Raw genomic sequence first — 57671 nt, forward strand, 5'->3', positions numbered from 1 at the left:
GCGATGACCTCGCTCATCCGCATGGTGGTGCCGAGTTCGACCCCCTTCATCAGGGAGACCAGGACGGTGCCGGGGGCCAGCAGCCCGGTCCAGGCGGCGAGGTTGGCGCGCAGGGTCTGCGAGGGGACGGACAGCACCGTGAAGTCGGCGGCCTCGGCGGCCTCGGCGGACACGGGCGAACCGGCGGGCGCGGACGCCCGGCGGGTGGCCCGGCGGCGCGGTCGCGCGGGAGCCGCCTCCTCGGCGGGGGCGGCGGCCTCTTCGGCAGCGGCCTCTTCGGTCCCTTCGGCCGCACCGGTCTCGGTGACGTCCTCCGTCACCTCGGTGACCTCGTCGGCCTCCGCGGCCGGTATGGCCGGCACGGTGACCTCCGTGGGCGCCTCCGCCGCCGCGGCGGGCGGGCCCGCCGGGCGAGAGGCGGCACGGCGACGCCTGCGCGGCGGCAGGGTGTCGCTGGGAGTGTTCAGTTCGGAACCCTCGTTGGGTTCGGTCGGTTCGAGCATGCGGGCGTTTCTCCCGTCAGGCTCCCGGGCGCCGCACCTGGTCCGGCGCCGGCCTCAAGGGACCGTCCGCCGTTGACGTCCGCGGCCCGCGCGATGCGCGATGGCCGCCGTCCGGGGCGCGGGCGCCGCACGGGAGCACTCTGTGTCCTGTCTCGCCGGTTCCGTACGCCTTGTCGGTACGGCCTGGCGAAAGTCTTCTGGTCGGTGCGCTGCCCGACCCAGGTGGCTCCCGAGTACGAGGGCGGCGCTACGACGTCCGTCCCTACGCGGGACCTTCCGGCGCCGTCGCGGCGGCGGCCGGCTGGGCCGTCAGGGCCCCGGCAGCCTCGCGGTCGGGCGCGAGCGGGTCGGTCACCGTGCCGGTCTCTTCATCGAACAGCCCCTGCGCCAGCCTGGTCACCGCTGCGGGGACCGGCGGCGCCAGGTCGGCCACGGCGCGGAGACCGGACAGGACGTCGTCGGGTCGTACGGCAGGCGTCACGTGCCGAACAACCAGCCGCAGTATCGCACAGGGCTGGTCGGTCGGCCTATCACCCGTCGCACCGTGCGCCTCCAGGCTCACCACGGCCGGGCGGGCGTCGAAGGTCCGGACGCCGTTCTTGGTCAACCGCTGCACCTCGACGGTGCCGGCCTTCGTGAAGGCCTCGACCGCGCGCTCGGCGTCGGCCGGGTCGACACCGTCCAGCCGCAGCTCCCAGACGGAGGCCGTCAGCCGGTCGGCGAGGCCGGAGGTCCGCGCCTCGACCGCCTCGATCACATCGAGCCCGGCGGGCAGCGACTCGTCGAGGAGGACGCGCAGGGTCTCGGGATCGCGCGCTTCGGTGAGCGCGATCTCCAGGTACTCCGCCTCACTGCCCGTGCCGGTGGGTGCGGCATTGGCGTACGACACCTTCGGATGCGGCGTGAACCCGGCCGAGTACGCCATGGGCACCTCGGCGCGGCGCAGCGCACGCTCGAAGGCGCGCTGGAAGTCTCGGTGGCTGGTGAACCTCAGGCGGCCGCGCTTGGTGTAGCGCAGTCTGATGCGCTGCACCGCGGGTGCGGGCGGCGGGCCTTCGGGCTGTCGCTTGCCCAGTGTCCTAGTCCTTCGTGAGAGCGGTCGTACTCCTACCAAGAGTACGTGTGTCGCGGGCCACGGGTTCCCGCCGGTCCACCGCGACCGGCTGCCGGGGCTCGCCGAACAGCATCCGGCGGACGTCGGCGCGGGCCTGCCGCACGGTGTCCCGGGCCGTGGCCAGCGCCTCCCGCGCGACCCGGCCCACCGCGCGCAGGCCCGCGGCGACGGGCCGCAGGACGGCGTCCCGCACGAGGTGCCCGACCGGGGTGAGGACGGTCCGGTACACCCAGCGCACCGGCTCCACGAAGATCCACCGGAAGAGGGTCCCCAGCGCGCGCCCGACCGCCAGGGAGATCCGGCCGGCGACCCGCCAGGCGTGGCCGAGGGCCTCGCCCACCTCGCGCGCGACGACGGCGAGGAACCGTCCCACGGGTGCGAGCACCCAGCGCCACACCGCGAGCGCCGGCAGCACGAACAGGACACGCCCGGTCCAGTACAGGGCCAGACCGGCACCGGTGACGACCAGCCCCAGCACCCGTCCCACTCCCCGAGCGCACCGGACGACGGCCCGGCCGACGGGTGCGAGCACCCAGGTGTACAGCCACCGCGCGGGTACGGCCAGCAGGTACCGCAGCAGCCACGCGACGGCCGTGAACACCCCCGCCCCGAGGGCGGCCAGGACCGCGCCGACACCCTTCAGCAGCCAGGCCACCGCGTGCCCGACCGGGGTGAGCACGCGCGCGTACACCCACGCGAGCCCGGCGCCGGCCCCGTACGCCAGCCGGGCCAGGGCGTGCCCGACGGGCGTGAGGACGTGGCGGTGGCACCACACGGCCGGGACGACCAGGAGGACGGTGCCGAGCCAGGCGAGGGCCCGGCCGGCGGGCACCAGGACGTACCGCCACAGGCCCACGAACGGCCACACGAACACGGCCCGGCCGGCCCACAGCAGGGCCCGCCCGAGCGGCCTGAGCACGGTGTCCCGCAGAAACCGCCCGGCGACGACGAGCGCGTCCCACACCATCCGCACCGGCACGACCAGCACCAGGACGACGATCCGCACCGGGAGGCGGACGGCGACGACGAGGCACCCTTCGGGCTGGTGGGACGCGGGCGGCGGCTTCTGGAGGTCCATACAGGCGTAGACGCGCGGGCCGCCCGTTCGGATCCGGTCAGGTCACGCGCGCTTTGTACGACTCCGGATAGCGCTGCGTGAACTTCACGGCGAGGACCAGCAGAGCGATGGGGACGACCCAGTTGAACCAGTCGTCCTGGGCCGGGTACCGGACGGCCAGCCAGGTGGAGACCGTCATCAGGGCGAAGGCCGCCCCCCACAGCGCCGTCAGCACCCGGTTGATGTGCCGGAAGACGGGCGAGTCCCAGAACTCCCGGGGCGTCTGCTCACGGGCGTACTGAGCGGTGAAGGGGTCGGTGAGCAGCGAGCCGAGTGCCACGACGGCCACCAGCCCGTTCGAGATGACCTGCGCGTACGTCTCCAGCCAGGCCAGTTCCCCGCGGTCCAGCGCCAGCGCCAGGACCGAGAGCACGGCGAAGAACACGATGCCGGTCACGTCGAGGACGCGGAGCGTGCCGTGGAGCATGTCCTGCGCCGACAGGACGACCGAGGCGACCAGCGCGGCGAGGGCCGCGTACTCCCAGGTGCTGGGACTGGCGACCACGCCGAAGATGATCCAGGGGGCGAACGAGAAGAAGACGCCACCGGTGCTGACGGGCTTCCTGACCGGGGCTTTCGTCGCCGTCTGCTGCGCCATGGGAGGCCTCCCGTCGGTTCGCGCGGCCACCCCCCTTCTTCCTCCTATCGTGCCGCCGGGAGAGCGCCCGCCGCCCGTCGTGCGCTCCGGGTGGCCGGCCGTCCGCCTCCGCCGTGGCGGACGGTGACGCGGAGAGGTGGTTCACCGCCGGGGCGGGTGGTGAGCGCGCGGGACGGCTGGCTGCGCGCCGCCGATCAGTTCCGCCTGGACGCTGCTCGGCGCCCCGGCGGTCGCCCGCGGCCACCGCGTCCAGTCGCCGTTCGCCCTGCTGGCCGAGGTGTCCCGGTACGACCTCACGCCCGTCGCCGGCCGGATCACCGCACCGCTGCTGATCACCGGCCCGGACGGCGAGCGGTACCGGCCGGGCGCCGCACGGGAGTTGTCCGACCCGCTGCCCGGCGGCGCGTCACCTCTTGCGGCCCCGGCCGGGCCGCTGCCGGCGCCCGGGGGCGGAGGGGGCGTGCGGCGCCGAGAACTGCCGGTTGGCGATGACCTGTTGGCGGATGGCCTCCGGCAGGTCCGGCCGGGCGAGCAGCAGGTCGCAGGCGCGTACGGCGGCGGCGTGGTCGCCGACCCAGTGGGCGGTGAGGGAGAACTCGAACAGCAGCCCCCACCGGTACACCCAGGGCCGGGTGAAGAGCACGTCGTCGGGCTCCGGACTGCCGATCACCTGGGAGAGGAGGGCGTGCGCGGTGCGGTACCTGCCCCTGGCGCGCAGCCGGGACGCCAACTCGTAGCACGCTTCGAGGCGTTGGGGCCGCGCCTCCCAGGCCCTGCTGAACGCGTCCATCGCCCCGGGCCAGTCGTCGGTGCGCTCCGCCCGCAGGATCCCGGACTCCAGCAGGGAGACGTAGACCTCCTCGGGCCAGCCGCCCATCGCGGCGCGGCGTTCGTAGAGGGCGACGGCCTCCCCGGCGTGTCCGAGGTCGCGTTCGGTGTTGGCCAGGTAGAAGACGGTGCGCGGGTTGTCCGGGTCGCGGTCGAGTTCGCGGCGCAGCAACCGGGCGTCGCGCTCGAACTTCTCGGCGCGGCAGCCGCCGTCGGCGTGGTCCTCGACGACCAGCGCGTCGAGGTTCTCCTGGGTGTCGGGCGCGTCGGTGCACGGGTACTCGTGGGTGACGCCCTCGTAGCGCCACTCCAGGTCGCCGCGCATGAGGTGCTTGAACCGGTGCTGGGTGCCGGGAGTGTCGTAGCGCAGCATGTACGACGTCGCGGTGAGCCTCGGCAGCGGGGCGTCCTGGCGCAGTACGTGGTCGGCGTCCAGGGTGAGCAGGTAGTCGGCCCTGCCGCGGGCGCGGCGGATGTTGGCGGTGCGGTTGTGCCCGAAGTCGACCCACTCCTCCTCGACGAGTTCGCCGGGGATGCCGTCCAGCACCTTGCGGATCAGTTCCTGGGTGCCGTCCGTGGACCCGGTGTCGGAGATGACCCAGGTGTCGATGAGGGGTCGTACCGACGCGAGACAGCGCTCGATGACGAGGGACTCGTTCTTGACGATCATGCACAGGCACAGGGTCTGCGGCTTCACGGCGGCCAATGTGGCACATGCCCCTCGCCGGGCCGCCGCCCCACGCGCGGACCCCGTGCCCGGGAGCCCCGAACGGCCGCTCCGCGGAGCGAACGGGTGACAGACCGTGAACAATGACCCATCAGACGGCATGGATTCGCCCGACCTGGGGATAAGAGGCCCCTTTTGGCTCGTACGAATCGGCCGGTCTCGAAAGTTCGGGTCACGCTCGCACTGGAGTCCGGGATCTCCCCCGGACAAGAGTCCGGGCCCCGCCCGGACCGCTTCGAGTCAAGGAGCACGACTATGAGTCCTGACCGCAGGACGTCCCCGCTCGGTCCGCTGGCCCGGGACGGGGTCAGGAAGGCCGGGATGCTGGCCTCGCTCGCCCTGGTCCTCGCCGCCGGAGTGGCCAGCCCCGCCGCCGCGGCGGCACACGGCATGAGCGTCCAGGCGGCCGCCACGGCCCGCGCGGCGGGCGGCGAGGGGTGCGACGACCACCCCCACCACGATCCGAAGGCCCCCGCCACGACCGCCAACGGCGGCGACAACGGCTCGTGCCCGACGACCGGGCCCACGGGTCCGACCGGCCCCGCCGGCCCCACGGGCGCCACCGGACCGACCGGCTCCACGGGTCCGACCGGCCCCACCGGACCGACCGGCTCCACCGGCCCTGCCGGGCCGTGCTCCGACATCGACGCGGTCCAGTTCAACAACGACTACGAACTACGGGCCGCGCTCACCGGCGGCCGGACCTACGCCGGCATCCGGGACGTCAGCGGTGCCGTGCCCGGCTTCCTGTGGACCGACCTGAGCAACCTGCCCAACTATCCGAGCACGGCCTGCGGCGTCGCCATCAACGAGCACAGCAACGGCCCGAACAGTGTCAAGATCGACGTACTGACCACCGGCGGGCAGGTCTGGGAGACGACCTGCTCGGAAACCACCTCACCGCCCCCGCCGCCGAGCCATCCCATCCTGACCTGTACCAACCCCTGGGTCCTCCAGCACTCCCCGACCCCGGACGTCGTCAACGGCTAGCGCGGCCCCACCGCACCCGAGCCTCCTCCCGGTGGGAGGAGGCTCGCCGCCGCACCGTCGGGGGGTCAGCCCGTGCCGCCGCCGCACACCGGCTCGGCCGGCCTCGGCGGGCGCGACCGGGTGCCGGCCCCGGCGAGCGGCCGGAAGTAGTGGTCCAGCGCCCAGGCGGCCACGCGGGTGCCGGCCCGGCAGCCGGCCACATCCGCCGTGCGCGAGTGGACGCCGCCCCACACACGGGCGTCGACGACGTCCCGGTCGAAGGCGTCGGCCGACCCGTAGAACCGCGTGGTGCCGGTGACCTCGGAGCGGACCCGGAGATCGATGCGCGACGTGCCGAGCACACCGGTCAGGGCGCGTGCCACGGCACCGGCGACGGTCGTGTGCCCGGCGAGGTAGTCCGGGTGCGGCGGGGTGGGCAGCAGCGGCTCCCAGGCCGGGTCCGCCGTCGTCGCGGGATTGCCGTCGGTGTCGGCGAGGCGGATCGCGGTGATCGGCCGCCAGGTGCCGTAGTGGAGCTTGGAGTCCCACGCGGTGACGACTGCGTCGGTCGCCGACGCGTTCACCGCCGCGAACAGCCGGGCCGTCTCGGCGATGCCGAGCCGGTGCCGGGCGGCGTGGTCCCGTACCGCTGCCTGGACCTGTCCGATCAGGTTGCCGCTGAAGAAGAGGGCGGTCTCGGTCTGCCGCGCGCTCCTGCCCGAGCCGGTCTTCGCACCCATGGCCTTCAGTTCCCGGATGTCCCGGGCGTAGGCGGCCGAGGACAGGGCGGGCGGTCCGCCGGGGCGGAACTGCCGCGGGGAGACGAGCAGCAGGGGTCGGAGCCTGGCGAGCCAGGTGTCGATGAAGGGCTGGAACGCGGGCGGTGTGGGCCGCCAGACCCCCGGTGCCGGGGAAGCGGTGAACGGAACGTCCGCGAACCTGCCGTCCCCTTCCCGTAGTTCGACGACACGGGCGGCGGCACGTCTTCCGTACTCGACGCCCCGGTCTCTGGCCCGGCCGGCCGGGACGGCGGCGAGCGAGTCGGCGTAGGCGGTGTCGAGCCGCTGCTCGAAGGCCGGGAAGTAGGTGAGCAGCACGTCGTGGGCCGCGGTGGCGGCGGCCGCCGCGGAGGACGCCCCGGCCGGACCGCGCTCATGCCATTTGTACAGGGCGTAACGGCCTTCGATCCCCACCACGGCGTTGTACACGGCGACGGAGACGAACCCCTCCCAGATCGCCGCCTGCCCGGAGGGGCGTGGGCCGAGACTGGCCGTGATCGTGTCGGTGGCGACGGCGTTCCACTCGCGGACGACGGCGGCCGGATCCACCGCCGTCCGGGCATCCGCGTCGGGGGGACGTGTGGCGGCGGTGAGCGCCACGAGGGCGACGGCTGCGAAGGCGCACACGAACGACCGGACAGCTGAACGGGAAGGAGCGGCAAGAGAGGGCTCGTGAGGCACGGCGTGCTCCCTGGAGTCGGGTGCCCAAGGGGTAACAGCGCCCCACCGCGCGAGCAAGACAACGCGCCGGGAACAGGGGTCAATAGGCCGCGAGCAACTGCTGGAGCAGAGCAGCGGTGGCTTCCCCGGTCGAGGTCCGCGTCACGACGTTGAACTCCCAGCTGATGCGCTCGTGCAAAGGGACGACCACGATGTCTTCGCTCGGCGGGATCAGCAGCTCGGGAAGCAGCGCGATGCCGAGGCCGCTGGCGACGAAGACCGGGATCGAGCTGGTCTCGGTCGCCTCGACCACGACGTCGCGCACCACCCCGCGCGCGCCGAGCGCGGCGTCGAGGACGTCCCGGTTGCCGAAACCGACGGGCGCGTCCACGAAGCGCTCGTCCGCGAGGTCCTCCAGCGCCAGTCGCGCGCGCGAGGCCAGCTCGTGGCCGGCCGGGAGGAGGACCGCGTAGGGCGTTGTGGCGAGCCGGTGCACGGCGAGCCCCGGGCCCGCGGTGGCCGATGGGAGCCCGTACAGGCTGAGATCGAGCCGCCCCCGCCGCACCGCGTCGGCGAGCTCCGCCGAGCCGGACGACGACGCGCGCAGCCGGAGGTCGACGAGCGGGTGTGCGCGGTGAAAGGCGCCGATGACGCGCGGGATCGCGAGGTAGCTCACGCTGGAGAACACCCCGATGCGCAGTTCGCCCCGCAGTTCGCCTCGGGGGTCGGCCGCGGTGCGGGCGCGCGCCTCGGCGTCGGCGAGCGCGCGAAGCGCGGGCAGCACCGCCTCTCCGGCGGCGGTGATCCGCACCCCTCGCTGGTCTCGCTCGAAGAGCGCGGTGCCGAGCTCTCGTTCCAGCGCCCGAACGCCGGCGGAGACGGTCGACTGCGCCGCGTAGACGCGTTGCGCGGCACGGGTGAAGCTCAGCTCGTCGGCGACCGCGATCGCGTACTGGACCAGTCGGGTTTCCAACGCCCTGCCTCCCGGCCTCTCCGTCTCCCGGCGTCTCTGTCTGCCGGGCCTCTCTGTCTTGCCGGCTTCATCGTTCACATCGATGACAGTGACCAAGAGTATGCGTTGGACGCGATGACATGCGGTGCCGAGCATGGAGGAATGACGACCACTGCCGCTCCGGCCCGGACCCCAGCCGGCGAACGACTTCCCCATGGGGCGGGGTTCTGGATCATCGCGCTCGCCTTCGGCACCCAGCTCGCGTTCTGCGCCATCCCGACCCCCCTCTACGCGATCTACCAGCAGCGCGACGGCTTCCCGACGATCGTCCTCACCGTCATCTTCGGCGCCTACGCGGTCGGGGTCATGCTGAGCCTGTATCTCGCGGGCCACGTCTCCGACTGGCTGGGACGCCGACGCGTGATCCTCGGCTCGCTGCTCATCAACCTGCTCGCCGCGCTCCTCTTCCTCGTCCGGAACGACGTCGCCGGCCTCATCACCGCCCGCTTCGTCAGCGGACTCGGCATCGGCATCCTCACCGCCACGGCGACCGCGCACCTCTCCGAACTCGGTGCGACCGCCCGCCACGCCAAAGGCCGCGTCGCCCTCGTGTCGACCTTCGCGAACCTCGGCGGCATCGGCCTCGGCCCTCTGATCGGCGGGCTCATCGCGACCTGGTCCACGCGACCGCTCATCACCCCCTACGCGGCCTTCGCCGTCCTCCTGGCCGTCGAAGGGATCCTGGTCGCCTTCGTCCCCGAGACGGTGGAGCGCCGTGAGGAGCGCCCCGCCTACCGCCCGCAGCGCGTCGCGGTGCCGGCGGCGGGGAGGAGCGCGTTCTGGGCGGCCGGAGCGGCGGCGTTCGGGGCGTTCACCGTGTTCGGCACCTTCATGGGACTGTCCTCGACCTTCCTCGTCGGTCTCCTCGGGCTGCATTCACACCTGCTCGCCGGTCTGTCGCCCTTCGTCGTCTTCATGGCGGCGGCCCTCGCGCAGATCCTCACCGTGCGGCTGGCGACGCGCCCACAGATCGGGCTGGCCATCGCACTCGCCGCGCTCGGGCTCGTGAGCATCGGCGTCGCCGCCGTCGTCGCCTCCCTTGCGCTCTTCCTCGTCGGCGGCGGGGTCGCGGGCGCGGGGATCGGCATCCTGTTCCGAGCCGCCCTCGGCACCGTCGCCGCGGTCGCGGACGCGGAGCGCCGCGGCGAGGCCCTCGCCGGCATCTTCCTCATCGCCTACGCCGGGATGACCATCCCGCCGCTCCTCACCGCCGGCGCGCTCAGGATCTGGCCCACCGTCACCGTGCTCGTCGGCCTTGTCACCGTCGCCGCGATCCTTGTGGCGGCCTCCGGCTCCCGGATGCTTCGACGGTGAAACACTGGTCTGGCAGCGGTGTACCCGTGAACGCCATGTGTGGCCGCTCGCCGGGCACCAGCGCTGTCCGGCACCACGAAGACGAGCAGGACGGCGGTCCGGTGAACGGCTCTTCCCGCTACGGGACTCCCGAGGCCCCCGTCGGGGACGACGGCAGCGGCCGTGGTCGCCGACGAGGGTGGCTCGTGGCAGGCCTGACCACCGCCGCGCTGACCGTGACCGGCGCCGTGGTCGCCGCGGGATCGCTCCTCGGCGGCGGCGCTGACCGGGCGGCCGACAGGGGGGCGGACACGCGGTGGGCCGAGGGGATCACGCCCGAGTGGATGAGCGAGCACATGGGACTCGACGTCCCGGCCACAGCCCGGTCCGCTCAGGCCGCCTACAAGGTCACGTCCCGCTTCGACACCGGCCTCCTCACCTTCACCCTGACCAGGTCCGAGGCCGAGGCCTACCTCGCGAAGCACCACCCGTCCGGCACGTGGCTGACGCCGACGGCGGCCCAGCCCGACACACCTCCGTCGGACTTCACCCACTTCGGGCTGCCGGAACCCGAGACGTTCAAGGACGGCACACGGTACGGCGACGTCTGCCCCGGCACCGACGACGAGCCCGCCGGCACTCCGGGCGCCCTCACCACCGATCCGTACGACACCCCGGACGCCGACTGCACCAGTCTGTACGCACACGAGTACGCCCCGAACCGCACCCGCATCTATCTCCGCACACACTTCGAACCAGGCATCAGCCCCCTGCCGACACCCTCTTCCGCACCGACAACGGCACGCTGAACCGCGCGAGGGGCTCCTCGGCCGCCGAGGAGCCCCTCGCCGTCGGCTACTTGTTCACCACGGTGAGCGGCAGCAGCTTCTTGCCGGTCGGGCCGATCTGGATGTGCGTGTCCATGCATGGTCGCCGAGCCGACGTGCGAGCACGGGCTTCAGTCCGTGTCCCTCCGATAACAGCTTGCGGAATCGCCAGAAGAGGCGAACTTGGGCAGGTCGTTGCGGAAGAAGCGAATATTTTGGCTCGGTGGCTGCGGGTTTGTCAGCTCCTTCACAGCTGCCTGTGAAATGATCAGACAGAACCTCTTGATCAATGGCGCGCGCCCCACTGAGCCGAGCAGCTCAAGGGATGCTTCGTATCGGCCTGCCCGGTACATCCAGTTGCTGGCCAGGAACATGAATGATGGCTGTTGGGGTTTGTCCTGGCTAACGATGAATGGAGCGGGATCACTACTCCAAGTAGGATCAACTGTGCCTGAACTCGGGTTGTATGCCCATGTGTCGCTCTCCCGCCAATAAAAAGCTGGCCTCTTCGACGAAGAGATCGAATCAGTAGGGGTGAGCTGCAAACGCGCGTCGCGGATCACTGCAACATTGTCACTCCTGAACCTGGTGGCGACTGTTGGCTGCACGTAGAGCCCAACCTCGTTGCCGTTTTTTTCGAGGCGAATTAGGTGAGGAAGGGTCACATCAAGAGTAGGTTGCCGCTGCAGTACGGCGAAGTTGTAGAGCGAAATGGCCAGGGCGCCAACAGCAGCAGCCGTCGCGGACCACTTGTGCACAGACTCGAAGCGTCGCCTCCTACGAGACTTCGCTGGCCTCCTCGCAGCGTCTTCCATGGCTCGAGTCTGCCCATGCGCAACCCTTCGTCCGGCGTTTTGCTCCGAATGAGCGGCGCCGAAACACCCGACCGGAGTCTCGCCGTCTCGTGATGGGGATCCGATTCGGCAGCTACCACCGACGCCATGGCCGCCTGACTACTTGGGCCAGCTGGTCGTGCCACTTCTGTGGCGAGTCCCGGCCTTCGAGAGTGGCACAGCCGGGGATTGTCCTTGACCCCGCTATGCGAACTTTGGGCTCAGTGGTCACTCAGGTTCTCTCAGCCGATAGCCCGATGATCAGCATTGCCACAGGAACGAGCCTTGCTCGCACGGCTGGCATGCGAAGGCGTATCCGCAGCCTCCTCCGCCGAAGTTCATCGCCGTCTGGTGGTCGCGGCCCTCTTCGAGTTGGGCCATGAAGCTCATCGGCTCCGCGCACGATGGGCATGCCGGCGTCTCGTCGTGCTGCAGCCACGACGGGGCGCCGCCCAGCTGGCCGAGGACATCCCGCAAGGGACGGCCCTGAGCCTGTGACCAGCGACTGCGCACCTCGGGGTAAGGGGCCGTGTCGGCCGTCGTGCAGTCGATGCCACAGGTCTCCGGCAGCAGTGTCTCGCCTTCCGCCGGCACTGGGGCGGCTGTGAGTCCGGTGCGGGCGAACAGAAGCGCCCGGTTGCCGCCCGCGACCGGATCCCACTCGTCGCACAGCCCCGGGTCGTTCTGGCACATGAAGATCGACAGGATGCGCTCCGCCGGCGCGGTCCCCTGGGTCCGGGAGGCGTTGACCAGCAGCTGCGCGAGGAACTGCATCGGCCCTGCGCACGCCCCGCACTGCGGCCAGACGAACCCGGCCGGAACCAGCGGCACGCCCCCGGTGCGTGTCGCCAGCGCCTGGTCGTCGACCGGACCGGCATATGTCATCAAGGTGGTGATCACGGTTGGGAAGCCTAGATGGCCCTGCACGCACGATCGCCCGCCGAACCAGAGGCTTCCGCGGAGCCAAACAGTCACGCAGTCACGCAGTCACGCAGTCACGCAGTCACGCAGTCACGCAGTCACGCAAGGACCGTACAGACCTCCGACCCACTCCACCTCGGAAACGATGTACGGGGTACTTCCAGGGTCCGGCAGCGGCGTCCGAGAGGAAGCCTGCGGCGCCGACGGACGAGGGGGCGAGGCGCCGGCCGCGACCAACGCAGCCGACAACTCCTCCTCACCCACCCCCGCCAACGCCTCAAACACCCGATCGCGTGCCCAGCTCACGTCAGTGCGAGTGACCACTCGCAGCCGGCGCCGGACCCGCGTTCTTGACCGTCAGCGGCAGCAGCTTCTTGCCGGTCGGGCCAATCTGGATGTGCGTGTCCATCTGCGGGCATACCGCAACGGCCTCATAACGGAATAATGCGGTGGTCATGGACCTCCGGATCAACCCAGGCCCGGCTCCGCCGACGCACCGTCCCAGGTGAACTCGTAGCGATTCGTCTCTCGGTCGAAGGTCAGGCCGATGTCGACGCCGTCGATGCCGCAGTTCTCCCGCAGGCACTCGATGACAGCCGCGGCGGCGACTTCCTCCTGGTAGTCCGCGAGCATGGGTACGTCCCAGTCGCGCACGCGTACGAGCAGGGCATCGGCGCCCTCTCTCAAAGCGTCCAGTTGCCCGACCACCAGTCCGAGGCCGAACGCCATCCACCTCTCGTCCGTCGTGGGAATCCCCTGTGGCGGCAGCCACCAGACGTGTGAGTCGTCGATTCTCCGCCCCTCACTGGGCGGCTCGTCGATCGGCTGCACGTCGAGCGTAACGCGGGCGACAAGCCCCCACGAGCCGATACGCCTCTTGTAGATGTAGGTGAATGCCACGTGTGGTCTCTCTCTTCTCCGTCCTCAGAGGAATCTCAGCCGACCGAAGACACGGGAGTGGAAGTAGTGCTCTGTTCCCATGTTGGTGGGACGGGAGATGTAGTCGTAGTCATGTGGTTCCCCACGCCCGTACATGATGCTGTGGCGATCGATGAATTCGTCCATCTCGGTGTCGCTCATGGTGCCCACGTGGGCCTGGTTCATGGCGGTCAGGTCCGACTCGCTGACGCGGAACGGCATGATCTCCACGTCAGCCCCGCGCCGGTTTCGCAAGAGTTCCGCGTAGCGCTCCGCCTCTTCCCGTGAGCCCCACGAATACACTCCGGGACCCAGGTGAGCCCGGTGCTCGTCGGTCGGCCACGGAGTTCCGTCCGCCCTGAGCCGGGCTGCGTTCTCGCGGTCCTGGACCGTGTAGAACTCCCTCTCCCCGCACTCGGGCGCAAGGCCGAGTGGATCCGCCCAGCGCTGCGGGTTCGGCACGTAGGTCTGCGGGTTCGGTGCGGGGGCGAGGCCCAGGGGATCGGCAGTGAGGTAACGGGCGGTCTCCGGGTCGTAGTGGCGGAAGTAGTTGTAGTGCAGACCTGTCTCGGGGTCGCTGTACTGGCCGGGGAAGCGCAGAGGCGTGTAGGTGGTGGCGTCCTTGTTCCAGGTGGTGGTGCCCCACAGAGTGGTACGGGTGCGCCAGGCAATGTCACCCTGCTCATCGACCAGCTCGCGCGGCGAGCCCACGAGGTCGGTGACAATCGCGAAGAAACGCGAGTCGATCTCCTGCTGCGGGGCGTCGGCCACGGTGATGCGCTCGGTCTGGGCGATCGGTCTCAGGCCCTGGTGGTCCCAGGTGAGCGTGACCGGGTGCGGCAGGCCGGCGGAACGCGTGGTCTGCTCGCACAGCGTCGTGCCGTCCCAGGTGAAGTCGACGCGTTCGACGACCGTGTCGCCGTCGGCGGCGAGACGGAGCTTCGCCGTGCGACGGCCCAGCGGGTCGTAGGTGTAGCGCCAGCGGGCACCGTCCGGGGTGGTCACCTGGACGAGCCGGTCCTCCGCGTCCCACACGTAGCGCCATGTCTCCGGCTTGCGCGACAGCCGGGTCTTCTGGCGCAGGATGATCCGCCCCAGCGCGTCGTGCTCATAGCGGACGCTTCCGGCGCGGGTGATGCGAGTGCCGGTGTACACGCGCTCGCCGGTGGCCTCCTGGCCGGGGTGCAGGGCGGGCCACGAGGCCTGCGTCTGGTTGCCGGCGGCGTCGTAGGCGTAGGTCTCGGTCCAGTTCTCGGCACGGACGGCGATGACGCGGCCGGCCGGGTCGAGGTCGAAGTGTCGCGAGCCGTTCAACCGGTCATCGAGGGCGGCGAGATGGCCGTCACCGCGATACGTGTAGGCCCGGCGCTGGAGGATGCGGTCGTCGCGGCCGACGGCCGACTGGGTGGCGAGTCGGCCCAGCGCGTCGTACGTGTTGCGCAACGTGAGGAAGTCACCGACGTGCCGGATGAGTTCGCGGCCCGCAGCGTCGTAGGAAATGTCGACGGAGCGGCCGGAGGCGACCAGACCGGTACGGCGGCCCGCAGCGTCGTACGACCACGTGGTGGTCGCTCCGGTGGGGGTTGTACGCCCGACGCGACGGCCCAACCCATCGTAGTGATACAGGAGTTCGCGGCCGTCCACGCTCTCCGAGCAAACGAATCCGTACTGGTCGCGGGCGATGGACAGACGGGTACCGTCGGGGCCAGTGGCCTCGGCGAGGCGGCCGCTCGCGTCGTAGGCGTAGGTGGTGACCTGGCCGGCGGCGTCCTTGCGGACGATCTGGCCCAGCATGTTGCGCTGGAAGACGGTGGTCTCGCCCAGGGCGTTCGTCCGGGCGACAAGCCGACCCGCGGCGTCATGCCGGTAGGAGAGCGAACGGTCGTCGAAGTCCGTCTCCATGACCAGGCGGCCGGCTGCGTCGTGGATGTAACGCCAGCTGACGCCCTGGGGGTTGGTGACCTGGGTGAGGCGCAGCTCGGTGTCGTGACCGAACTCGTGGCGCACGCCGTCGGGGGTCGTGCGGGCCGTGAGCAGATCGAAGTGGGTGTACTCGAAACGCGTCTCGCCACCGAGCGGGTCGATGTAGGTGGTGCAGTTGCCCTCGCCGTCGTAGGTCCAGGACTCGCGGGTGCCATCCGGCAGAGTGCGCCGGGCCAGTCGGTTCTCGGACGTCCATTCCAGCCGGGTCGTCGCGCCGGTGGGGTTCGTGCGGGTGACGGGGCGGCCGAGGGCGTCATGGGTCTGGCGGGTGACCGCGCCGAGCGGATCGGTGATCTCCTGGGGCAGGCCCGCCTGGTTGCAACGGATGGTGGTGACGTTGCCGAGCGGGTCGGTGACCGAGGTCGGGCGCCCCGCCTCGTCGTAGGCGAAGTGAGTGATGTGGCCTGCGGGGGTGGTGATGGAGGTGCGGTTGCCGCGCTCGTCGTATGTGTACCGGGTGACGTTGCCGTCGGGAGTGCGGACGCTGACAGGCTGCGGGAACTCACCGTATTCTGCGATGGTCTCGGTGCCGTCGGGGCGTACCGCCGAGACGAGCCGCCCCGCGTCGTCGTAGCGGTGGACCACGGTATGGCCCAGGGGGTCGGTACGGGACAGGAGGTTGTCCCGGTCGTCCCAGGTCTGGGTGGTCGCGTTCCCGAGCGGATCGATGATCGCGACGATCTGGCCGCGTGCGTTGGCGCGGTAGACGGTGGCGTGGCCCAAGGAGTCTGTGTAGGTGACGGTGGTGGTGCCGTCGGCGTCCGGATCTCCGTACGCGATACGGGAGGTGAGGAAACCGCCGCTCCCCTGGGTGGCGGTGACCCGGCCCCGGTCGTCGTAGGTGTAGGTGAAGACGGTGTCGTTGCTGTCGCGCCAGCCGGTGATGCGATGGGCGGAGTCGTAGGTGAAGCGGGTGGTCGCGTCGACGGCGTTGACCACCTCGGCCAGGTCTCCGCTCTGGTCGTAGTGATAGCCCCGCAGCCGCACCGGACCGTCCTCTGTCAGGGCGTGCACAGCGGTCACCCGGCCGGTGCCCTCGGCACAGGTCGATGTCAGCCGGTAGCCCCCGGAGTGGATGACCTCCAGCAGGGTGTCGCTTGCGTCGCGTTCGAGGATGATGTGGTTGTGGTTGCGGTCCTCTAACCTGGTCAGCCACCACATGCCCTCGGTGGCCTCGGCGGGTTCGAAATACCGGGTCAGGCCGGTGTGCGGGTCCTGCACCACCAGCAAGTACCTGGCGCCCCGCGACACGTATGTCAGCGGCAATCGCTCGCCCGCGACCGGGTCGACGCGGTCGCCGACGATGTCCGGGGTGCGCGGGTAGTAGAGGCTGGAGCCGTCCTCGCGGCGCCACCACACACCGTCCGCATCCGGGTCGCGTTCCAGGCGCTCGTCCAGGGTGGAGGCCCAGGACGGGCCGAAGCAGACGCCGTGCGTGTAGCCGGTCAGGTGGGTGCGGCGGAGGATCAGCGGGAGGATGCCGGGCAGGTCGACGTCGGTCTGGGCCAGGATCATCTGGCCGGTGGCCATGTCGATCGGGTCGCCGCAGGTCTCCTTGTTCGCCAGGGCACGGGCGTCCTTGGAGCGCTGCAGCAGGTCCGGATCGTGCTTGTCGTGGGCGTCGGTCTTGAGGTGGGAGCCGGAGCCGGTGAGATGGTCGCCGCCGTCCTTGCCGTGGCCGTGCCCGCCCAGGCCGATACCGTCGATCTTGCTGCGGATGTCGAGGTCGTTGTGCTTGTGCAGCCGGGAGGCCGCCCTCACCCGGTCCGGCACGGTCTCCGTGATGTGCTTGGCGATCTTGCCGAGGGCCTTCTCGGAGCCGTGCAGCGCGCCTTCCAGGACCGAGTCGAAGGCCCGGGTGAAGGGGTCCTTGCCCTTGGTGCGGCCGAAGAAGCCCTTGGCCCGGCCGAGCGGCGCCGCGCTGTTCAGGTGCAGTTCGCCGCCGTGGAAGGAGACCTTGCCGGCGCCGCTCTCGAACTCCTCGTGGTCGATGAACAGATCCGCGCCGCCTGAGCCGCCACCGCCCACCGAGGCCAGCACGAAGCCGCCGCTCGCCCCGCCCGCCGAGGCCAGCTGCATGCCACCGTGCCCATGACCGTGACCATGCCCGCCGGCATCACCGCCACCGGCGTGCGGGCCCGCGTCGGCCGGGTCGGGAGGCAGGGAGAAGGCGTCGTTGGCCAGGTTCAGCACCGCGTCCTCGACCATCGCCTCCAGCTTGGCGTTGACCGGCTCGCTGACCTTGGCGATCAGCTCGTTCACGATCTGGTCGGCGGCCTCGTCGATGATGCGTTTCACCAACTGGCGCATGGCCGTGACCTCAGCCGCGCCGAGCACGGCGGACAGGCCGCCGGTGAGGAAGGCCGCGCCGATCGACAGGCCCACCGAGCCCGCCATGACCGCGAGTTCGGCCTCCGCCTTCGTCTTCATGCCGAAGATCACGTCCGCGACCACGTCACAGGCGTCGGCGAACAGACGGGCCAGCTCCGGGATCTTGTCCAGGTGGCCGGCCTTGACCTGGCTCCAGTGGGTCTGCATCGAGTGCACGGCCCACCCCTTGGACGAGGCGAGGATCTGCTCCACCGCCTTGTGCGCGTCCGCGCCGTGGCCCTCGAACTTGTCGGCGAACTCCCGCATCGCCGTAGCCATATGGCGGTAGTCGTCCTCATCGACGTTCGGGAAGTGGATGCCGACGTAGTCCAGAACCTGATCAAGCCAGCCCGGAATCGTGTAACCCATCCCCGTCGTCCCCCGTGTGTCCCGCACAGCCCGGCGCCAGGCTGCTCTGCGTGCTTCCGAACCCTACCGATGGAGGACGTTCCGGATGGCGCCCTGGTTGCGCGGGACAACGTGGGTGAACTGGCCTGACCACCACCGACGGTTCACTCGCCCGATGCGCGTGCCGCGCCCACGTCAGTGCGCGTGGCCTGACGAAGCGGGCGCCGGGCCGGCGTTCTTGACCGTCAGAGGAAGCAGCTTCTTCCCAGTCGGACCCACCTGGATCTGCGTGTCCATGGCGGGGCACACCCCGCAGTCGAAGCACGGGGTCCAGCGGCAGTCCTCGACCTCCGTCTCGTCGAGGGCGTCCTGCCAGTCCTCCCAGAGCCAGTCCTTGTCCAGGCCGGAGTCGAGGTGGTCCCAGGGCAGGACCTCCTCGTAGGTGCGCTCGCGGGTGGTGTACCAGTCGACGTCCACGCCGTAGGGGGCGAGGGCCTTCTCGGCGCACCGCATCCAGCGGTCGTAGGAGAAGTGCTCGCGCCAGCCGTCGAAGCGGCCGCCGTCGTCGTACACCGCGCGGATGACCGCGCCGATGCGGCGGTCGCCGCGGGAGAGCAGGCCCTCCACGATGCCCGGCTTGCCGTCGTGGTAGCGGAAGCCGATGGAGCGGCCGTACTTCTTGTCGGCGCGGATCTTGTCCCGGAGCTTCGCCAGGCGCTCGTCCGTCTCCTCGGCGGACAGCTGCGGGGCCCACTGGAAGGGGGTGTGGGGCTTCGGGACGAAGCCGCCGATCGAGACCGTGCAGCGGATGTCGTTCGAGCCCGAGACCTCGCGGCCCTTCTGGATGACGCGGGTCGCCATGTCGGCGATCTGCAGGACGTCGTCGTCGGTCTCCGTCGGCAGGCCGCACATGAAGTACAGCTTCACCTGGCGCCAGCCGTTGCCGTAGGCCGTGGCGACCGTACGGATCAGGTCCTCCTCCGAGACCATCTTGTTGATGACCTTGCGGATGCGCTCGGAGCCGCCTTCGGGGGCGAAGGTGAGGCCGGAGCGGCGGCCGTTGCGGGTCAGTTCGTTCGCCAGGTCGATGTTGAAGGCGTCGACGCGGGTGGAGGGGAGCGACAGGCCGATCTTGTCGTCCTCGTAGCGGTCGGCGAGGCCCTTGGCGATGTCGCCGATCTCCGAGTGGTCGGCCGACGACAGCGACAGCAGGCCGACCTCCTCGAAGCCGGTCGCCTTCAGGCCCTTGTCGACCATCTCGCCGATGCCGGTGATCGACCGTTCGCGCACCGGGCGGGTGATCATGCCGGCCTGGCAGAAGCGGCAGCCGCGGGTGCAGCCGCGGAAGATCTCCACGGACATGCGCTCGTGGACCGTCTCGGCCAGGGGGACGAGCGGCTGCTTGGGGTACGGCCACTCGTCCAGGTCCATGACCGTGTGCTTGGACACGCGCCACGGGACGCCCGACTTGTTCGGGACCACGCGGGCGATACGGCCGTCGGGGAGGTACTCGACGTCGTAGAACGCCGGTACGTAGACCCCGCCGGTCTTCGCGAGACGGAAGAGGACCTCCTCGCGGCCACCGGGGCGCCCCTCGGCCTTCCACTCGCGGATGATCCGGGTCATGTCCAGCACGGCCTGCTCGCCGTCGCCGATGACCGCCGCGTCGATGAAGTCGGCGATCGGCTCCGGGTTGAAGGCCGCGTGGCCGCCGGCCAGGACGATCGGGTCGTCGACCGTGCGGTCCCTGGCCTCCAGCGGGATGCCGGCCAGGTCCAGCGCGGTGAGCATGTTCGTGTAGCCCAGCTCCGTGGAGAAGCTGACGCCGAGCACGTCGAAGGCCTTCACCGGGCGGTGGCTGTCGACCGTGAACTGCGGGACGCCGTGCTCCCGCATCAGCGCCTCCAGGTCCGGCCACACGCTGTAGGTGCGCTCGGCGAGGACCCCTTCCTGCTCGTTGAGGACCTCGTAGAGGATCATGACGCCCTGGTTGGGCAGACCGACCTCGTACGCGTCCGGGTACATGAGCGCCCAGCGGACGTCGCACTCGTCCCACGGCTTGACCGTGGAATTGAGCTCTCCACCGACGTACTGGATCGGCTTCTGCACGTGCGGGAGCAGAGCTTCGAGCTGCGGGAAAACCGACTCGACAGGCATCTCGCGAACCTTCATGAGCTGACAGGGGGGACCCTCAAGCCTAACCCGCCCGGGGGCCTCCCCCGAACGCTCAGCCGGCGGCCCTGGACCTGGTCTCCTTCCAGACCCGGGGCAGCTCCGCCTCGGTCGCCGCCGCCCTCGCCTCCTCCCTGCCGTACAGCACCCCGTAGGTGAACGTGCTCTCCCCCGCCGCGTGCGCCACGGCCGCCAGCTCGCGGAGGGTGCGGCGGGCCATGACGCTGTCCTGGTGATCGCCCAGGAGGGTGGTCAGGGACTTCATGTCCTTGGTGAGGGCGCGGGCGGGGCGGCCCAGCGCCTCGGTGGCGGCCTCGGCGGCGTAGCGGGCGCGCTTGGCCTTCTTGCGGGCCTCGTGCAGGGCGAGGTCGCGGTCCTGCCCCGGCGGCAGCCCCAGCGCGTGCTCCACGACGTCCGTCAGCTTCTTCTCGTCCTTGCGTACGGCCTTGGCGAGCGCCTTGTCCGGTTTCTTGCCGGCCGCCCCGCGCAGCGGCGGGTCCGCGAGGAGGGCGTCCAGGGCGTCCAGCAGGGCCAGGTAGCGGCGGGAGTCGAGGACGCCGGTCAGGTGGGCGTGGGCGCCGCCGTGCCGGGCCCGGGACCATGCGGTCAGCCGCTCGGGGACCGGGCCGGTGACCAGGTCGGCCGGGAGCGCGTCGAGGGCGGCGGTCAGGCGGTCGGCCAGCACCTCCTGGTCGCGGTCGACGCCCAGCTCGCCCGCGAGCCACTTCAGCTCGGCGCCGACGGGGTCGGTGACCGTGCGGTCCAGGAGGGCGCCGAAGGTGCGCAGGGTGCTGCGGGCGCGACGGGTGGCGACCCGCATGCGGTGCACGGAGTCGGGCAGGTCGCGGCGGACGGCGGGGTCCAGCTCGACGAGCGCGTCCCGCTGGGTGCGGAGATAGGCGAGGACATGGTCACCGGCGGTCACCGGCGGCGGGGGCCCGGCCTTCTTCCGGCGCCGGCCGCCGGCCGTCTGTTCCAGGGCACGGGCCAGCTTCGACGGCGACCGGGACGGCCGCACGCCCGCCTTGCGGAGCCGTTTCTCCAGCTGGTCGAGGAGGGCCGGGTCGCCTCCGTCGGCCAGTTCCACCTCGATCTCGGTCCACTGGGCGACCCCGCCCTTGCCGCTGAGCCGCTCGGCGGTCACGGCGTCGACGCTGGCCTCGGCCAGCAGCGTGCCCTCGGCGTCGAGCAGGTGCCGGACGTCGCGGGCGGAGCGCAGCCGGACCAGCGGGACCAGTTCGGCGTCCCGGACGCGGGAGCGGACGAGGGCCGCGATCTCCTCGGGGACGGTGTCGGAGAGCGGGGCCTGGATCTCGTCGCGGACGCCGGGGGCGACCGGGAACTTCAGGTGCCAGCCGGCGTCCGCGCCGCCGGTGCGGCGGCGCAGGGTGAGTGCGGCGGCGGCCAGGCGTTCGTCGGCCGTGTCGTAGTACGTGGCGTCGAGTTCCATCAGGCCCTTGTCCAGGACGGCGGCCACCGCGCCGACGCCGGTCAGGTCGGGCAGCCCGCTGTCGTCGGACTCGTACTTGCGCTCGATCTCGCGTTTCGCATCCGCCATGCACCGAATCTAGTGTCCGGGGCGCCGGGAGGGCAGAGGGCGCCGAGGCCTACGCCGACATGGGCCGTTGCACCTTGATCGACTGCAACAGTCCCACCGCGACCCACACCGCGAACATGGATGAGCCGCCGTACGACACGAACGGCAGGGGCAGACCGGTGACCGGCATGATGCCGAGGGTCATGCCGATGTTCTCGAAGGACTGGAAGGCGAACCAGGCCACGATCCCGGCGGCGACGATCGTCCCGTACAGCTCGGTCGAGTCACGTGCTATCCGGCAGGCGCGCCACAGGACGACACCGAGGAGGAAGATGATGAAGCCGGCGCCGACGAAGCCCAGCTCCTCCCCCGCGACCGTGAACACGAAGTCGGTCTGCTGTTCGGGCACGAACTGGCCGGTGGTCTGCGAGCCGTGGAACAGCCCGGCCCCGGTGAGTCCGCCGGAGCCGATGGCGATGCGGGCCTGGTTGGTGTTGTAGCCGACACCGGCCGGGTCCAGGTCCGGGTTGGCGAAGGCCGCGAACCGGTTGATCTGGTACTCGTCCAGGATGTGCAGCTGCCAGATCGCGACGCAGCCGATGACACCGGCGGTGAGCAGACCGAAGACCCAGCGGTTGGAGGCGCCAGAGGCGAGCAGAACGCCGAGGATGATCGCCACCATGGCCAGCACCGAGCCGAGGTCGGGCATGAGCAGCAGGATCAGGATCGGTACGGCGGCCAGGCACAGGGACTGGAACACGGTCCGGTGGTCGGGGTACGGCTTGTCGCCGGCGTCCACCCGTGCGGCCAGCATCACGGCCATGCCCAGGATGATCGCCACCTTGAGGAACTCGGCGGGCTGGAGCGAGAAGCCGCCGATGACCAGCCAGTTGCGCTGACCGTTGATCGTGGCGCCGAGCGGGGTGAGGACCACCAGGGCGAGGAGCACCGAGAGGCCGTAGAGGACCGGCACGACGTTGCGCAGGGCGCGGTGGCCGAGCCAGAGCGTGCCGATCATCAGGGCGATCCCGATGCCGAGGTTCATCAGGTGCCGGAGCAGGAAGAAGTACGGGTCGCCCTGGTTCAGCTCGGTGCGGTTGCGGGTCGCCGAGTACACCAGCAGGGAGCCCAGCAGGGACAGGGCGGTGGCCGCGAGCAGTATCGGCCAGTCCAGCCGGCGGGTGAGCGAGTCGCGGGCGAAGATCCTGGTCCAGCCGGCCCGCTCGGGGCCGTACCCGGAGACGGAGAAGCTGTTCGCGCCGGTCATGAGGGCATCCTCCGGCTTCCCCTCCTGCGAGGCCGCCTGCGGGTGTCGCGGTTGCCCGTGGTGGGCGAGGGCGTGGTGCCCGCGGGCTGCTGGTCGTCGCCGTTGGTCGGGTTGTTCTTCTGGGCGGTCTCGGCGTCCTTCGCCGGGTCGCTGGTGATCTTCGGGGCGGCGATGGTGCCGTCCGTGCGGACCTTGGGCAGGCCCTTCTGCGGCTCGGGCAGCAGCGCCTTCCTGGTGTCGATGGAGCCGTCGCCCTGGACGCCGTAGAGGGCGCTGTAGATGTTGCGCACGGCCTCACCGGAGGCGCCGGAACCCGTACCGGCCTGGGCGATCGTCATGATCACCGTGTAGTCCTTGGAGTAGGTGGCCAGCCAGGACGTGGTCTGCTTGCCGTAGACCTCGGCCGTACCGGTCTTGGCGTGCAGCGGGATCTTGTCCTGCGGCCAGCCGCCGAACTTCCAGGCGGCCGTACCGCGGGTGATGACGCCCGCGAAGGCGTCGTCCATGCCCTTGAGGGTGGCCTGGCTGACGGGCAGCCTGCCGCGCTTCTTCGGCTTGATCTCCCGGACGGTCTTGCCGTCGGCGCTGATGATCGCCTTGCCGATGGTCGGCTGGTACATCGTGCCGCCGTTGGCGACGGCGCCGTAGATCACGGCCTCCTGGATCGGGGTGACGAGGGTGTCGCCCTGGCCGATGGAGTAGTTGATGGAGTCGCCCTCGCGCATCTTGTTGCCTTCGAGGCAGTTCTCGTAGGCGATCCTCTCGACGTAGGAGCCGTCCTTTTTGCCGGTCTTGCACCAGGCGTCCTTGTTGGCCTTCCAGTACGCCAGCTTCCACTGGCGGTCGGGGACGCGGCCGGTGACCTCGTTGGGCAGGTCGACGCCGGTCTCCCTGCCGAGGCCGAACTGGTGGGCGGCCTTGTAGAAGTAGTCCTTCGGCTGGCCCTTCTTGGGGTTGATGCCGCCGTCCTTCTTCCACTCACGGTCGGCGAGGCCGTAGAAGACGGTGTCGCAGGAGACCTCCAGGGCGCGGCCCAGGGAGATGGGGCCGAAGTTCTCGCCCTCGAAGTTCTTGAAGACCTGGCCGCCGACCGAGTAGGAGCTGGTGCACGGGTAGCGGCCGTCGAAGGGGTAGCCGGCCTCGACCGCGGCGGCCGTGGAGACCACCTTGAACGTCGAGCCGGGGGCGGCCTGACCCTGTATGGCCCGGTTGAGCAGCGGGTAGTCCGAGTCCTTGCCGGTGAGGGCCTTGTAGTCCTTGGCGGAGATGCCGCCGACCCAGACGTTCGGGTCGTACGTCGGCGCGGAGGCCATGGCGACGATCCGGCCGGTCTTGGCCTCCATCACCACGACGGCACCGGAGTCGGCCTTGTAGTTGGTGCCGGTGATCTTGTCGAACTGCTGGCGGGCGGCCTTCATCGCCTTGTCCAGCTCGTACTCGGCGACCCGCTGGACGCGGGAGTCGATGCTGGTGACCAGGTTCGAACCGGACTCGGCCGCGTCCGACTTGGCCTTGCCGATGACCCGGCCGAGGTTGTCGACCTCGTAGCGGGTGACGCCGGCCTTGCCGCGCAGCACCTTGTCGTACGTCCGCTCCAGACCGGAGCGGCCGACCATGTCGGAGCGCAGGTAGGGCGAGTCGGTGTCCTTGGCCTGCTGGATCTCGGCGTCGGTGACGGGCGAGAGGTAGCCGAGCACCTGGGCGGTGTTGGACTTGCCGGGGCCCGGGTAGCGGCGGACGGCCTCGGGCTCCGCGGTGATGCCGGGGAAGTCCTCGGAGCGCTCGCGGATCTGGAGGGCCTGCTTGGCGGTGGCCTCGTCGGTGATCGGGATCGGCTGGTACGGCGAGCCGTTCCAGCAGGGCTGGGGGGTCTTCGCGTCGCACAGCCGGACCTTCTGCATGACCTCCTCGGGGCTCATGCGGAGGACGCCGGCCAGCTTGGTGAGGACGGCCTTGCCGTCGTCCTTCTGCTTCAGCAGGTCGGTGCGGGAGGCGGAGACCACCAGGCGGGTCTCGTTGTCCGCGAGGGGGACTCCGCGGGCGTCCAGGATGTCGCCGCGCACGGCCGGGTCGACGACCTGCTGGACGTGGTTGCCGGACGCCTCCCTCTGGTACTCGGCGCCCTCCCGGATCTGGAGGTACCACAACCGGCCGCCGAGCGTGCCGAGGAGGGAGAGAACGAGGATCTGGATCACGACGAGCCGGATCTGGACCCGTGGGGTCCGACCGGTCTCGGGGATGTTGGTCACTGCGGCTGTCTCCCCCTCTCAGTGCGCCTGTGCGAGAACGCGTACGAATGATGAACGACCAGCCTGTGAACCCGCGTTCCGGGAACGCTGACCCGTTCGAGTGAACTCGCCGGAGGCCGACGCACCGGAGGCCGACGCACCGGCGTGGAACTCCCCGCCCCTCACAGTCGCTTGACCCCCTTGATGCGGCCGACCCGGGCGGAGCGCGTGCGCGCCTTGGCCTTCAGGGCGCCCAGACCGCTGCGCTGGCTGCCGATGCGCAGGCCCGTGCCGGAGGACAGCCAGCCCGAGGAGATGTCCCCGGCCTTGGCGGCGGGCCCGGTCTCGGTGAGCGGGTCGTTGTCGGCGCGGCGGGCCAGCCACATCACGCCGGGCACCACGAACGGGGCGAGCAGCAGGTCGTACAGGGCGGCGGAGAACAGCAGCCCGGGCAGGCCGACATGGCGGGCGGCGGTGTCGCCGACCAGGGCGCCCACCCCGGCGTAGAGCAGGGTGGAGCCGATGGCGGCGGCCACCACGACGGCCATCGGGCCGGTCGCCGACTTCAGCCGGCCGTTCTCCGGCTTGATGAGCCCGGCGCAGTAGCCGATGACGCACAGCACGAGCGCGTACCGGCCGGCCGCGTGGTCGGCCGGCGGGGCCAGGTCGGCGAGGAGACCGGCGCCGAAACCGACGAGGGCGCCGCCGACATGGCCGTAGCCCATCGCCAGACCGAGGACGGTGAGCAGCAGCAGGTCGGGAACGGCGCCCGGCAGGTGCAGCCGGGCGAGGACGCTGACCTGGATCACCAGGGCCACGACGACCAGCGGGGTGGAGAGCAGGATCCGGTTGACACGCATGGGGATACAGCTCCTACTGCTGCTCGTCGGTGGCGGGGGCGTCGGCCGACGGGGTGACCGTGACGGTCACCGTCGGCGTCGGGACCGGCTTCGGCTTGGCCGGGAGCACGGTGTCCCGCGGGTCGTTCTTCGGTGGCGCCACGACCACGCCGACGATGTCGAGCTTGGTGAAGCTGACGTACGGGGTGACGTACAGGGTGCGGGTCAGGCCGCCGCCGGAGGGGTCGACGCGGGAGACGACACCGACCGGGACACCGGGCACGAACGGCTTGTCGGCCTGCGAGCCGAACGTGACGAGCCGGTCGCCCTTCTTCACCTCCGCCTTGCCGTTGAGCAGTTCCACGCGCAGCGGGCGGTCGCCCTGCCCGGAGGCGAAGCCGAGTTCGTCGCCCGCCTCCATGCGGGTGCCGACGGTGAAGTCCGGGTCGTTGGCGAGCAGCACGGTGGAGGTGCTGGGGCCGACGGTGGTGACGCGGCCGACCAAGCCGTCCCCGTTCAGGACGGTCATGTCCCGTTTGATGCCGTCGTTGGCACCGGCGTCGATGGTGATGGTCCAGGAGAAGCCCTGGGCCGAGCCTATGGCGATGACCTGGGCGCCCTTGATGCCGTACTGCCCCTCGCCGGCCACCTTGAGCAGCTTGTCGAGCTGCTTGAGGCGGCTGCGGTTGCGGTCGTCGCTGCCGAGCTTGGCCTTGAGGGCCGCGTTCTCCTTCTCCAGCGCGGCGAGCCGGTCGTGCCGGCTGCCGGAGTCGCGGATCGCGGAGACGGCGTTGCCGACCGGCTCCACCGCGGAGGACAGCCCGTTCTCGACCGGGCCGAACACCGCCGCGGCGGCGTGCCGGGCACCGTCGACCGGGGAGTTCCGGCCTCCGCGGATGTCCACCGTGATCAGCGCGAACGCGATGGCGACCAGCAGGACCAGGAGCAGCCGGCTCTCTTTCGTGTCCCTCACGTGCGGCGGCCGTGCCCTTCCTCAAGTAGGAATTCGTCGGACCCCTGGACGACGCGCATGCCATGGCGCGACCCAAGAGACCCGTTTGCGGGAGCTTATGCCTCTATATCAACGATCCGCCGCACGAGAGGAGAACGTCTCGTACGGCGGAATCGAAGAGTTACGTCATCTGCGCGGCTGGGCGTCCAGGACCTGCTGCAGCGCCTCGAACTCCTCGACGCACTTGCCGGATCCGAGCGCGACGCTGTCCAGCGGGTCCTCGGCGATGTGGATCGGCATGCCGGTCTCCCGCCGCAGTCGCTCGTCGAGCCCGCGCAGCAGGGCTCCGCCGCCGGTCAGAACGATTCCTCGGTCCATGATGTCGCCGGACAGTTCCGGCGGGCACTTGTCGAGGGTGGTCTTCACCGCGTCCACGATCGCGTTGACCGGCTCCTCGATGGCCTTGCGGACCTCGGCCGCCGAGATGACGACGGTCTTCGGCAGGCCGGACACCAGGTCCCGGCCGCGGACTTCGGTGTGCTCGTCGGTGTCGAGGTCGTACGCCGAACCGATGGTGATCTTGATCTGCTCCGCCGTGCGCTCACCCAGGAGGAGGCTGTACTCCTTCTTGATGTACTGGATGATCGCGTTGTCCAGTTCATCGCCGGCGACGCGGATGGACTGGGCGGTGACGATCCCGCCGAGCGAGATGACCGCGACCTCCGTGGTGCCGCCGCCGATGTCCACCACCATGTTGCCCGTGGCCTCGTGGACCGGCAGACCGGAGCCGATGGCGGCGGCCATGGGCTCCTCGATGATGTGCACCTGACGGGCGCCGGCCTGGGAGGACGCCTCGATGACGGCCCGGCGCTCGACACCCGTGATGCCGGAGGGCACACAGACGACGACCCGCGGCCGGGCCAGATACCGCCGCTTGTGGATCTTGAGGATGAAGTAGCGGAGCATCCGCTCGGTGATCTCGAAGTCGGCGATCACGCCGTCCTTCAGCGGACGGACCGCCACGATGTTGCCCGGCGTCCGGCCGATCATCTTCTTCGCTTCGGCACCGACCGCGAGGATCCCACCCGTGTTGGTGTTGATCGCGACGACGGACGGCTCATTCAGTACGATCCCGCGACCCCTGACGTACACCAGCGTGTTGGCGGTCCCGAGGTCGACAGCCATGTCACGGCCGATGAACGACATTGAGTTCCCCATCCGGATTCATCTGGCCTTCCCGAGCTTTTGAGGGCATGTCAGGTCGGCGAGGCGGGTGCTGTGACGTGAAGGCTTCCATCGTAAACGCGCCTGCACGAACACTGCGCGAGGGTCTCCGCCATTGTCACCAGATGGCGTGCCGCCCCGCTTGTGGAGACGGGCGTTCGGGGGCGCTCGTTCCCTCAAATGCCAGGACTGTCCCGGAAAGGTCCGGGCGTGGTCCCGGACCTTCGCCGCGGCGGGCGGGTCCTACACACGGCCCGGGAAGAAGATCTTCACCTCGCGCTCGGCGGACTCCTCGGAGTCGGAGGCGTGGATCAGGTTCTCGCGGACGATCACGCCGTAGTCACCGCGGATCGAACCGGGCGCGGCGGCGATCGGGTCGGTCGGGCCGGCGAGCCGGCGCACGCCCTCGACGACCCGCTCGCCCTCCACGATCAGCGCGACGACCGGACCGGAGGACATGAACTCCACCAGCGGCTCGTAGAACGGCTTGCCGACGTGCTCGGCGTAGTGCTGCTCCAGCGTGCCGCGGTCCAGGGTGCGCAGCTCCAGCGCGGTGATCTGCCAGCCGGCCTTGCGCTCGATACGGCTGATGATCTCGCCGGTCAGGCCACGACGGACGGCGTCGGGCTTGAGGAGGACGAGGGTGCGCTGGCTCACGGGAGGCTCCTTACACGACGTGCGAGTGCGGTGGGACGAGGTTACAGGGCGTGTCGGGCCCTTTGTTACGCAGCGTCAGCCGTGGAGGAGGAGGACTGGGCCTGGGCCGCGAAGCGGGCCTTCGCTTCGTCCACTTTTCTCCCGAAGTGCACCGACGCCCACCACAGCGCGGCGAACAGCGCGCCCAGGAAGTACATGGTCGGGACGAAGACACCGGAGGCGATCAGGGCGATCTGGAGGGCCCAGCCGAGGGCCACCCCGCCGGGCCGGGTCACCATGCCGCACAGCAGCACGCACAGCAGCATGGCGATGCCGCTGACCAGCCACACCGTCGACGTGGACAGGCCCGGGTCCTTCATGGCGACGAGCCCGGCGAAGCCGATGACGAAGAACTCGCCGATCAGGGTCGATGCACAGAGCGTACGCATGGTCGCCTCTCAGCCCTTCCCCAGCAGCAGCCGGGCCTCGCCGACCGTGATGACGGAACCGGTCACCAGCACACCGCCGCCCGCGAACTCGCCCTCCTCCTCGGCCAGCGTGATCGCGGCCTCCAGGGCGTCCGGCAGCCGCGGCTCGACCTGCACCCGCTCGTCGCCGAACACCTCGACGGCGATCGCGGCCAGCTCGTCCGCGTCCATGGCGCGATGGCTGGAGTTCTGCGTGACGACGACCTCCGCGAAGATCGGCTCGAAGGCCTCCAGCAGCCCGCGCACGTTCTTGTCGCCGCTCGCGCCGACGACCCCGATCAGCCGGGTGAAGTCGAACGCCTCCCGCACGGCCTCGGCGGTGGCCTCGGCACCCGCCGGGTTGTGCGCGGCGTCCAGCACCACGGTGGGAGAGCGCCGTACGACCTCCAGCCGGCCCGGGGACGACACGGCCGCGAACGCCTTGCGCACGGTGTCGATGTCCAGCGGCTCGGCGCGCTGCGCGCCGACGCCGAAGAACGCCTCCACGGCGGCGAGCGCGACGGCCGCGTTGTGCGCCTGGTGGGCGCCGTGCAGCGGGAGGTACACCTCGGGGTACTCGCCGCCGAGGCCGCGCAGCGTGAGCAGCTGCCCGCCGACGGCGACCTGCCGGGCGACGACCCCGAACTCCAGCCCCTCGCGGGCGACCGTGGCGTCGACCTCGACGGCCTTCTTCAGCAGCACCTGCGCCGCGTCCACCGGCTGCTGGGCCAGGATGACGGTGGCGTCCTGCTTGATGATGCCGCTCTTCTCGCCGGCGATCTCCGCGTGCGTCTCGCCGAGCCGGTCGGTGTGGTCGAGGTCGATGGGGGTGACGACGGCGACGTCGCCGTCGATCACGTTGGTGGCGTCCCAGGAGCCGCCCATGCCGACCTCGACGACGGCGACGTCCACGGGGGCGTCCGCGAAGGCCGCGTACGCCATGCCGGTGAGCACCTCGAAGAAGGACAGCCGGTACTCCTGCTGCCCGTCGACCATCTCGACGTACGGCTTGATGTCCTGGTACGTCTCGATGAACCGCTCGGCGGTGATCGGGGCGCCGTCCAGGCTGATCCGCTCGGTGATCGACTGCACGTGGGGGCTGGTGTAGCGGCCGGTGCGCAGCTCGAAGGCGCCGAGCAGGGCCTCGATCATGCGGGCGGTGGAGGTCTTGCCGTTCGTTCCGGTGATGTGGATCGAGGGGTACGACCGCTGCGGCTCGCCCAGCACGTCCATCAGCGCGGCGATGCGGCTGACCGATGGCTCCAGCTTCGTCTCGCCCCAGCGGGTCGCCAGCTCCGCCTCGACCTCGCGCAGGGCCCTGTCGGTCTCGGGGTCCTCGGGGCGGGCGGGCACCTCCGCCTGCGGAGGACCGCCCTGGGTGCGCAGGGTGCGGCTGCCGGCCTCGATGACCGCGAGGTCGGGGTCGCGGGTGGTCTCGGCCTCGATGATCTCGTCGAAGGAGTCGAGGGGGTCGGGGGTGTCGCTGGTGCCGGGCGCTTCGCTCACGAGGCCCAGTCTACGGAGCGGGTGACTGCGCCGCTGCGGCGGTATGGGGTGGCTTGTCTGGCCGGCCGGCCGCGGGCCGCCAGGGGCTGGTCGCGCCCGCGCGGCGGAGCCGCATGCCGATACGGCCCCGTGCCCCTGACGGGGGACGCCGAAGGCCCCGGCGCCTTCAAGAGCGCCGGGGCCTTCGGTGACGGCTCACGCCTGCGGCAGCCTCTCCAGCTGGGCGGTGATGCGGGTGATGTCCTCCTCGGCCTTGGCCAGGCGCGTGCGGATCTTGTCCACCACGTTCTCCGGGGCCTTCGCCAGGAACGCCTCGTTGCCGAGCTTGGCCGTGGCCTGGGCCTTCTCCTTCTCCGCGGCGGCCAGGTCCTTGGCCAGGCGCTTGCGCTCCGCCGCGACGTCGATCGTGCCGGACAGGTCGAGGGCCACCTCGGCTCCCGCCACCGGCAGGGTCGCCGTCGCCGTGAAGCCCTCGCCCTCCGGCTGGAGGCGGAGCAGCTGGCGGATGGCGGCCTCGTGCGGGGCGAGCGGCGTGCCGCCCAGCGTCAGGCGGGCCGGGACCCGCTGGCCGGGCTGGAGGCCCTGGTCGGCGCGGAAGCGGCGGACCTCGGTGATGACCGACTGGAGGGTGGAGATCTCCTGCTCGGCCGCCGCGTCACGGAAGCCGCTGTCCTTCGGCCAGTCGGCGATGACGATCGACTCGCCGCCCGTCAGCGTCGTCCAGAGGGTCTCCGTGACGAACGGGACCACCGGGTGCAGCAGCTTGAGGGTGACGTCCAGGACCTCGCCGAGGACGCGCTGGGAGACCTCGGCCGGCTCGCCGCCCGCCTGGAACACCGTCTTGGACAGCTCGACGTACCAGTCGAAGACCTCGTCCCACGCGAAGTGGAAGAGGGCGTCGGAGAGCTTGGCGAACTGGAAGTCGTCGTAGTACGCGTCGACTTCCGCGACCACCGAGTTGAGGCGGGAGAGGATCCAGCGGTCCGTGGCCGACATGACCGACGGGTCCGGCAGCGGGCCGTCCACCGTCGCGCCGTTCATCAGCGCGAAGCGGGTCGCGTTCCAGATCTTGTTGGCGAAGTTGCGGGAGCCCTGGACCCAGTCCTCGCCGATCGGCACGTCGACGCCCGGGTTGGCGCCGCGGGCCAGGGTGAAGCGCAGGGCGTCGGAGCCGTACTTGTCCATCCAGTCCAGCGGGTTGACCGCGTTGCCGAAGGACTTCGACATCTTCTTGCCGAACTGGTCGCGGACCATGCCGTGCAGGGCGATGGTGTGGAACGGCGGGGTGCCGTCCATCGCGTACAGGCCGAACATCATCATCCGGGCGACCCAGAAGAAGAGGATGTCGTAGCCGGTGACCAGGACCGAGTTCGGGTAGAACTTCGCGAGCGACTCGGTCTGCTCGGGCCAGCCGAGCGTGGAGAAGGGCCACAGCCCGGAGGAGAACCAGGTGTCGAGGACGTCGGTGTCCTGGTGCCAGCCCTCGCCGGCCGGCGGCTCCTCGTCCGGGCCGACGCAGACGACCTCGCCGTTCGGGCCGTACCAGACCGGGATGCGGTGGCCCCACCACAGCTGGCGCGAGATGCACCAGTCGTGGAGGTTGTCGACCCAGTCGAAGTACCGCTTCTCCATCTCCTGCGGGTGGATCCTGACCTTGCCCTCGCGCACGGCGTCGCCGGCGGCCTTGGCCAGCGGACCGACCTTGACCCACCACTGCATGGACAGGCGCGGCTCGATGGTGGTCTTGCAGCGCGAGCAGTGGCCGACGGAGTGGACGTACGGCCGCTTCTCGGCGACGATCCGGCCCTCGGCGCGCAGCGCGGCGACGATCGCCGAGCGGGCCTCCAGGCGGTCCATGCCCTGGAAGGGGCCGTGGACGGTGATGACGGCGTGCTCGTCCATCACGGTGATGGCCGGCAGGTCGTGGCGCTGGCCGATCTCGAAGTCGTTCGGGTCGTGCGCCGGGGTGACCTTGACGGCGCCGGTGCCGAACTCGGGGTCGACGTGCGTGTCGGCGACGACCGGGATGGAGCGGTCGGTCAGCGGCAGCCTGATGAGCTTGCCGACGAGGTGCTTGTACCGCTCGTCGTCCGGGTGGACGGCGACGGCGGTGTCACCGAGCATCGTCTCGGCACGGGTGGTGGCGACGACGATGGTGTCGTCCCCCTCGCCGTACTTCATCGAGACCAGCTCGCCGTCGTCGTCCTGGTACTCGACCTCGATGTCCGAGATGGCCGTCAGACAGCGCGGGCACCAGTTGATGATGCGCTCGGCGCGGTAGATCAGCTCGTCGTCGTAGAGCTTCTTGAAGATGGTCTGGACGGCCTGGGACAGACCCTCGTCCATGGTGAAGCGCTCGCGCGACCAGGCGACACCGTCACCGAGGCGCCGCATCTGCCCGGAGATCTGCCCGCCGGACTCGGCCTTCCACTGCCAGACGCGCTCGACGAAGGCCTCGCGGCCCAGGTCGTGCCGGGACTTGCCCTCCTTGCCCAGCTCGCGCTCGACCACGTTCTGCGTGGCGATGCCGGCGTGGTCCATGCCGGGCTGCCACAGCGTCTCGTAGCCCTGCATCCGCTTGCGGCGGGTGAGGGCGTCGATGAGCGTGTGCTCGAAGGCGTGCCCGAGGTGCAGGCTGCCGGTGACGTTCGGCGGCGGGATGACGATCGTGTACGGCGGCTTGTCGCTCTTGGCGTCCGCCTCGAAGTAACCGCGCTCTACCCAGCGCTCGTACAGCGGCCCCTCTACATCGGCCGGCGCGTACTGGGTCGGCAGTTCGGTGGCGGGCGCGGGTGGCTGCTGCTGAGCGTTCTCGGTCACGGGGGTCAGTTTAGAGGTGTCACAGGGTGGTCCCGAAACGCCTTTGTTGTGTAACGGTGCGGCCCCCGCCGCCGTGCCGTTCCCGGGCCTGGGTCAGGATGTCAGGAACACATAAGCTTCTGGAGGGGAACCCAGGAATGAGCAACAACCAGCCGGGCCCGTACGGCCAGCCGCCCCAGCAGCCGGGTCCGTACGGCCAGCAGGGGCAGCCTGGGCCGTACGGCCAGCCGGGCCCCTACGGCCAGCAGCCGCAGGCTCCCCAGCCCGGCTACGGCTACCCCCAGCAGACCCCGCCGGCGCCGCAGCCGGGGTACGGCTACCCGCAGCAGGGCGCGCCGCAGCAGCCGGGTCCGTACGGCCAGCAGGGGCAGCCCGGGCCGTACGGCCAGCAGCCGAACCCCTACGGGCAGCAGCAGCCCTACGGCATGCCGCAGGCGCCGCAGCCCGGCGGGGGCAAGAAGAAGACGGGCCTGATCATCGGCGCGGTGGCCGTGGTGGCCGCCGTGGCGGTGGGCGCGTACTTCCTGCTGAGCGGCAGCGGCAGCGGCAGCGGCGGTGTCGCGGACGACGGCCCGCACAAGCTGACGACTCCGGCGACGGTGCTGTCCGAGTACAAGAAGTCCAAGGGCGACAGCGACACCATGACGGACAGCGACCTCAAGGACGCCGAGAAGTGGGGTGTGCACGACCCCAAGGACGTCAGCGCCGCGTACGAGGCCGGGGACCCGGACAATCCGCTGAGCAAGAAGGGGATCAACTTCGGCGGTGTCTACGGCACCATCGACGACCCCGAGAAGACCGTCGACGCGATGTTCGCCTGGTTCAAGTCCGAGTCCCAGAAGGACAGTGACAGCAAGGACGTCGCCCTGAAGGGCGAGCCGAAGGAGTACAAGCCGGCCGGGCTCGACGGCGCGGTCCTCAAGTGCCAGCAGGCCACGGCCCCCACCGGCGCGAGCAGCGGCGGGCCGAAGGACGTGACGCTCACGATCTGCGTCTGGGGCGACCACAGCACCATCGGGTTCGTCATGCCGATGGACTTCGCCAACCTGGCGGCGGGCCGCAGCAGCGACCCGGCGAAGGACGCCGAGCTGACCGCCAAGCTCCGCAGCGAGGTGCGCGTCAAGGCCTGACGCGTTCCGCGCACGGCACGGAGGGGGCCCCGGTCGGTCGACCGGGGCCCCCTCCGTGTGCGTGGCCGCTGCGGCTACGCCGTCTTCTGCTCCCCCGAGCCCCGGCCGCGGGCGTCCCGCGGGATCAGGGTCGGGTTGACGTTGGAGAGGACCACGTCGGCGGTGATGACGACGCGGGCGACGTCCTTGCGGGACGGGACCTCGTACATCACGCCCTGGAGGACCTCCTCCATGATGGCGCGCAGGCCGCGGGCGCCGGTCTGGCGGAGGATGGCCTGGTCGGCGATGGCCTCCAGCGCCTCCCGCTCGAAGTCCAGCTCGACGCCGTCGAGTTCGAACAGGCGCTGGTACTGCTTGACGAGCGCGTTGCGGGGCTCGACCAGGATCTTCAGGAGCGCTTCGCGGTCCAGGTTGTGGACCGACGTGATCACCGGCAGGCGGCCGATGAACTCCGGGATCATGCCGAACTTGACCAGGTCCTCCGGCATGACGTCCTCGAAGACGTCCTTGGACTCCAGCTCGCGCTTGGAGAGGATCGTGGCGCCGAAGCCGATGCCCTTCGCGCCGGCGCGCGCCTCGATGATCTTCTCCAGGCCCGCGAAGGCACCGCCCACGATGAACAGCACGTTCGTCGTGTCGATCTGGATGAACTCCTGGTGGGGGTGCTTGCGGCCGCCCTGCGGGGGCACCGAGGCCGTGGTGCCCTCCAGGATCTTCAGCAGGGCCTGCTGGACGCCCTCGCCGGAGACGTCACGGGTGATCGACGGGTTCTCGCTCTTGCGCGCGACCTTGTCGATCTCGTCGATGTAGATGATCCCGGTCTCGGCCTTCTTGACGTCGTAGTCGGCCGCCTGGATGAGCTTGAGGAGGATGTTCTCGACGTCCTCGCCGACGTAGCCCGCCTCGGTCAGCGCCGTGGCGTCGGCGATCGCGAACGGGACGTTCAGCATCCGCGCCAGCGTCTGCGCGAGGAGCGTCTTGCCGGAGCCCGTGGGGCCCAGCAGCAGGATGTTGGACTTCGCCAGCTCGATGGCGTCGTCCCGGCCGCTCGCGCCGCCGTTCTCGCCCGCCTGGACCCGCTTGTAGTGGTTGTACACCGCGACGGAGAGCGCCTTCTTGGCGGCCTCCTGGCCGACCACGTAGCCCTCGAGGAACTCGTAGATCTCGCGGGGCTTGGGCAGCTCCTCCCAGCGCACCTCGCTGGTCTCCGCGAGCTCCTCCTCGATGATCTCGTTGCAGAGATCGATGCACTCGTCGCAGATGTACACACCGGGCCCTGCGATGAGCTTCTTGACCTGCTTCTGGCTCTTGCCGCAGAACGAGCACTTGAGCAGATCGCCGCCGTCACCGATGCGTGCCACGGTGTGCTTCCCCTTCGCCTGGGAGACGCCTGGACGCTATGAGTCCAGCGGCTCCTGGTGCTGCCTTATGTCCGACGGTACCTTGCCGGGCCCGGTGTTCGGGCCCCCCTTGGCAGGGTTCACTTTGACGTGCACCGTGCCAAGAGGGGCCGGACGTGCGTGGTTGCGCTGTCAGCGGACCGCGCTGTTGTTCAGCTTGCGGGTGGAGATGATCTGGTCGACGAGGCCGTATTCCAGCGCCTCCTCGGCCGTGAGGATCTTGTCCCGCTCGATGTCCTCGCGGACCTGCTCGATGGGCCGGTTCGAGTGCTTGGCCAGCATGTTCTCCAGCTGCTCGCGCATCCGGGTGAACTCGTTGGCGATGATCTCCAGGTCGGAGAGCTGACCGCGGCCGGTGGAGCCGGCCGGCTGGTGGATCAGCACCCGGGAGTTCGGCAGCGCCATGCGCTTGCCGGGGGTGCCGGCGGCGAGCAGGATGGCCGCGGCGGAGGCCGCCTGGCCCATGCAGACCGTCTGGATATCGGGCTTCACGAACTGCATCGTGTCGTAGATCGCCGTGAGGGCGGTCATGTCGCCACCGGGGCTGTTGATGTAGATCGAGATGTCCCGGTCCGGGTCCATCGACTCCAGGCACAGCAGCTGCGCCATGACGTCGTTGGCGGAGGCGTCGTCGATCTGGACGCCCAGGAAGATCACGCGCTCCTCGAAGAGCTTCGCGTACGGGTCGTACTCGCGGATGCCCTGGGAGGTGCGCTCGACGAAGCGCGGGATGACGTAGCGGCTGTCGGGGCGGGGCCCTTCGTACATGCCGCTGGCGGCGCCGGGGAAGTTGCTCATGGGGTTCACCGTCCTGGTGGCGTTCGGGGGGCTGGTGTCTCGGCGGTGCATGGCGTGGCCGGACCGGTCAGGCACCGGTGCCGCCGCCTCCCGGAACACCCGAGGCGTGCGTGATGATCTCGTCAATGAGACCGTACTCCTTGGCCTCCTCCGGGGTGAACCAGCGGTCGCGGTCGCCGTCGCGGATGATCGTCTCGACCGTCTGGCCGGAGTGGAACGCGGTCAGCTCCGACATGCGCTTCTTGGTGCGCATCAGGTACTCGGCCTGGATCTTGATGTCCGAGACCGTACCGCCGAGGCCCGCGGAGCCCTGGTGCATCATGATGTCCGCGTGCGGCAGGGCGAAGCGCTTGCCGGCGGAGCCGCCGGTCAGCAGGAACTGGCCCATCGAGGCGGCCATGCCCATGGCGATCGTCACCACGTCGTTCGGGATGTACTGCATGGTGTCGTAGATCGCCATGCCGGCCGTGACCGAGCCGCCCGGGCTGTTGATGTAGAGGTAGATGTCCTTGTCCGGCTCGGCGGCAAGGAGCAGCAGCTGCGCGGTGATCTTGTTGGCGATGTCGTCGTCAACCTGCTGGCCGAGGAAGATGATCCGCTCGTTGAGCAGCCGGTTGTAGACCTGGTCGCCGAGGCCACCACCGATGGAAGGCTCGCCGGCGGCGGAGGGCATCAGATTCGTCACGTATCCACCTGCTCGTCTTACGACGGCGCCGGGCCGTCTCATTGTTCTGCCTTTCATGGACCCTAACGCGACGTTCCCTCCGGGGAATCCCGGTAAGTGAGCTGTTCGCTGTCAGCGCAGGTCGCCGCGCGGGGGCGCCGGGGAATGCCCGGGGCGGCGCGCCGGCGGGCCCGCCCGGCCGGTACGGCCGCCCCGTGGGAGGCGGCCGGCGCCACGGGTCCCGGGGGGAACGCGACGGGCCCCGGGGGAAAGCCCCCAGGGCCCGTCGTAGGTGCCTCACAGGCGCCGCTGGGCCGCTCAGCCCTCGGTCTTCTCCTCGGCGGAGTCGGACGCCTCGGCGGCCTCGGCCTCGGCCGGCGCCTCCTCGGTCTCCTCCTCGTCGTCCAGGTTGACGATCTCGCCGTTGGTGTCCTTCACCGTGGCGGACTCGACCACCACGGCCAGGGCCTTGCCGCGGGCGACCTCGCCGACCAGGAGCGGCACCTGGCCGCCCTCGACGACGGCCTGGGCGAACTGGTCGGGGGACATGCCGGAGGACGCCGCACGCCGCATGAGGTGCTCGGTGAGCTCCTCCTGGTTGACGTTGAGGTTCTCCTTCTTGACCAGCTCGTCGAGGACGAACTGGGTCTTGATGCCCTTGACCGCGGCCTCGCGGGTCTCGGTCTCGAACTCCTCGGCGGTCTTGCCCTGGATCTCCAGGTACTTGTCGAGGGTGAGGCCCATCTGGGCGAGCTGGTGGTGCTCCAGGTTGTGCTTGCGGGTGTTGATCTCGTCCTCGAGGAGCTTCTCGGGGACCGGGACCTCCACCAGCTCCAGCAACTTCTCCAGGACGCGCTCCTGCGCCTGCGTGGCCTGGTCGAACTGCTTCATGTTGGTGAGGCGCTTGCGGCTGTCGGCCTTCAGCTCCTCCAGGGTGTCGAACTCGGAGGCCAGCTGCGCGAACTCGTCGTCCAGCTCCGGCAGTTCGCGGGCGGCGACCTGGGTGACCTTGACGGTGACCTCGGCCTCCTTGCCCGCGGCGGAGCCGCCCTTCAGCTCGGAGGTGAAGGTGGCCTCCTCACCGGCGGACAGGCCCTTGACGGCGTCGTCGATGCCGTCCAGCAGCTCGCCGGAGCCGATGGTGTAGGAGACGCCGTTGGCGATGCCGTCCTCCAGCACCTCGCCGTCGACCTTGGCCTCCAGGTCGATGGTGACGACGTCGCCGTCCTCGGCGGCGCGCTCGACCGGAGAGGTCGACGCGAAGCGCTCACGCAGCTGCTCCACGGACTTCTCGACGTCCTCGTCCGTCACCTCGACGGCGTCGACCTCGACCTCGATGCCGGAGTAGTCCGGGATCTCCAGGGCCGGGCGGACGTCGACCTCGGCGGTGAAGTTCAGCGTCTCGCCGTCCTTCAGCTCGGTGATGTCGACCTCGGGCTGGCCCAGCGGGCTGAGCTCGGCCTCGTTGACCGCCTCGGTGTAGAACTTGGGCAGCGCGTCGTTGACGGCCTCCTCCAGCACCGCACCGCGGCCGAACCGCTGGTCGATCACGCGGGCCGGGATCTTGCCCTTGCGGAAGCCCTTCACCGTGACCTGCTGGTTGATCTTCTTGTACGCCGCGTCGAGGCTGTCCTTGAGCTCCTCGAAGGGCACCTCGACAGTGAGCCGAACCCGGGTCGGGTTCAGGGTCTCCACGGCGCTCTTCACGGTTCGGTCTCCTTGTGGCTGACTTCTCGGGTTCTGCCGGAGCCCGATGGGTCCGGCGGATTTCGCCGCCCGGAGGAGTTCGTAGGCCGTGAGGGCCGGGACACACGGGCGCGCAGCTTGCATAGTAACCGCAGCCGGTCAGCGCCCCAAAAGGCGATCATCACGACGTCGCCGAGCCCGACGTCACGGGCCGGTGGTCGGGGTGGCGGGATTTGAACCCACGGCCTTCCGCTCCCAAAGCGGACGCGCTACCAAGCTGCGCCACACCCCGTCTGGTGCGACACGTAGGGTACATGCCCCGACCCGATCCGTCGGCCGCATTCTCCGAGGCGGGACGCGCGGTGCCGGGTCGTCCAAGTCGTTGGCCTCGGCGGCGGGCGACCCGCTACGATGCCTTCAGTGCCGCGGTCACCGACCTGCGGCGCACTGCTGCGGGCGTAGCTCAATGGTAGAGCCCTAGTCTTCCAAACTAGCTACGCGGGTTCGATTCCCGTCGCCCGCTCTGGATGCCGAAGGCCCAGGTGAGAGGTTGATCTTCTCTCCCTGGGCCTTCTGCCGTCACAAGGGCCGGCCACTCCTCCGTGCCCGGCTTCGGGGCGTTCACGATCACGGCGTCCGCCCGTCGGCGGTCTTCCGCTCACGGTGGTCCGAGGCCCGGACCCAGTGCCGTCCGGGGGCGGGCTGGGCCTCCGGTGGCGTCCGCCGGTCCCGGCGGCCGGTCAGGCGCCGGGGGGAGCGGCTCGGCGCACCGGGCGGTCAGCGGGCCGAGCACGGCGCGGAGCGGCACGGTGGGCGGTGGCCGGCAGGCCGAGGTCGGAGTCGATGACAAAGGTGACGGCGAGCCCGCGATGACGGTGGAGAACTCGCCGCGATCGACCAGGGTGCCGCCGGCCCGCCACCTGCCCCGGGCACCGGGCACCGGGCACCGGGCACGGTGACCGCCGGGCGGGACCGGGCCGGGGCGGCGGACGTGGCACCCGGCGGGCGGCGGTCACCTCGTGGTGGACCAGAAGGGTGGAACAGAAGGCGGGGCTCGCCGTCGGCGGCGTACCGGCCGTGGACGAGCGTGACGGCGAGCCGGGACCGGAGGCGGTGGGGCCTCGTGCGGGCGCGGCCGGGGGCGGGGGCACCGTGAGTCGCCGGCGACGCGCCTCGCGATCCGTCGGCCGTCGGCCGTCGGCGGGTCCGGGGCGCCCGGCACCGGGGCCCCGCAGGCCCCCGCTGTTTCAGTGGTCCGGCTCGCCCGCCGGGTCAGAACCTGATCGAGTTGATGGACTCCGCTATCGAGTTCAGGAAGCGGTTGATCGACGGTGCCATGCCGGTCGAGGCAAGGAAGAAACCGAAGAGGATGGCGACGATGGCCGGGCCGGCCTTGATGTTCCCCCCTCGGATCAGCACCACCAGGATGATCGCCAACAGCAGCACCACAGACAGTGAAATGGCCACAACTGATCACACCCTCGGTCGGTCCGCTCTCCCGGCCCGGAGGTACGGCCCGCGCACCCCCGCCAGAACCATCGTGCCACCAACCCGCCCCCCGTATGCGGGTCCTGACGGAACGCCGGGCGTCCACACATGCGCGGTACGCCTCGCACAGGAATGCGACCGGTGACGCGGTCACGAAATCCGCACGAATTCCAGGGACTTCGTTTCAATAACCACGCAATGCACGGAACAGGGAATCCACGTACGGGACACAGAGACGCAGTATGCCCGAATTAGTCTGTATTAATCGGTACATCCTGGGCGAACGGACGACACCTGTGTGCCCATCATCACGTCGACCAGGATGGCAAGTTCGGCGAATTACGGGGTACCCGGGCGGGATAACCAGGAATGACAGGGCGGGTTTTACGGAATCCCACAGCCGACGCTAGGGTGCCTGAGATGTTCGACGCCGCAACGTCCCCCGGCCACAGCCGCAGGCCGCTCCCCCCGGCACAGCCGCCGGTGAGTGGGGTGCCCGATCGGCGAACCCCGACACACGCGCAGGAGCAGTCGCGGACCGACAGACCGGGCAGGCAGCGCGACGCGTTCTTCGACAACGCCAAGTACCTGGCGATCGTGCTGGTGGCACTGGGGCACTCCTGGTCGGCCATCAAGACCGACAACCGGGTCCTCGAAGGCCTGTACAACGTCGTGTACACCTTCCACATGCCGGCGTTCATCGTCATCTCCGGCTACTTCTCCCGCAGTTTCGACATGCGCCCGGACCGGCTGAAGCGGCTGGTCACCGGCATAGCGGTCCCGTACCTGCTGTTCCAGATCGCCTACTCGCTGTTCCGGCGCTACGCGGGCCAGGCCGACGACCCGATCAGCCTCGTCTCCCCCTACTACCTGACCTGGTTCCTGTGCGCGCTGTTCATCTGGCGCCTGACCACCCCCCTGTGGAAGCTGGTCCGCCGGCCGCTGCCCCTGGCGCTGGGCATCGCCATGGTCGGATCGGTCACCCCGGGCCTCGACGACAACCTGGACCTCGGCCGCGTCCTGCAGTTCCTGCCCTGCTTCGTCCTCGGCCTGCTGCTGAGGCCCGAGCACTTCGCGCTGATACGCCGGCGCGCGGTGCGGGTGCTGTCCGTACCGGTGTTCGCCGCGGCGCTGGCCGTCGGCTGGTGGACCGTGCCGCGCGTGGACGGCGGATGGTTCTACCGGCAGAGTTCGGCGCAGGACATCGGCGCCCCCTGGTGGACCGGACCGCTGATGACGCTCGCCATGTTCGGCTGCGCGCTGCTGCTGACCGCCTGTTTCCTCGCCTGGGTGCCGGGTCGCCGGACGTGGTTCACGGCGCTCGGCGCGGGCACGCTGTACGGCTATCTGCTCCACGGCTTCGTGGTCAAGGGCGCGCTCTACGCGGGCGGGTTCGACCTCGCCGAGCGGTACGGCGCCCTGGGCGCGGTCGCCGTCACCGTCCTGGCCGCCGCCGCCGTCACGGTGCTGTGCACCAAGCCGGTGCAGCGCGTCTTCCGCTTCGCGATGGAGCCGAAGATGGAGTGGGCGTTCCGGGAGGACGCTGCCGAGCTGGCCCGCGAACGGCAGAAACCGCGGGAGAAGGCGGGCGTCTAGCCGGTCCGCTCTCCCCCGGAAGCCCGCTCACACGTGGAGGCCGAGAAGCGCGCGCGTCCTCGCGTACTTCTCGGCCAGCCGTTCCCGGGTCGGCCCGTCGAGCGCCGCGAGCCGCCGCGGGTCGGCGTTGTGCGCCAGGTCGGCCTCCTTCACCAGCAGCGCGCCCGGGGTGGCGAGGATGCGGCGCGTGTACGCCTCCAGTTCCTCGCCCGGCCGCTTGGTGAGGGCGTCCACGATGGCCTTGGTACGCGGGGTCAGGGCCGCGGCGGCCAGCCACTCCCGGCTGAGCGCGTCGTCCTCGACGGAGTCGTGCAGCCAGGCCGCCGCGATCTGCTCCGGGTCACCGCCGCGGGCGCGCACGCCCTCGGCGACGGCCGCGAGGTGTTCGGCGTACGGCAGCCCCGCCTTGTCGGTCTGCCCCTCGTGGGCGGCCCGTGCGACGGCCTCGACCTCTGCGAGCGTGAGCTGGGTCATGGCTCCAGTGTCCCCCCGCCCCGGGAGCGGCGGCCACCACGGAGGACGACCGCGGCCGGGCGGTCGGGTCAGCGGCCGTTCCCCGTCGGCTGGCGGCAGATGAGGAGCAGCGCGCGGTCGTCGTTGACGTCCTTGGCGACCGCCTCGATGAGGTGCCAGGCGGCGCCGTGGAAGCCGCCGGCCACATAGCGGTCGGCCTCGCCGGTGAGGCGGTCGATGCCCTCCACGATGTCCCGGTCCGAGGTCTCCACCAGTCCGTCGGTGAACAGCATCAGCACGTCACCGGGGCGCAGCGAGCCCTTCACGGGGTCGAACTGGGCGCCGTCGTACACGCCGAGCAGCGGCCCCTCGGCGGACTTCTCCTCCCAGCGACCGCTGCCCGCGCTGAGCTGGAGCCCCGGCGGGTGCCCGGCGGAGTACAGCTCGTAGTCCCCGGAGTCCAGGTCCAGGACCAGGTGGATGGAGGTGGCGAAGCCCTCCTCCCACTCCTGGCGCAGGAGGTAGCCGTTGGCGGCCGGGAGGAAGGAGTGCGGCGGGAGGGAGCCCAGCAGGCCGCCGAAGGCGCCGGACAGCAGCAGGGCCCGCGAGCCCGCGTCCATGCCCTTGCCGGACACGTCGGTGAGCACGACCTCCAGCGTCCGGCCGCCGTTCGTGCGGGCGGCGACGACGAAGTCACCGGAGAAGGACTGGCCGCCCGCCGGGCGCAGCGCCATCTCGTGGTGCCAGCCCTGCGGCAGCTTCGGGAGCTTGCTCTGCACCCGGATGCGCTCGCGCAGGTCGAACAGCATGGTGCCGCCGCGCCGCCAGGGCACGCCGACCCGGCTGCGGAACTGGGCGGTCAGCAGGCCGAAGAAGCCGCACGCGGCCACCACCAGGACCACGCCCGGGGTGACCCGGGAGGGACCCTCGGTGTAGGGGCCGAGGCGGACCGACTCCACGATCAGCGCGGTGGCCGCCGCCGCGTACAGGCCGAGCAGGCTCGCCGGGCGCAGCAGCAGGCCGCCGGCGACGATCGGCAGCACCAGGGTGGCCGGGGAGCACCACACGGAGTCGAGGAGGGTCATGGTCGCGAGGACCGGGACGGTCAGCAGCAGCCCGGCGAAGGCGATCCAGTCGGAGCCGTCCCCGCGGAAGTAGTCCACGGCGCTTCTGCGCAGGCCGACGCGGGCCCGGTGCCACTGCATCTTCCACCGGGCCGTGAACGTCTCGGCCTTCGCGCGCCGCTGTCGTCCTGCTGCCATCAGTTCGCGACCCTATCCAGCGGACCGGCTGCTTGGCACGGGAGGTCCCACTTGTCCCCCCTGTGGGATTCCACTTCGCCGCCCGTCGGCCGGGTTCCGGCGGGCCGGACCGGGGCGAAAATCACTGGCTCGCCCTCCTTCGCCCTGATAGGCATGGCGCATGGGGACTGAGAACGGGACCGAGTTGAAGACGCTGCGCCCGGAGGAGTTCGACCGGTGGTGGGACCACCTGGTCCGCGCGTTCGGCGGCGGAGCGGCCTCCGCCGAGGAGCGGGAACTGGACAAGTCGCTCACCGAGTTCGACCGGTCCCTGGCCGCCTGGGACGGGGACACGCTCGTCGGCACGTCCGGGGCGTTCAGCTTCCGGATGACCGTGCCGGGCGGGGCGGTGGTGCCGACCGCGGGCGTGACGATGGTCAGCGTGGCCGCGACGCACCGGCGGCGCGGGGTCCTGACGGCGATGATGCGGCGGCTGCTGGACGACGCGCGCGCCAAGGGCGAGCCGCTGGCCGCGCTGTTCGCCTCCGAGCCCGCGATCTACGGCCGCTTCGGGTACGGCGCCGCGACCTTGCAGCTCCTCGCCGAGATCGACACCGGCCGGGTGACCCTGGCGGTGCCCGAGGGCGCCGACGAGCTGCGCGTGCGCTACGCGGCGCCCGCCGACGTGCTGGCGGAGTGCGAGGCGGTGTACGCGGCCCTGGTGCCCCGGCGTCCGGGCATGCTGGCCCGGCAGCCCGGCTGGGAGCGGGCCGCGCTGGTCGATCCGGAGAGCGAGCGGGAGGGCGCGTCGGCGCTGCAGTGCGTGGTCGTCGAACGGGACGGCGAGATCACCGGGTACACGCGCTTCCGTACGAAGATGAGCTGGGGGCCGAGCGGTCACGACGGCACGGTGACGCTGGAGGACCTGGCGGCCCTCGATCCGGCGAGCGAGGCGGCGCTGTGGCGTTTCCTGTTCGGCATCGACCTGATGACGACGCTCAAGATGCGGGCGCGGCCGGTCGACGACGCCTGGCAGTACCTGGTCTCCGACATCCGCCGCTGCCTGCCCCAGGCACGGGACGCCGGGTACGTCCGGCTCGTGGACGTGGGGGCGGCCCTGTCGGCCCGTACGTATCTGACCCCGGTCGACGTCGTGTTCGAGGTGGAGGACGCCTTCTGCCCGTGGAACGCGGGGCGTTGGCGGCTGACCGGTGACCCGAAGGGCGCGTCCTGCGAGCGGACGGCCGACGCGGCCGACCTCGCCCTGTCGGTGCGGGAGTTGGGCGCGGCGTACCTGGGCGGGGTGAGCCTGCTGTCGCTCGCGGCGGCCGGGCGGGTGCGGGAGCTGCGGCCGGGGGCGCTGACGGAGGCGTCGGTGGCGTTCGGCTCACCGGTGCCCCCGTGGCTGCCCCACGGCTTCTAGGCCGGCGCTGCCCGCAGACCGGTCAGCGTTTCTGGCAGGTCGGGCACCAGAAGAGGTTGCGGGCGGCGAGGCCGGCGGTGCGGACCTCGTCGCCGCAGAGGTGGCAGGGCAGGTTCGCCCGGCGGTAGACGTACACCTCGCCGCCGTGGTCGTCGACGCGGGGCGGGCGGCCCATGGCCTCCGGGGTGTGCTCCGGGCGGACGGTGTCGATCCGGTTGTTCCGGACGCCCTCCCGCATCAGCGCGACCAGGTCGGCCCAGATGGCGTCCCACTCGGCCGGGGTGACGTCCCGGCCCGCGCGGTAGGGGTCGATGCCGTGCCGGAACAGCACCTCCGCGCGGTAGACGTTGCCGACGCCGGCCACGATCTTCTGGTCCATGAGCAGCGCGGCGATCGTCGTACGGCTGCGGGAGATCCTGCGGTAGGCCGTGCCCGGGTCGGCGTCCGCGCGCAGCGGGTCGGGGCCGAGCCGGTCGTGGATCGCCCGCTTCTCGGCGTCCGTGATCAGGGCGCAGGTGGTGGGGCCGCGCAGGTCGGCGTACGACGTGTCGTTGGCGAGCCGGAGCCGGACGGTGTCGGCCGGCGGGGGCGCCGGGGCGTCCCCGAAGCCGACCTTGCCGAAGAGGCCGAGGTGGATGTGGACCCACTCGCCGTCCCGGAAGCCCAGGAAGAGGTGCTTGCCGTGGGCTTCCGTCGCGGTCGGCTCGGTGCGGTCCAGCAGGGCCGCGGCGTCGGAGAACTTGCCCTGGGGGCTGGTGACGCGGGCGGGCCGCCCCGAGAAGCGGTCGGCGTAGTCCTGGGCCAGCCGGTGGATCGTGTGCCCCTCTGGCACGGGTGCCCGTTCCTTCCCGCCCCCTCGGGGGCTCAGTCCTGCTGCGGGTGGTGGCCCGGGATCGGCGGGAGGTCGCCCGTGGTCTCGTACGCCGACAGCATGTCGATGCGGCGGATGTGACGCTCGTCACCGGAGAACGGGGTGTTGAGGAAGACCTCGACGAACTTGGTCGCCTCCTCCGTGCTGTGCATGCGCGCACCCACGGCCACCACGTTGGCGTTGTTGTGCTGCCGGCCGAGGGCCGCCGTCTCCTCGCTCCAGGCCAGCGCCGCGCGCACGCCCTTCACCTTGTTGGCGGCGATCTGCTCGCCGTTGCCGGAGCCGCCGATCACGATGCCGAGGGCGTCCGGGTCCGCGGCCGTCCGCGCCGCGGCACGGAGGCAGAAGGGCGGGTAGTCGTCCTGGGCGTCGTAGATGTGCGGCCCGCAGTCGACGGGCTCGTGGCCGGCGGCCTTCAGCCACTCGACGAGGTGGTTCTTGAGTTCGTAGCCCGCATGGTCGGAGCCGAGATACACGCGCATGCAACGAGTGTGACACGCCCGTATCGGGGCAGCAGCCCCGGGTGTCGGCGGGCACGCGGGGCGGCACATGTGAGGCAGGCCATAGAACCTCAAGGCAACCTCAAGTAACGATACGGATTCAGAGGTTCCCGAATTCGTTCACCTCGGATTCACTGGACCGACTCGTACACCGCTCGTGCGGGCAGCTCTACCTGGCGCAAAGGAAATCCGTCCATGACCCCTGGTTCGGGCCTCCAAGCAGGACTGAAAAACCGCCACCTTTCGATGATCGCGATCGGTGGCGTCATCGGAGCCGGCCTTTTCGTCGGTTCCAAAGCCGGAATCGCCACCGCGGGACCGGGCATCCTCCTGTCCTACGCCCTCGTCGGCACGCTCGTCGTCCTCGTGATGCGCATGCTCGGCGAGATGTCCGCCGCCAACCCCACCTCCGGCTCGTTCTCGGCGCACGCCGACCGCGCGCTGGGCCGCTGGGCCGGGTTCTCCATCGGCTGGCTCTACTGGTTCTTCTGGGTCGTCGTGCTCGCCGTCGAGGCGACCGCCGGTGCCCAGATCCTCGAAGGCTGGGTCCCTGCCGTCCCGCAGTGGGCCTGGGCGCTCATCGTGATGACCGTGCTCACCGCGACCAACCTGGTCTCCGTCGGCTCCTACGGCGAGTTCGAGTTCTGGTTCGCCGGCATCAAGGTGGTGGCGATCGGCGCGTTCATCGTCGTCGGCCTGCTGGCCATCTTCGGCGTCCTGCCCGGCGTCCACGCCGACCAGGCGAGCTTCGGGAACCTGACCTCGCACGGCGGGTTCCTGCCGCACGGTCCGGGCTCGATCCTGACCGGTGTGCTGCTGGTCGTGTTCTCCTTCATGGGCAGCGAGATCGCCACACTGGCGGCCGGCGAGTCCGAGGACCCGCAGCGCGCGGTCACCAAGTCCACCAACAGCATCATCTGGCGGATCGGCGTCTTCTACCTGGGCTCGATCCTGGTCGTGGTCTCGCTGCTGCCGTGGGACAGCCCGTCCATCGCGAAGGACGGCTCCTACGTCGCCGCCCTGAACTCGCTGGGTATCGCGCACGCCGGTCAGATCATGAACTTCATCGTGCTGACCTCGGTGCTGTCCTGTCTGAACTCCGGCCTGTACACGGCCTCCCGCATGGCCTTCTCGCTCGGCGAGCGGGGCGACGCGCCGAAGGCGTTCGCGCGGGTCAACAGCCGGGGCGTGCCGATGGCGGCGATCCTCGCGTCCGTGGTGTTCGGCTTCGTCGCCGTCTTCTTCAACTACCTGTCCCCGGACAAGATCTTCCTCTTCCTCGTCAACTCCTCCGGCGCGGTCGCCCTGTTCGTGTGGCTGGTCATCTGCTTCTCGCAGCTGCGGATGCGGAAGATCATCCAGCGCGAGGCTCCGGAGAAGCTCGTCGTGCGGATGTGGCTGTACCCGTACCTGACCTGGGCGACGGCCGCGCTGATCGTGTTCGTCCTCGGCTACATGCTGACCGACACGAAGCACGACGGCCGCGAGACCGTGCTGCTGTCGCTGCTGGTCGCGGCGATCGTGCTGGTGATCGCCGTGGTGAAGGAGCGGATCCGGGCCGGCCGCCCGGCGCCCGCCGCCGAGGCCCCGGCCGACAAGGTGTCCGTCGGCTGATCCGGCACCGGCCCGGCACGTCCACATGGCCGCATGACCTGACGGAAGCTGTCAGGTTGTGCGGCCATGCCGCGTTCCATGACGCACACGTCTTCGTCCCGCGGCCTGCCCGTGGGCGTGCCGGCCACCGGGCACGGGCTGCCCGGCGGCTACGAGGGCGGGTTGCTGGTGACGACGAAGCGGATGGACGGGATCGCCGTCGCCCCCGAGGCGCGGACGATCCGGGTGCGGGCCGGGGTGCGCTGGGGGCAGGTGGTCCGGGCGGCCGAGCCGTACGGGCCGGCGCCGCGCAGGGGGGCACCTCCCCCGCGTCGAGCGTGGGGGAGGCTCGGCGCCGGGCGTGGGCGCGGTGTCGTACACCCTGGGCGGTGGGGTCGGCATCCTGGCCCGGGAGTTCGGGTACGCGGCCGGCCATGTGCGCCGGCTGGAGCTCGTCACCGAGCTGGAGATCGGGCTCGTCCCGGTGCGGACGCTGTACGGCGGCTCGCTCGCCGACGCGCGGACGTCGTCGCCCCGCTGCGGGAGACCGGCCCGGTGCTGTCGGACTCGCTGCGCGAGATGCCGTACACCGAGAGCCACACCAACACGCTCGGCCGGTCGCTCGGCTTCGCCTTCGGCGCGGGCGGCCGGGGTGCGGGGCCGTACGACGCCGAGACGCGGAAGAGGCTCGCCCGGGTGAAGGAGACCTACGACCCGGCGAACCTCTTCCGCAGGAACTACGGCGTCAGTCCTTGTCGACCGGGTTGACCAGCTTCCAGGCCGTGGGCAGCGCGCCCATCGCCAGGGCGGCCTTGAGGGCGTCACCGATCAGGAACGGGGTGAGGCCGGCCGCGACGGCCTGGGACGCCGACAGGTGGGCGGCCAGGGCCAGGTAGGGGACGCCGACCGCGTAGATGACGGCCTCACCGAGGATCATCGCGCCGGCCATGCGCAGCGGGGAGCGGTCGGCGCCACGCCGGGCCAGGGCGCCGACGAGGGCCGAGGCGAGCAGCATGCCGAGGACGTAGCCGAAGGAGACCATGCCCGCACCGGAGGCGCCCTGCGCGAACCACGGCACGCCCGCCACACCGGCGACCGCGTACAGCGCGAGGGAGAGGAAGCCGCGGCGGGCGCCGAGCGCGGTGCCGACGAGCAGCGCGGCGAAGGTCTGGCCGGTCACCGGCACCGGGGAGCCGGGCACCGGCACGGACACCTGGGCCGCGAGACCGGTGAGCACCGCACCGCCGACGACGAGGGCGACGTCACGGACACGGGACGCGGGCAGCAGGTCGGCGAGAACGGCGCCGGGGCGGGCGGTGACGGTGGCGGTGCTCATGGGGACTCCGCGGGTGACGGGGACATGCTGGGACAGGGTGACGCTATCCGAGCCGGCCGCGGCCGATCACCGTCAGCGCCCGACAAAGGGCGGAACGAGAGCTTCGTGGGCTCCGGACAAAGAGTGCCGGTTACACCGGTCGGGGCGTGACCCTGATCACTGAGGCAGGGACGTTTCGCTCACGTGAAGCCGGTGCCGACGGAACTGTGCGGTCTCACCAAACGAACGCGGGCGATCTGGTCGGACACCCCCTCCTGGCCTACTCTTCAGCCATGGTTGCCCAGGCCCGCTATCTCACCTCGCGTCGCTATGTCGACCTGCGACGCCAGGGCACGGCCACCTGTCGCCGTCCGGGATAGGGGCGGCCCCGTCGGCACGCCTCATCCGCTCCGCGCCTCAGAGACGTGTCGGCCCCGCTCCAGGACGGTCCTCCATGCCCCGTACCGCCGTTCCCGCCCTGCCCTCGCCCGTGCCCCGTGCCGCCGACAGCGACCGGCGGCGCACCAGCGCCAGCGTCGTGCTGCGCTCCGTCCTGGAGCACGGCCCGGTGGCGCGCAGCACCATCGCCCGGCTGACCGGGCTGTCCCCGGCGTCGGTGTCCGAGCACTGCGCCCGGCTCGCCGAACGGGGCCTGATCCGGGAGTCGGTCGCACCCCGCCGCTCGAACGGGGTCGGCCGGCCGCACGTCCCCGTCGACCTGGACGACACCCGCTTCCTGGTCGCCGGGGTGCACGTGGCCGTGCCGTACACGACCGTGGCGCTGCTGGATCTGCGGGGCCGGGTGGTGGCCCGGCGGGAGCTGCGGCACGAACGGACCGACCCCGACCGGGTGCTGGCACGGGCCGCCGAAGGACTCGCGGGGCTGTTCGCCGGGGTGCCGGGCCGGCGCCCGCTGGGGGTCGGGGTGGCCGTCGGCGGCTGGGTGGACCGGGAGGCTGGCACCGTGGTCGAGCACGAGCTGCTGGGCTGGCGGGACGTGCCGGTGCGGGAGCTGCTCGGCGCCCGCACCGGTCTGCCGGTCGAAGTGGACGGGCACGCGCGGGCGTTGGTGCACGGGGAGCGGCTGTTCGGGCGGGCCCGGGGCAGCCGGAGTGTGCTGCACCTGTTCGTCGGCAACGTGGTGGACGCCGCCTTCGCCACCCATGACGAGGTGCACTACGGTCCCCGCTCCGCGGCCGGCGCGATCGCCCATCTGCCGGTGCCGGGCGGCAACGAGCCGTGCCCGTGTGGCCGTACGGGCTGCCTCCAGGCGGAGCTGAGCGAGCGGACGTTGTGCCGGCGGGCGCGGGCGGCCGGCGTGGCCGACTCGGCCCACCCGATGCGTGTGGTGGCCGCGGCGGCGGGCGGGGACCCGGTGGCCCGGCGGCTGCTGGTGGAGCGGGCGCGTGCCACCGGCCGGGCGGCCGGGCTGCTGCTGGACGTGCTGAACCCGGAGACGGTCGTCGTCACCGAGGTCGGTGTCCTCCATGTCGAGGGCTGCCTGGAGGCGCTGCGGGACGCGGTCGGTACGGCGCGTTCCGCCGCCGTCCTCCCGACGAGTTTCCCGGATTCCGTGCTGGCGGTCGCGGGCGGATCCGTCGTCCTCGACGCGTTGTTCCGGGATCCGCTGGGCGTATCACCTGAGGGTATTTAATTCAGAAACTCCGAATGTTGACAGCGGTCGATCGCGGCCGGGAACATCCTGGTCATGAGCCCTCTCACGAGCTGTCGCACCTTCTGTTGCTGACGTGTTGCCGCGCATGAAGCGCGTGTTTCCCGCTGCGTGAGTCCTCTTCCTCCGGCCTGCTTCCCCCGGAATTCCTCCTGGCTTTCTCGCCTTTTTCTCCCGGGAGTCCTCCCATGCACCGTCGTGCCTTTCTCACGTCCGTTTTCGGCGCGTCCGCTGCCGTCGCCGGCCTGTCCGGCTGCGCGCAGGGCAACGCCGCCGCCGACACCCGTGGCGCCGCCACCGAGCCGCTCGCCGCGAAGGTCCCGGCCGGCACCAGCCTGAAGATCGCCTCCTATCTGAACCAGCAGCAGCTCCAGTTCCGGCTGGCCAAGCTGCCCCAGCTGCCCTTCGAGGTCTCCGGCTGGGTCAACATCGGGGCGGGCCCGGACGTGATCAACGCGTTCCGCGCCCACTCCCTGGACCTCGCCAACAACGCGGGCATCCCGCCGATCCAGGCCCACTACCAGGGCTTCGACGCGAAGATCGTGGCGATCGACATCACCCGCAAGCCCAACTACCTGTTCGCCACCAGGCCCGGCAGCGAGATCCGCGCCGTCGGTGACTTCAAGGGCAAGAAGCTCGCCTTCTCGCAGGGGCAGGCCCAGGGCGTCGTGCTGCTGCGGGCGCTGAAGAAGGCGGGCCTGGCCTACGACGAGGTGAAGCTGGTCCCGCTGACCAGCAACCAGTTCTTCACCGCCCTGCAGTCCGGGCAGGTGGACGTGGCCCCGCTCGCCATCAACCAGGCGCCCGCCTACCTGAAGCAGTACGGGCCCAAGGGCGCCCGTTCCCTGCCCACCGACGTCGTCGACCTGCTCAACCTGCTGTGGGCGCCGCAGTCCGTGCTGAACGACCCGGCGAAGGCCGCCGCGGTCGCCGCCTACATCCCGCAGTGGGCCAAGGGACAGGTGTGGCAGTACGAGCACCCGGACGTGTGGAACGAGGAGTTCTACGTCAAGACGCAGAACCTCACCCTCGAACAGGCGCGGGGCGTCTCCGCCCTGGCCAACAAGCCGCTGTTCCCGCCCAGCTGGGACGAGGCCATCCGGTGGGAGCAGGAGACCGCCGATCTGCTCGCCGAGGGCGGCTTCGTGAAGAAGTTCGACGTGTCCTCGCTGTTCGACCACCGCTTCGAGCCGATCGCCGCGAAGGCCGTACCCGAGGAGTACCGGAGGTGACCGCCGTGACCACGACGACCGCCGTCCCCCGCGCCGCCGCCGGGGACCTGCCCCAGGTCCGCTGGCGCCGCCGGCTCTCCCCCGGCCGCCGGCTGCCCGCCGCCCGGCTGACCGGCCCGCTGGTGCTGCTCGCCGTGTGGGCCGCCGCCTCGGCCGCCGGAGCGCTGGACCCGGGGGCGATCCCCGCGCCCTGGACCGTCCTGCGCACCGCCGGCCATCTGTGGACCGACGGCACCCTGCCCACCGATGTGCTGACGTCCCTCAAGCGGGCCGGCTACGGCTTCGCGCTCGGCCTGACCGCCGGGGTGCTGCTCGCCCTCGCCTCCGGTCTGAGCCGGGCCGGGGAAGCACTGATCGACGGGACCGTGCAGCTGAACCGGGCGATCCCCACCCTCGGTCTGATCCCGCTGTTCATCCTCTGGCTGGGCATCGGCGAGACCTTCAAGATCGCCATCATCGCGATCGTCGTCTACGTCCCGGTCTACCTGAACACGCACGCCGCGCTGTCCGGCATCGACAGCCGGTTCGTCGAACTCGCCGAGGTCCAGGGCCTGTCCCGGTTCACCTTCGTCCGCCAGGTCGTGATCCCCGGCGCGCTGCCCGGATTCTTCGTGGGACTCCGGCTCGGCGTCACCGGCTCCTGGCTGGGGCTGGTGGTCCTGGAGCAGATCAACGCCACCAGCGGGCTCGGCTACCTGATGTTCCAGGCGCAGAACTACGGCCAGACCGACGTCATCCTGGTCGGCCTGCTGATCTACGGCGTGTTCGGCCTGGTCACCGACAGCGTGGTCCGTCTCATCGAACGGAGGGTGCTGTCATGGCGCCGCACACTGAGCAGCTGATCCGGCCGGCCGTCCGGCTGCGCGGCCTGACCCGCTCGTTCGCGGGCCGTACCGTCCTCGACGGCATCGATCTGGACCTGCCCGCCGGGCAGTTCACGGCCCTGCTCGGGCACAGCGGTTCCGGCAAGTCCACCCTGCTGCGGGCGGTCGCCGGCCTGGACCACGGGGTGGCCGGCGGCGGGCGGCTGACCGCGCCCGAGCGGGTGTCGGTGGTGTTCCAGGACTCGCGGCTGCTGCCCTGGCGCCGGGTGCTGGACAACGTCCTGCTCGGCCTGGACGGCAAGGACGCCGTCGCACGCGGCCGGGCCGCTCTCGCGGAGGTGGGCCTCGCGGGGCGGGAGCGGGCCTGGCCGGGCGAGCTGTCCGGCGGCGAGGCCCAGCGGGCGGCGCTGGCCCGCTCCCTGGTGCGCGAGCCGGAGCTGCTGCTGGCGGACGAGCCGTTCGGGGCGCTGGACGCGCTCACCCGGATCAGGATGCACCACCTGCTGCGCGAGCTGTGGACGCGCCACCGGCCGTCCGTCCTGCTCGTCACCCACGACGTGGACGAGGCGATCGTGCTCGCCGACCGGGTCCTCGTCCTGGACCGGGGCCGGATCGGCCTCGACCTGACCATCGACCGTCCCCACCCGCGCTCGTACCGCGAGCCGGTGCTGGGCGAGTACCGCGAGCGGCTGCTGGCCGCCCTCGGCGTCACGGAGGGCCACCGGTGACCGCACGACAGCTCCACCTGAACGCGTTCCTGATGAACACCGGGCACCACGAGGCGTCCTGGCGGCTCCCCGAGAGCGACCCGTACGCCCATGTGGAGCTGAGCCACTACGTGGGGCTCGCCCGGACCGCCGAACGCGGCACCTTCGACTCGCTCTTCCTCGCCGACGGCCCCCAGCTGTGGAGCAACCTCGCCCAGCGGCCGGCCGGCGCGCTGGAACCGCTCACCCTGCTGACCGCGCTGGCGACGGCCACCGAGCACATCGGCCTGATCGCCACCGCGTCCACCTCCTACAACTCCCCGTACAACCTGGCCCGCCGGTTCGCCTCGCTGGACATCGTCAGCGGCGGCCGGGCCGGCTGGAACATCGTCACCACCGCGGGCAAGGAGGCCGCGCGCAACTTCGGGCTCGCCGAGGAGCCCTCGCACGCGGAGCGGTACGCGCGCGCCGCCGAGTTCCTGGACGTGGCCCTCAAGCTGTGGGACAGCTGGGAGGACGACGCGATCGTCGCCGACAAGGCGGCCGGCGTCTGGGGCGACGACAGCAAGATCCACCCGCCCCGGCACCGGGGGAGGTACTTCAGCGTCGCCGGCCCCCTCAATGTGCCGCGGACCCCGCAGGGGTACCCGCTGCTGGTCCAGGCCGGGTCCTCCGAGGACGGCAAGGCCTTCGCCGCCCGGTACGCGGAGGCGGTGTTCACCGCCCAGCAGACCCTCGCCGGCGCCCAGGACTTCTACGCCGACCTCAAGTCCCGTGCCGCCCGGGCCGGCCGGGACCCCGGGCAGCTGAAGGTGCTGCCCGGGATCGTCCCGGTGCTCGGGTCGACGGAGGCCGAGGCGCGGGCCGCCGAGCGCCTGCTGGAGGACCACATCGTGTACGAGCACGGCGTGGGCCGCCTGGAGGACCTGCTGCGCCTCCCGGCGGGCACGCTGGAGCTGGACGGCCCGCTCCCCGCCGATCTGCCGCCCGAGTCCGCCGTCGAGGGCGCCAAGAGCCGCTACACGCTGGTCGTGGAGCTGGCCCGGCGCGACCGGCTCACCGTCCGGCAGCTGATCGGCCGGCTCGGCGGCGGGCGCGGGCACCTCACCTTCGCCGGGACGCCCGAGCAGGTCGCCGACCGGATCGAGACCTGGTTCACGCGAGGCGCCGCCGACGGTTTCAACATCATGCCGGCCGTGCTGCCGTCCGGTCTGGACGCCTTCGTCGAGCACGTCGTACCGCGCCTGCGCGCCCGCGGCCTGTTCCGCACCGAGTACGGGCCGCGGCAGACCCTCCGGGAGCGCTACGGCCTCCCCCGCCCCGCCAACCAGTACCTGACCCCCGCCTTCAGCTGAGAGGAACCCCGATGTCCATCGAGCTCACCAAGGTCACCGCCCGCATCGGCGCACGCGTCTCCGGCGTCGACATCACCCGGCCGCTCGCCCCGGAGGAGGTCACCGCGATCCGTGAGGCCCTCCATGTCCACAAGGCGCTCGTCTTCGACGCCGGCGACCTGGACGACGCCGGGCAGCAGGCCTTCGCGCGCCACTTCGGCGACCTGACCACGGCCCACCCGACGGTCGGCGCGGTCGACGGCGCCCCGAACGTGCTGCCGGTCGACAGCGAGCGGGGCCGCGCCAACCACTGGCACACGGACGTCACCTTCGTCCTCAATCCGCCGCAGGCCAGCACCCTGCGTTCGCTGACCGTTCCGCCGTACGGCGGCGAGACGCTGATCGCCAACGCGGCGGCGGCCTACCGCGACCTGCCCGAGCCGCTGCGGCGCCTCGCCGACACCCTGTGGGCGGAGCACACGAACGACTACGACTACGCGGTGCCGGACGAGGAGATCGACGAGGAGCGGGCGGCCCAGCGCGCCCAGTTCACGTCCATCAGGTACCGCACCGCGCACCCCGTGGTCCGCGTCCATCCCCTGACCGGCGAGCGCGGGCTGTTCATCGGCGGGTTCGCGCAGCGGATCGTCGGCCTGTCTGCGGGCGAGTCGCGCAAGGTCCTGGACCTGCTCCAGGCGTACGTCACGCGCCCGGAGAACGTGCTGCGCCACCGCTGGTCGGAGCGCCAGCTGGTCCTCTTCGACAACCGCATCACCCAGCACTACGCCATCGACAACTACGACGGCCTGCCGCGCCGCCTGCACCGGGTGACCGTCGCCGGTGACGTCCCGGTCGGCATCGAGGGCAAGGAGAGCTACTCGATCGAGGGCGACGCGTCGCACTATACACCTCTGGCCGCGTAACCGTCCCTTCACCCTGGGTGCACCGGTTGTCCGGATAGTGGGCGGTCCTGTCACGTCAGCGGACGGGCCGCCCAGACTGGCGGCGTTTTTGCCCGTCCATTGCCCTGGGAGAGCCGACCCCATGCCCAGCAGCAGCACGACCCAGGAGACGCCCCCGCAGCAGCGGGCGGACGCCTCCCTCTCCCACGGCCTCAAGCAGCGCCACCTGTCGATGATCGCCCTGGGCGGGGTGATCGGCGCGGGCCTGTTCGTCGGCTCCGGCGCGGGCATCGCCGCCGCCGGCCCGTCCATCGTGATCGCCTACGCCCTCTCCGGCGTCCTGGTGATGCTGGTGATGCGGATGCTCGGCGAGATGTCCGCCGCCTACCCGTCCTCGGGTTCCTTCTCCGCGCACGCCGAACGGGCGATCGGCCCCTGGGCGGGCTTCGCGGCGGGCTGGTCCTTCTGGGTCCTGCTCTGTACGGCGGTGGGCCTGGAGGGCATCGGCGCCGCGAAGATCGTCCAGGGCTGGCTGCCGGGCACCCCGCAGTGGATGTGGGTCGCGCTGTTCATGGTCGTCTTCTGCGGGGCGAACCTGGCCGCCGTGAAGAACTTCGGCGAGTTCGAGTTCTGGTTCGCCGCGCTGAAGGTGGGCGCGATCAGCCTGTTCCTGATCCTGGGCGGGCTGGCCATCGCGGGCGTGCTGCCCGGCACCGACTCCCCCGGCACGTCGAACCTGACCGACTTCCTGCCGCACGGCAGCGAGGGCCTGCTGGTCGGCCTGCTCGCCTCGGTCTTCGCGTACGGCGGCCTGGAGACGGTCACCATCGCGGCCGCCGAGTCGGAGGACCCGGTGCGGGGCGTGGCCTCCGCCGTGCGTACGGCGATGTGGCGGATCGCCCTGTTCTACATCGGCTCCATGGCGGTCGTCGTCACGCTCGTCCCGTGGGACTCCGAGGCGGTCGTGGCGAAGGGCCCGTACGTCGCCACCCTCGACCACCTGGGCATCCCCGGCGCGGGCCAGCTGATGAAGGTGGTCGTCCTGGTCGCCCTGCTGTCCGCGATGAACGCCAACATCTACGGCTCCTCGCGCATCGCCTACTCGCTGGTCGAGCGCGGCCAGGGCCCGAAGGCGCTGGCCAGGCTGTCCGGCGGGGTTCCGCGCGCCGCGGTCCTCACCTCCTGCTTCTTCGGCTTCGTGTGCGTGCTGCTCAGCTACTGGCGCCCGGACGACGTGTTCCCCTGGCTGCTGAACATGATCGGCGCGGTCATCCTGGTCGTCTGGATCTTCATCGCGGTCTCCCAGCTGCTGCTGCGGCGCCGCATCGAACGCGAGGCCCCGGAGAAGCTGGTCGTCCGCATGTGGGGCTTCCCGTGGCTGACCTGGGTGGCCC

At 70.9% G+C, this 57671-nt stretch carries 46 protein-coding genes, 2 tRNA genes and 2 pseudogenes (1 of these 50 running past the window's edge); 16 read left to right on the forward strand and 34 right to left on the reverse strand.

The window, feature by feature from the left end; all coding sequences use genetic code 11:
* From ABZV94_RS07690 to ABZV94_RS07710, 5 genes and pseudogenes are all read right to left on the reverse strand, one after another.
* Window positions 1–503 (reverse strand): annotated as a pseudogene (locus ABZV94_RS07690) (hypothetical protein); the annotation flags it as partial.
* 262 nt (window positions 504–765) lie between these two features.
* On the reverse strand, window positions 766–1536 hold the full coding sequence (locus tag ABZV94_RS07695) for a TIGR03936 family radical SAM-associated protein (protein ID WP_356338263.1): 771 nt from the start codon (window positions 1534–1536) through the stop codon (window positions 766–768).
* 46 nt (window positions 1537–1582) lie between these two features.
* Window positions 1583–2695 carry a hypothetical protein gene (locus ABZV94_RS07700; protein WP_356338265.1) on the reverse strand — a complete coding sequence of 371 codons (1113 nt, stop codon included), beginning with the start codon at window positions 2693–2695 and terminating at the stop codon, window positions 1583–1585.
* Window positions 2696–2732: 37 nt separating this feature from the next.
* On the reverse strand, window positions 2733–3332 hold the full coding sequence (locus ABZV94_RS07705) for a hypothetical protein (RefSeq protein WP_356338267.1): 600 nt from the start codon (window positions 3330–3332) through the stop codon (window positions 2733–2735).
* Window positions 3333–3738: 406 nt separating this feature from the next.
* A complete protein-coding gene (locus ABZV94_RS07710) occupies window positions 3739–4857 on the reverse strand; it encodes a glycosyltransferase (protein ID WP_356338269.1) in 1119 nt (372 codons plus the stop codon).
* Window positions 4858–5142: 285 nt separating this feature from the next.
* Between ABZV94_RS07710 and ABZV94_RS07715 the strand changes: the two genes are divergently transcribed.
* Entirely contained in the window at window positions 5143–5877 is a 735-nt protein-coding gene (locus ABZV94_RS07715) for a hypothetical protein (protein ID WP_356338271.1), read from the forward strand.
* A 65-nt stretch (window positions 5878–5942) separates the two neighbouring features.
* Here the strand turns inward: ABZV94_RS07715 and ABZV94_RS07720 are convergent, their stop codons facing one another.
* On the reverse strand, window positions 5943–7262 hold the full coding sequence (locus ABZV94_RS07720; protein ID WP_356338273.1) for a vanadium-dependent haloperoxidase: 1320 nt from the start codon (window positions 7260–7262) through the stop codon (window positions 5943–5945).
* 133 nt (window positions 7263–7395) lie between these two features.
* Window positions 7396–8268 (reverse strand): LysR substrate-binding domain-containing protein, encoded by an 873-nt coding sequence (locus tag ABZV94_RS07725; RefSeq protein ID WP_356338275.1) that lies wholly within the window; start codon window positions 8266–8268, stop codon window positions 7396–7398.
* A gap of 141 nt (window positions 8269–8409) precedes the next feature.
* Here ABZV94_RS07725 and ABZV94_RS07730 point away from each other — a divergent pair, with 141 nt between their 5' ends.
* A complete protein-coding gene (locus tag ABZV94_RS07730; protein WP_356338277.1) occupies window positions 8410–9621 on the forward strand; it encodes an MFS transporter in 1212 nt (403 codons plus the stop codon).
* Window positions 9622–9806: 185 nt separating this feature from the next.
* Window positions 9807–10409, forward strand: a complete 603-nt coding sequence (locus tag ABZV94_RS07735) for a hypothetical protein (RefSeq protein WP_356338279.1) — start codon at window positions 9807–9809, stop codon at window positions 10407–10409.
* A 149-nt stretch (window positions 10410–10558) separates the two neighbouring features.
* On the opposite strand, the gene ABZV94_RS07740 is transcribed toward ABZV94_RS07735, so the two are convergent.
* The 16 genes from ABZV94_RS07740 to ABZV94_RS07815 all read right to left on the reverse strand — a co-directional run bounded on the left by ABZV94_RS07740 (window position 10559) and on the right by ABZV94_RS07815 (window position 33448).
* Entirely contained in the window at window positions 10559–11185 is a 627-nt protein-coding gene (locus ABZV94_RS07740; protein ID WP_356338281.1) for a hypothetical protein, read from the reverse strand.
* 336 nt (window positions 11186–11521) lie between these two features.
* On the reverse strand, window positions 11522–12160 hold the full coding sequence (locus ABZV94_RS07745) for a DUF1963 domain-containing protein (RefSeq protein ID WP_356338283.1): 639 nt from the start codon (window positions 12158–12160) through the stop codon (window positions 11522–11524).
* 328 nt (window positions 12161–12488) lie between these two features.
* The gene (locus tag ABZV94_RS07750; RefSeq protein ID WP_356338284.1) at window positions 12489–12638 is read right to left on the reverse strand and encodes a hypothetical protein; all 150 of its coding nucleotides are present in this window, start codon (window positions 12636–12638) and stop codon (window positions 12489–12491) included.
* A gap of 11 nt (window positions 12639–12649) precedes the next feature.
* Window positions 12650–13081, reverse strand: coding sequence for a hypothetical protein (locus tag ABZV94_RS07755; protein ID WP_356338286.1), 432 nt, complete (start codon window positions 13079–13081; stop codon window positions 12650–12652).
* A 24-nt stretch (window positions 13082–13105) separates the two neighbouring features.
* Window positions 13106–17821: a DUF6531 domain-containing protein gene (locus tag ABZV94_RS07760; protein WP_356338288.1), complete on the reverse strand. Its 4716-nt coding sequence runs from the start codon at window positions 17819–17821 to the stop codon at window positions 13106–13108.
* A gap of 174 nt (window positions 17822–17995) precedes the next feature.
* Entirely contained in the window at window positions 17996–19957 is a 1962-nt protein-coding gene (locus ABZV94_RS07765) for a TIGR03960 family B12-binding radical SAM protein (RefSeq protein WP_356338290.1), read from the reverse strand.
* 70 nt (window positions 19958–20027) lie between these two features.
* Window positions 20028–21530: a CYTH and CHAD domain-containing protein gene (locus ABZV94_RS07770; protein ID WP_356338292.1), complete on the reverse strand. Its 1503-nt coding sequence runs from the start codon at window positions 21528–21530 to the stop codon at window positions 20028–20030.
* A 49-nt stretch (window positions 21531–21579) separates the two neighbouring features.
* The gene (gene rodA, locus ABZV94_RS07775; RefSeq protein ID WP_356338294.1) at window positions 21580–22776 is read right to left on the reverse strand and encodes a rod shape-determining protein RodA; all 1197 of its coding nucleotides are present in this window, start codon (window positions 22774–22776) and stop codon (window positions 21580–21582) included.
* Window positions 22773–25025 carry a penicillin-binding protein 2 gene (gene mrdA / locus ABZV94_RS07780; protein ID WP_356338296.1) on the reverse strand — a complete coding sequence of 751 codons (2253 nt, stop codon included), beginning with the start codon at window positions 25023–25025 and terminating at the stop codon, window positions 22773–22775. The genes rodA and mrdA overlap by 4 nt, the downstream gene beginning before the upstream one ends.
* Window positions 25026–25186: 161 nt before the next feature.
* Window positions 25187–25864, reverse strand: a complete 678-nt coding sequence (mreD, locus tag ABZV94_RS07785; RefSeq protein WP_356338298.1) for a rod shape-determining protein MreD — start codon at window positions 25862–25864, stop codon at window positions 25187–25189.
* A 13-nt stretch (window positions 25865–25877) separates the two neighbouring features.
* The gene (gene mreC, locus ABZV94_RS07790) at window positions 25878–26816 is read right to left on the reverse strand and encodes a rod shape-determining protein MreC (protein WP_356338300.1); all 939 of its coding nucleotides are present in this window, start codon (window positions 26814–26816) and stop codon (window positions 25878–25880) included.
* A gap of 165 nt (window positions 26817–26981) precedes the next feature.
* Window positions 26982–28001, reverse strand: coding sequence for a rod shape-determining protein (locus tag ABZV94_RS07795; RefSeq protein ID WP_014672705.1), 1020 nt, complete (start codon window positions 27999–28001; stop codon window positions 26982–26984).
* A gap of 261 nt (window positions 28002–28262) precedes the next feature.
* Window positions 28263–28676 (reverse strand): nucleoside-diphosphate kinase, encoded by a 414-nt coding sequence (gene ndk / locus ABZV94_RS07800; protein WP_356338302.1) that lies wholly within the window; start codon window positions 28674–28676, stop codon window positions 28263–28265.
* A gap of 65 nt (window positions 28677–28741) precedes the next feature.
* Window positions 28742–29104, reverse strand: coding sequence for a DUF4233 domain-containing protein (locus ABZV94_RS07805; protein WP_356338304.1), 363 nt, complete (start codon window positions 29102–29104; stop codon window positions 28742–28744).
* A gap of 9 nt (window positions 29105–29113) precedes the next feature.
* Complete coding sequence (locus ABZV94_RS07810) at window positions 29114–30628, reverse strand: folylpolyglutamate synthase/dihydrofolate synthase family protein (protein WP_356338306.1); 1515 nt, start codon at window positions 30626–30628, stop codon at window positions 29114–29116.
* A 195-nt stretch (window positions 30629–30823) separates the two neighbouring features.
* Window positions 30824–33448: a valine--tRNA ligase gene (locus ABZV94_RS07815; RefSeq protein WP_356338308.1), complete on the reverse strand. Its 2625-nt coding sequence runs from the start codon at window positions 33446–33448 to the stop codon at window positions 30824–30826.
* 137 nt (window positions 33449–33585) lie between these two features.
* Between ABZV94_RS07815 and ABZV94_RS07820 the strand changes: the two genes are divergently transcribed.
* Entirely contained in the window at window positions 33586–34578 is a 993-nt protein-coding gene (locus ABZV94_RS07820) for a hypothetical protein (RefSeq protein WP_356338310.1), read from the forward strand.
* Between the two features lie 74 nt (window positions 34579–34652).
* Here ABZV94_RS07820 and clpX read toward each other — a convergent pair whose 3' ends face one another.
* The 5 genes from clpX to ABZV94_RS07845 form a co-directional block, all read right to left on the reverse strand.
* Entirely contained in the window at window positions 34653–35939 is a 1287-nt protein-coding gene (clpX, locus tag ABZV94_RS07825) for an ATP-dependent Clp protease ATP-binding subunit ClpX (protein WP_030648610.1), read from the reverse strand.
* 171 nt (window positions 35940–36110) lie between these two features.
* Window positions 36111–36776, reverse strand: coding sequence for an ATP-dependent Clp protease proteolytic subunit (locus ABZV94_RS07830; RefSeq protein ID WP_030648613.1), 666 nt, complete (start codon window positions 36774–36776; stop codon window positions 36111–36113).
* A 67-nt stretch (window positions 36777–36843) separates the two neighbouring features.
* Window positions 36844–37449 (reverse strand): ATP-dependent Clp protease proteolytic subunit, encoded by a 606-nt coding sequence (locus tag ABZV94_RS07835; RefSeq protein ID WP_356338392.1) that lies wholly within the window; start codon window positions 37447–37449, stop codon window positions 36844–36846.
* Window positions 37450–37758: 309 nt separating this feature from the next.
* The gene (tig, locus tag ABZV94_RS07840) at window positions 37759–39147 is read right to left on the reverse strand and encodes a trigger factor (RefSeq protein ID WP_356338312.1); all 1389 of its coding nucleotides are present in this window, start codon (window positions 39145–39147) and stop codon (window positions 37759–37761) included.
* 194 nt (window positions 39148–39341) lie between these two features.
* A tRNA-Pro gene (locus ABZV94_RS07845) sits at window positions 39342–39418 on the reverse strand.
* A gap of 160 nt (window positions 39419–39578) precedes the next feature.
* On the opposite strand from ABZV94_RS07845, the gene ABZV94_RS07850 reads away from it, so the two are divergent.
* Window positions 39579–39649, forward strand: a tRNA-Gly gene (locus ABZV94_RS07850).
* 749 nt (window positions 39650–40398) lie between these two features.
* Here the strand turns inward: ABZV94_RS07850 and ABZV94_RS07855 are convergent.
* The gene (locus tag ABZV94_RS07855; protein ID WP_030648672.1) at window positions 40399–40593 is read right to left on the reverse strand and encodes a hypothetical protein; all 195 of its coding nucleotides are present in this window, start codon (window positions 40591–40593) and stop codon (window positions 40399–40401) included.
* A gap of 513 nt (window positions 40594–41106) precedes the next feature.
* Here ABZV94_RS07855 and ABZV94_RS07860 point away from each other — a divergent pair.
* Window positions 41107–42210, forward strand: coding sequence for an acyltransferase family protein (locus ABZV94_RS07860; RefSeq protein ID WP_356338314.1), 1104 nt, complete (start codon window positions 41107–41109; stop codon window positions 42208–42210).
* Window positions 42211–42237: 27 nt separating this feature from the next.
* Here ABZV94_RS07860 and ABZV94_RS07865 read toward each other — a convergent pair whose 3' ends face one another.
* Both ABZV94_RS07865 and ABZV94_RS07870 read right to left on the reverse strand, forming a co-directional pair.
* Window positions 42238–42684 (reverse strand): HD domain-containing protein, encoded by a 447-nt coding sequence (locus tag ABZV94_RS07865; RefSeq protein ID WP_356338316.1) that lies wholly within the window; start codon window positions 42682–42684, stop codon window positions 42238–42240.
* 68 nt (window positions 42685–42752) lie between these two features.
* Window positions 42753–43925, reverse strand: a complete 1173-nt coding sequence (locus ABZV94_RS07870; RefSeq protein WP_356338318.1) for a PP2C family protein-serine/threonine phosphatase — start codon at window positions 43923–43925, stop codon at window positions 42753–42755.
* Window positions 43926–44085: 160 nt separating this feature from the next.
* Between ABZV94_RS07870 and ABZV94_RS07875 the strand changes: the two genes are divergently transcribed.
* Entirely contained in the window at window positions 44086–45327 is a 1242-nt protein-coding gene (locus tag ABZV94_RS07875; RefSeq protein ID WP_356338320.1) for a GNAT family N-acetyltransferase, read from the forward strand.
* Window positions 45328–45349: 22 nt separating this feature from the next.
* Here the strand turns inward: ABZV94_RS07875 and ABZV94_RS07880 are convergent, their stop codons facing one another.
* Together ABZV94_RS07880 and ABZV94_RS07885 are read right to left on the reverse strand one after the other, a co-directional pair.
* Complete coding sequence (locus tag ABZV94_RS07880; protein WP_356338322.1) at window positions 45350–46159, reverse strand: DNA-formamidopyrimidine glycosylase family protein; 810 nt, start codon at window positions 46157–46159, stop codon at window positions 45350–45352.
* A 32-nt stretch (window positions 46160–46191) separates the two neighbouring features.
* Window positions 46192–46680 (reverse strand): ribose-5-phosphate isomerase, encoded by a 489-nt coding sequence (locus ABZV94_RS07885; RefSeq protein WP_356338324.1) that lies wholly within the window; start codon window positions 46678–46680, stop codon window positions 46192–46194.
* A gap of 213 nt (window positions 46681–46893) precedes the next feature.
* On the opposite strand from ABZV94_RS07885, the gene ABZV94_RS07890 reads away from it, so the two are divergent.
* Window positions 46894–48312, forward strand: a complete 1419-nt coding sequence (locus tag ABZV94_RS07890; RefSeq protein ID WP_356338326.1) for an amino acid permease — start codon at window positions 46894–46896, stop codon at window positions 48310–48312.
* A 90-nt stretch (window positions 48313–48402) separates the two neighbouring features.
* Window positions 48403–49059: pseudogene (locus ABZV94_RS07895) on the forward strand (FAD-binding protein); the annotation flags it as partial.
* On the opposite strand, the gene ABZV94_RS07900 reads toward ABZV94_RS07895, so the two are convergent.
* Window positions 49037–49627: a biotin transporter BioY gene (locus tag ABZV94_RS07900; RefSeq protein ID WP_356338328.1), complete on the reverse strand. Its 591-nt coding sequence runs from the start codon at window positions 49625–49627 to the stop codon at window positions 49037–49039. The pseudogene ABZV94_RS07895 and the gene ABZV94_RS07900 sit on opposite strands and share 23 nt — an antisense overlap.
* 433 nt (window positions 49628–50060) lie before the next feature.
* On the opposite strand from ABZV94_RS07900, the gene ABZV94_RS07905 reads away from it, so the two are divergent.
* From ABZV94_RS07905 to ABZV94_RS07935, 7 genes are all read left to right on the forward strand, one after another.
* Window positions 50061–51260: an ROK family transcriptional regulator gene (locus ABZV94_RS07905; RefSeq protein ID WP_356338330.1), complete on the forward strand. Its 1200-nt coding sequence runs from the start codon at window positions 50061–50063 to the stop codon at window positions 51258–51260.
* 206 nt (window positions 51261–51466) lie between these two features.
* Window positions 51467–52510 carry an ABC transporter substrate-binding protein gene (locus ABZV94_RS07910; RefSeq protein ID WP_356338332.1) on the forward strand — a complete coding sequence of 348 codons (1044 nt, stop codon included), beginning with the start codon at window positions 51467–51469 and terminating at the stop codon, window positions 52508–52510.
* On the forward strand, window positions 52507–53352 hold the full coding sequence (locus tag ABZV94_RS07915; protein ID WP_356338334.1) for an ABC transporter permease: 846 nt from the start codon (window positions 52507–52509) through the stop codon (window positions 53350–53352). The genes ABZV94_RS07910 and ABZV94_RS07915 overlap by 4 nt, the downstream gene beginning before the upstream one ends.
* Entirely contained in the window at window positions 53328–54062 is a 735-nt protein-coding gene (locus ABZV94_RS07920; RefSeq protein ID WP_356338336.1) for an ABC transporter ATP-binding protein, read from the forward strand. The genes ABZV94_RS07915 and ABZV94_RS07920 overlap by 25 nt, the downstream gene beginning before the upstream one ends.
* Window positions 54059–55396, forward strand: coding sequence for an LLM class flavin-dependent oxidoreductase (locus ABZV94_RS07925; RefSeq protein WP_356338338.1), 1338 nt, complete (start codon window positions 54059–54061; stop codon window positions 55394–55396). The genes ABZV94_RS07920 and ABZV94_RS07925 overlap by 4 nt, the downstream gene beginning before the upstream one ends.
* An 11-nt stretch (window positions 55397–55407) precedes the next feature.
* The gene (locus ABZV94_RS07930) at window positions 55408–56298 is read left to right on the forward strand and encodes a TauD/TfdA family dioxygenase (protein ID WP_356338340.1); all 891 of its coding nucleotides are present in this window, start codon (window positions 55408–55410) and stop codon (window positions 56296–56298) included.
* A gap of 121 nt (window positions 56299–56419) precedes the next feature.
* On the forward strand, window positions 56420–57671 hold the 5' portion of the coding sequence (locus ABZV94_RS07935; RefSeq protein WP_356338342.1) for an amino acid permease. The gene runs 137 nt beyond the window's last position; only the first 1252 of its 1389 coding nucleotides appear in the window; the start codon lies at window positions 56420–56422; the stop codon falls past the right edge of the window.

This window comes from Streptomyces sp. NPDC004658, assembly GCF_040609555.1.
Classification (GTDB): domain Bacteria; phylum Actinomycetota; class Actinomycetes; order Streptomycetales; family Streptomycetaceae; genus Streptomyces.

Bases quoted from the DNA above. Each gene is read 5' to 3' on its own strand.
- ABZV94_RS07700 (WP_356338265.1), bottom strand. From the start codon at position 2,695: ATGGACCTCCAGAAGCCGCCGCCCGCGTCCCACCAGCCCGAAGGGTGC.
- ABZV94_RS07705 (WP_356338267.1), bottom strand. From the start codon at position 3,332: ATGGCGCAGCAGACGGCGACGAAAGCCCCGGTCAGGAAGCCCGTCAGC.
- ABZV94_RS07715 (WP_356338271.1), top strand. From the start codon at position 5,143: ATGAGTCCTGACCGCAGGACGTCCCCGCTCGGTCCGCTGGCCCGGGAC.
- ABZV94_RS07730 (WP_356338277.1), top strand. From the start codon at position 8,410: ATGACGACCACTGCCGCTCCGGCCCGGACCCCAGCCGGCGAACGACTT.
- ABZV94_RS07750 (WP_356338284.1), bottom strand. From the start codon at position 12,638: ATGACCACCGCATTATTCCGTTATGAGGCCGTTGCGGTATGCCCGCAG.
- ABZV94_RS07760 (WP_356338288.1), bottom strand. From the start codon at position 17,821: ATGGGTTACACGATTCCGGGCTGGCTTGATCAGGTTCTGGACTACGTC.
- ABZV94_RS07765 (WP_356338290.1), bottom strand. From the start codon at position 19,957: ATGCCTGTCGAGTCGGTTTTCCCGCAGCTCGAAGCTCTGCTCCCGCAC.
- ABZV94_RS07770 (WP_356338292.1), bottom strand. From the start codon at position 21,530: ATGGCGGATGCGAAACGCGAGATCGAGCGCAAGTACGAGTCCGACGAC.
- rodA (WP_356338294.1), bottom strand. From the start codon at position 22,776: ATGACCGGCGCGAACAGCTTCTCCGTCTCCGGGTACGGCCCCGAGCGG.
- mreD (WP_356338298.1), bottom strand. From the start codon at position 25,864: ATGCGTGTCAACCGGATCCTGCTCTCCACCCCGCTGGTCGTCGTGGCC.
- ABZV94_RS07795 (WP_014672705.1), bottom strand. From the start codon at position 28,001: ATGTCGTTCATCGGCCGTGACATGGCTGTCGACCTCGGGACCGCCAAC.
- ABZV94_RS07805 (WP_356338304.1), bottom strand. From the start codon at position 29,104: ATGCGTACGCTCTGTGCATCGACCCTGATCGGCGAGTTCTTCGTCATC.
- ABZV94_RS07820 (WP_356338310.1), top strand. From the start codon at position 33,586: ATGAGCAACAACCAGCCGGGCCCGTACGGCCAGCCGCCCCAGCAGCCG.
- ABZV94_RS07830 (WP_030648613.1), bottom strand. From the start codon at position 36,776: ATGAGCAACTTCCCCGGCGCCGCCAGCGGCATGTACGAAGGGCCCCGC.
- ABZV94_RS07835 (WP_356338392.1), bottom strand. From the start codon at position 37,449: ATGCCCTCCGCCGCCGGCGAGCCTTCCATCGGTGGTGGCCTCGGCGAC.
- ABZV94_RS07865 (WP_356338316.1), bottom strand. From the start codon at position 42,684: ATGACCCAGCTCACGCTCGCAGAGGTCGAGGCCGTCGCACGGGCCGCC.
- ABZV94_RS07870 (WP_356338318.1), bottom strand. From the start codon at position 43,925: ATGGCAGCAGGACGACAGCGGCGCGCGAAGGCCGAGACGTTCACGGCC.
- ABZV94_RS07875 (WP_356338320.1), top strand. From the start codon at position 44,086: ATGGGGACTGAGAACGGGACCGAGTTGAAGACGCTGCGCCCGGAGGAG.
- ABZV94_RS07885 (WP_356338324.1), bottom strand. From the start codon at position 46,680: ATGCGCGTGTATCTCGGCTCCGACCATGCGGGCTACGAACTCAAGAAC.
- ABZV94_RS07890 (WP_356338326.1), top strand. From the start codon at position 46,894: ATGACCCCTGGTTCGGGCCTCCAAGCAGGACTGAAAAACCGCCACCTT.
- ABZV94_RS07900 (WP_356338328.1), bottom strand. From the start codon at position 49,627: ATGAGCACCGCCACCGTCACCGCCCGCCCCGGCGCCGTTCTCGCCGAC.
- ABZV94_RS07905 (WP_356338330.1), top strand. From the start codon at position 50,061: ATGCCCCGTACCGCCGTTCCCGCCCTGCCCTCGCCCGTGCCCCGTGCC.
- ABZV94_RS07910 (WP_356338332.1), top strand. From the start codon at position 51,467: ATGCACCGTCGTGCCTTTCTCACGTCCGTTTTCGGCGCGTCCGCTGCC.
- ABZV94_RS07920 (WP_356338336.1), top strand. From the start codon at position 53,328: ATGGCGCCGCACACTGAGCAGCTGATCCGGCCGGCCGTCCGGCTGCGC.
- ABZV94_RS07930 (WP_356338340.1), top strand. From the start codon at position 55,408: ATGTCCATCGAGCTCACCAAGGTCACCGCCCGCATCGGCGCACGCGTC.